The following is a 57,671-nucleotide window of genomic DNA, read 5'->3' as shown; positions in this document are numbered from 1 at the left end:
GCTTTGGGGAGTCATGGTGGTCGCCGACTCGCCTCAATTCTCCGCCCTGGCGGCCGCCGCCGCACCCCGGGAATCTATTGGTTCCTCACTGGCAGTGATGAACGCGGTTGGTTATGGTCTGACGCTTCCGGCCATCTGGATAACCGCCGGTTTGTGGGATACCTGGGGTGTCTGGGTGTCGCTGCTGCTGGTGCCGGGGCCATTGTTGGGGCTCTGGTCCCTGGGACGCGGTGGCCTGCATCGACTCTCAACAACGAATTAATGTCATGACCCAGTCAGCCTCCAACAACACGGATTCAAAGCCCCGGGTTCTGCTCCTGTCCGGTTACGATGCCGCCAGTCACCGGCGTTGGCGGGAACAGCTGGTGGCGCTGTTTCCGGATTACCACTGGCACACCCTGGCGCTGTCGCCCCGGTATTTCCGCTGGCGCATTCGCGGCAACCCCCTGGCCTGGCTCAACGAGCCCTGTTTCCGGGAAAGCTGGGACCTGGTGATTGCCACCTCCATGGTGGACCTGGCTGCCTTGAAGGGTTTCCATCCCGCTTTGGCCGGTGTGCCTTGCCTGTTGTACATGCACGAAAACCAGTTCGCGTTTCCGGTATCGGACCGGCAGCATTCCAGCGTTGATCCACAGGTGGTGAATTTGTACAGCGCCATTGCCGCTGACGGGCTGATGTTCAACAGTGCCTGGAACCGGGACAGCTTCCTGGATGGTGCCACCCGGTTTCTGGACCGGATGCCCGACGGCGTTCCGTATGGGCTGATTGCCGGGCTGCGTGACAAAGCCCGGGTGCTCCCGGTGCCCATTGAAGATCGGATGTTTGTCAGCCGGGAAACAAAGCCGGATTGGCAATGCCCGCATCTGCTCTGGAACCATCGGTGGGAGTATGACAAGGGGCCTGGCCGGCTGCTGGGCCTGCTCAACGAGTTGGAGCGGCGTGAGGTGCCTTATCGGGTGAGTGTGGTGGGGGAGAGCTTCCGCAAGTACCCGCCGGAGTTTGACGACATTCGCAAACGCTTCGCTCATCGAATCAATCACTGGGGGTTTCTGGAGCAGCGGGCCGATTACGACCGATTGCTGGCGGAAGCCGATATTGTGTTTTCCACGGCCCTGCACGATTTCCAGGGGCTGTCGATGCTCGAGGCCATGGCTTCGGGGTGCGTGCCGCTGGCGCCGGACCGGTTGGCTTACCCCGAGTACGTGCCTGCCGCGAGCCGGTATGCCAGCCACGAAACCGATCCTGACGAAGAAGCCCGGACAGCGGTGGATACCTTGCAAAAAGTGCTGGTGAATCAACCCTCAGCGATCGCGCCGGACGCCTGGCGGGCCTCGGCCTTGCAGGCCCGCTATCGGGATTTCATGGAGGCCGCCATGGCCGCCGGTCGATTTTCCTAACCGGCTCTGGTAGAATCCGCGCCCTCTTTGAGGCGCCGCCTCGTTTTTCCTTCATCAACAAAATTGAAACCAGACTGTGACGATTCTTCCGCCCTAGCGCTCAAGCCATTCCCCCAGGTGTCCGCGAACAACCTTTAGCCGGCTGCCCCGTGCAGGTCCGTTTGCCGTTCGCTCGTGATGCCGCGCTGGTCGCAGTCCTGTTCCTGTAATACCCCCATAAGACACTGTGGCACTGGTCGATTGTGATCTGTGCACTCGCTGTTTTTGTGACATTCAACCGGATTGACTGAATATGCTGAAAAGTCTTCAAACCAACTGGTTTTCCAACATCCGTGGTGACCTGCTCGCTGGTATCGTGGTGGCCCTGGCGTTGATCCCGGAGGCCATTGCCTTTTCCATCATTGCCGGCGTCGACCCGAAAATCGGGCTTTACGCTTCCTTCTGTATTGCCGTGGTGATTGCCTTTGTCGGCGGCCGCCCGGGCATGATTTCCGCTGCTACCGGGGCCATGGCCCTGCTGATGGTCACGCTGGTTAAGGAGCACGGGTTACAGTACCTGTTGGCGGCCACCCTGTTGACTGGTGTGTTCCAGATTATTGCCGGTTACCTGAAACTCGGTGGACTCATGCGGTTTGTCTCCCGCTCGGTGGTCACCGGTTTTGTGAACGCCCTGGCAATCCTGATTTTCATGGCCCAGCTGCCGGAACTGACCAACGTCACCTGGCATGTCTATGCCATGACCGCCGCCGGGCTGGGCATTATCTACCTGTTCCCCTACGTGCCGGTGGTAGGCAAGGTGCTGCCGTCGCCGCTGGTGTGCATCATCGTGTTGACCGGTGTGGCCATGGCGGTGGGCCTGGATATCCGCACCGTGGGCGACATGGGCGAGTTGCCGGACACGCTGCCGATCTTCCTGTGGCCGAATGTGCCACTGAATCTCGAAACCTTGATGATCATCCTGCCGTATTCGCTCGGTCTGGCGGTGGTGGGCCTGCTGGAATCCATGATGACCGCCACCATCGTGGACGATCTGACTGACACCACCAGTGACCGCAATCGCGAGTGTAAGGGGCAGGGCGTGGCCAATATTGGTGCCGGTTTGCTGGGCGGCATGGCCGGTTGCGCCATGATCGGCCAGTCCATCATCAACGTGAAATCCGGCGGCCGGACCCGTCTGTCCACACTGACCGCCGGTGTCTTCCTGCTGATCATGGTGCTGGTTCTGGACCAGTGGCTGGTGCAGATCCCCATGGCCGCGCTGGTGGCGGTAATGATCATGGTTTCCATCGGTACCTTCAGCTGGGGCTCAATCAAGAACCTGAAAGAACACCCGCTGTCCACGAACATTGTTATGGTGGTGACCGTGGTTGTGGTGGTTGCTACCCACAATCTGGCATTTGGCGTTCTTGCCGGTGTATTGCTCGCTTCCCTGTTCTTCGCCAACAAGGTGGGGCACTACATGGCGGTCACCTCGGAGTTTGATCAGAACACCGACACCCGCACCTATAAGGTGGTTGGGCAGGTGTTCTTCAGCTCATCGGAAAAATTTCTGGAAGCCTTCGATTTCAAGGAAGCGGTCGATAACGTCGTTATCGACTTGAGCCGCGCTCATTTCTGGGACATCACCGCCGTCGGTGCGCTCGACAAGGCCGTGATCAAATTCCGTCGTGAAGGTGCGGATGTGGAAGTGCTCGGCCTGAACGAAGCCAGCGCCACGATCGTCGATCGCTTCGGCGTGCATGACAAACCGGACGCCGCCGATGGTCTCATGGGCGGCCACTGAGGGAGTTGCATCAATGACGGATAACAACCGAGAAAACGGCCCCCTGCAGGTGGTGGCCTGCATCGATGGTTCCCAGGCGGCGCTGAGCGTCTGTGACTATGCAGCCTGGGCCAGCCAGCGCATGGGTGACCCGCTGCTGCTCCTGCACGTGCTGGACGAGGAAAAATACCCGGCCCGTACAGACGTGAGTGGCAACATTGGCCTGGGCGCCCGGGAGCATTTGCTGAATGAGCTGGTGGAACTGGACCAACAGCGGAGCAAGCTGGCCCTCAAGCAGGGCCACCTGATGCTGGATGAAGCCGAGCAGCGTGTTCGGGCCGATGGCGTGGACCGCGTCAATCAGCGCCAGCGTCACGACGAGCTGGCCGGCTCGCTGGTTTCCCTGGAGCCCGAGGCCCGTTTGTTTGTCCTTGGGCTGCACGGCGAAGGCAGCAACCGGGAAGGTGCGAAACACGTGGGCAGCCAGCTGGAAACGGTGATCCGTAGCGTACACCGTCCGGTGTTGCTGGTGCCGGATGAGTACACTGAGCCACGGAGTGCTATGCTTGCCTTTGATGGCAGTGAAACGGCGTTCCGGAGTATCGAGCTCCTGGCGGGCACGCCGGTTTTCCAGGGTATGCCGTTCCACCTGGTGATGGTGGGGCAGGACACCGATGAAAAGCGTGGGCAGATGGCGCGGGCGCGAGACGTCCTCGCTGCTCAGGATCTGGATGTGACAGAAGCGATTTGTCAGGGTACGGATGTGGAGAAGGCCCTGCACGAATACCAGGATGAGCATGACATTGATCTGCTGATCATGGGGGCTTACGGTCACTCCTGCGTTCGTCGGTTCCTGGTGGGCAGTACCACCACCAGGATGCTGGAAACCGCCCAAAAACCGCTGGTTATTCTCCGGTAATTCACTGGCCTGCCTTGCGTGCACTTGAGGTGGTGTAGCACCGCCTCTCGCCGAGCTCATCACGACTATCATCTGTTAATGGAGATGGCGAATGATGAACGAGACGATGGCCGAGAGTACAAAGTTTTTTGACCCCGACAAGAAGACCCACCAGTTTGCGGCAGATCTGCTGGCCCAGGCAGACATCCAGATTGGGGGTTCCCGGCCCTGGGATATCCAGTTCCTGGCCGAAGGGGTGCCCGAGGCCGCCCTGGCCCGTGGCAACCTGGGGTTTGGCGAAGCCTACATGGACGGGGCCTGGGAGGCTGAGGCGCTGGACCAGTTCTTCTGTAAGCTGTTAGCCGCCCGCCTGCCGCATTACATCAAACCCGCCAAAATTTTTCCCCACATCGTAAGAGCAAAGCTGCTGAACCGGCAGACCGCCAGGCGCGCCTGGGAAGTGGGAGAAGCCCATTATGATCTGGGCAACGAATTCTACGGGGCCATGCTCGATTCCCGCATGACCTACACCTGTGGCTACTGGAAAGACGCGGACAATCTGGAAGACGCCCAAGAGGCGAAGCTGGACCTGATCTGCCGCAAGCTGCAACTGGAACCGGGTATGCGCCTGCTGGATATCGGCTGCGGCTGGGGCAGCCTGATGGCCTATGCCGCAGAGCATTATGGCGTGGAAGCCGTGGGCCTGACCATTTCCAAAGAGCAGACCCAGTGGGCGAAAACCCATTATCCGCACCTGAACCTTGATTTCCGGCTAATGGATTACCGGGAGATTGATGAAAAATTTGACCGCATAGCCAGTGTCGGCATGTTCGAGCACGTGGGACCGAAGAACTACCGCACGTTCATGGAAGTGGTCTACCGCTGCTTGAACCCCGGCGGCCTGTTCCTGCTACACACCATCGGCAAGAACCAGCGCAATTCCTTCCCCGATCCGTTTATCGACAAATACATTTTCCCGAACGGCGAGCTGCCTTCCATCGGCCAGATTGGCGACGCCGTCGATGAACTGTTTGTGGTGGAGGATCTGCACAATTTCGGAGCAGATTACGACAAGACCCTGATGGCCTGGCACGCCAACTTTGAGAAAGCCTGGCCCCGTTTCCGGGAAGAACTGGGCGAGCGGTTCTATCGCATGTGGCGGTATTACCTGCTCTCCTGCGCCGGGGCCTTCCGGGCACGGGATATCCAGCTCTGGCAGTGGGTGATGGCTAAGGACGGAGTGGAGGGCGTTTACCAGAGAGTGGTCTGAGCCGCTTAAAGAAAAAAACGGGTTGTTTTCGGTTGTAACAAAGCTGTCACACAGTCCCCCTAGGATGCACTCATCGGTAAAGCAGATCCGACCCAACGTCTAAACCAAATAACGGAGACTTGACGTGATGAAACTGAAAACTGCGCTGACGTCTGTAGCCCTGGCCGGCACCATCGCCGCCGTATCCACCCCGGCTATGGCGCGTGACACCATCAGCATTGTGGGTTCCTCCACGGTATACCCGTTCGCGACTGTTGTGGCTGAGCGTTTCGGTACCAAAACCGAGTACAGCACTCCGAAGCTGGAGTCCACAGGCTCCGGTGGCGGCATGAAGCTGTTCTGCCAGGGTATCGGTACCCAGCACCCGGACATCACCAACGCATCCCGTCGCATGAAAACGTCCGAGTATGACCTGTGCCAGAAGAACGGCGTGACAGACATCACCGAGTTCCGTATTGGCTCTGACGGCATCGTGATTGCCAGCTCCCAGGAAGCACAAAACTTGGACATCACCCTGGAAACTCTGTTCCTGGCCCTGGGCAAGAAAGTTCCGAACCCGGACAACGAGAAAGAGCTGATCGAGAACCCGTACGAGAAGTGGAGCGACATCGACTCCAGCCTGCCGAACGTTGCCATTCGTGTAATGGGTCCGCCGCCGACTTCCGGCACCCGTGACTCCTTCAACGAACTGGCCCTGCAGGGTGGCTGTGAAGACCTGCCGGCCGTTGCCGACATGAGCGAAGACGACATGGAAGCCGTGTGCCAGAGCGTTCGTGAAGACGGCGCCTTCATCGAAGCCGGTGAGAACGATAACCTGATCGTTCAGAAGCTGATCGACGACGACTCCCTGTATGGTGTGTTCGGCTACAGCTTCCTGGAAGAAAACTCTGACCGGCTGCAGGCTGCTACCCTGAACGGCGTGGTTCCGACTGTCGAAGCGATTGCTGCTGATGAGTATCCGGTTGCCCGTTCACTGTTCTTCTATGTGAAGAAAGCTCACATCGGTGTTATCCCGGGTATTAAGGGCTACATTGAAGAATTCGTCAGTCCGGCTGCCATGGGTCGCAACGGCTACCTGAAGAGCGTCGGCCTGATTGTTCCGCCGCGTGAAGCCCTGATGGATCTGCAGGACAAGGCCGCCAACATGCCGAACCTGCAGAAGAGCGAACTGCTCTAAGAAAATCAGCAGCTTAAGGAAAAGCTGACTGTGAAGGGTGCGAGTCTGAGGGCTCGCACCCTTTTGTGGTTAAACGCGTTGGACAAAAGTGGCCGGTTTGAACCCGGGTCGGAACACCGTAAACTTGCCGCTCAATTGAAGTGCCAGACAGGATAATTCATGCAACCTGCCAATCTCCTCATACTGACCCTCGCCCTGGTGGTGATCGCCTATGGGCTGGGCTACGCCCGTTCCCGCTCATTGGCGATGCCGCTGGGAGGGATTCGTCATCTCAAGTCTTTGCCCTTTTACTACGGTGCCCGGGCGGCCCTGTGGTGTGGAATACCGGCTTTGCTGGTTCTGGCGCTGTGGGCCGCATTCCAGGGCAAGGTTATCCAGATGCTGGTCATCGGGTCGCTGCCGGTGGATATGATCCCGGACTCCGAAGGTGCCGCGAGCCTGCTGCTGAGCAAGATCAGCAATGTGGCCAGTGGTGCCTTGCCCCCGGGGTTTGTGGATGCTCCGATTGCCCAGGCGGCTGAGCGGTTGCAAGAGTTAAGAAGCCAGAGTCGCTTGTACATGACTGCTCTGGTGATCGCGGTGGCGGTGTTGGCGGGCTTCCTGGGCTGGTTGCGCATTCGGCCGAGACTGAATGCGCGTGCGCAGGTGGAAAGCATCCTCAAGTGGATTTTCTTTTCCTGTGCCGCGCTGGCGATTCTCACTACCGTTGGCATCATTTTTTCAGTGGCGTTTGAGACCTTCCGGTTCTTCCAGAAAATTTCCTTCATTGATTTCATTTTTGGATCCCAGTGGAGCCCGCAGACCGCCTTGCGTGCCGATCAGGTGGCGGCAGAAGGCGCCTTCGGCATGATTCCGTTGTTTACCGGCACCCTGTTGATCTCGTTCATTGCCATGCTGGTGGCGGTGCCGGTGGGGCTGCTCTCGGCGATTTACCTTTCCGAGTACGCCAACAAGCGGGTTCGGAGCATCGTCAAGCCAATGCTCGAAATGCTGGCGGGTATCCCCACGGTGGTTTACGGCTTTTTCGCGGCACTGACCGTGGCGCCGTTCATCAGTGACCTGGCCGCCTCGGTGGGCATCGACGCGTCTTCCCAGAGTGCGCTGGCCGCCGGTGGTGTGATGGGTATCATGATCATTCCGTTTGTGTCATCGCTGTCCGACGACGTTATCAATGCCGTGCCCCAGACGCTTCGGGATGGCTCGCTGGCCCTGGGGGCCACCCAGTCCGAGACCATGAAGAAGGTCATTTTCCCGGCCGCGCTGCCGGGCATCATGGGTGGGGTTCTGCTGGCGGTGTCCCGCGCTATTGGCGAGACCATGATCGTGGTGATGGCGGCTGGCCTGGCTGCTAATCTCACCGCCAACCCGCTGGAAACCGTGACTACGGTTACCGTGCAGATTGTCACGCTGCTGACTGGCGACCAGGAGTTTGACAGTGCCAAGACCCTGGCGGCCTTTGCGTTGGGTGCCATGTTGTTCCTGGCCACCCTGCTGCTGAACGTGATTGCCCTGAAAATTGTCCGGAAATATCGGGAACAGTATGACTGATCAACTTTCACAGGCGGAGTTAGTCCGCAAATCGCTGAAACGCCGTTACCGTAAGGAACGCCGTTTCCGGGCTTACGGCATTGCAGCCATCGCCATTGCCTTGTCGGCGTTGGTGGTGCTGTTTGCAGACATCGTCGGCAAGGGTGCCACCGGTTTCATGAAGACCACCCTGGACCTTCAAGTCGAGCTGGATGGCGAGATGATGTACCTGGACGATGCCACCGATGAGCGACAACTGAAGATGGCGGATTTTGTCGAGCCGCTGGTGCAGGCGTTGCTGAAGGAAATCCCATCCGCGACGGAGAGTGATCGTGATGCCGTGGCGGATCTGATCAACCCCTACGCTTCAGTGACCCTGCGGGACGCCCTCAAAGAGAACCCCGAGTGGCTGAACACCACCCGCTCGATGAGCTTCCTGGCGCACACCGATGTGGATGTCTATGTGAAGCACGCCGGTGATGATGCCTATTCCATCAAGCTGTCTCAGCAGCAGCAACGCTGGGTGGACCAGTTGGTTGAAAAAGGCATTGTCGAGACGTCCTTTAACGACACCTTTTTCAAGAACGGCGATTCCCGGGATCCGTCCAAGGCGGGTATCCTTGGGGCAATCATCGGTTCCCTGCTGACCATGATCGTGACACTGGCATTGTCCTTCCCGATTGGGGTGGCGGCCGCGATCTACCTGGAAGAGTTCGCCCCGCAGAATAAGCTGACCGATTTCATCGAAGTGAACATCAACAACCTGGCTGCGGTACCTTCCATTATCTTCGGCCTGCTGGGCCTGGCGGTGTTCATCAACTTGTTTGGCATGCCGCGCTCGGTGCCGGTGGTGGGCGGTCTGGTGCTGACCCTGATGACCCTGCCCACCATCATTATCTCCAGCCGGGCGGCGATCAAGAGTGTGCCGCCTTCCATCCGGGAAGCCGCTGAAGGCATCGGCGCCTCGAAAATGCAGGTGGTGCTGCACCATGTATTGCCGTTGGCCATGCCGGGTATGCTGACCGGCTCCATCATTGGCATGGCGCAGGCGCTGGGTGAAACCGCGCCGTTGCTGCTGATTGGCATGGTGGCCTTTATTGTGGACGTGCCGGAAGGATTCTTTGATTCCGCCACGGTTCTGCCGGTACAGGTGTTCCTGTGGGCCGGTAGCCCCGAGCTTGCCTTTATTGAACGTGCGTCAGCCGCCATTATGGTACTGCTGGCATTTCTGATTGGTATGAATGCATTGGCCATCTGGCTCCGTAAACGACTTGAGCGCCGGTGGTAAGGAGAGGTTTTATGAGTACGCTTAATACAGCGGTTGCCCAGGAAATGGATAAGTCGGATGAAGCAGAACTGCCAGCGGGCGAAAGCCGTCCGGCTGAGACCGTCATCGAAGAGGGCGCCACCGTCGGAGCACCTTATGCCGACGATCCCAAATTCAAGCTGCGTGACGTGGAAGTGTTCTATGGCGAGGACCGCGCCATCAAGAACATCAGCCTGGACATTGCCCGCAACGAAGTCATCGCCTTTATCGGCCCTTCAGGCTGTGGCAAATCCACCTTCCTGCGCTGCCTGAACCGCATGAACGACAGCATCGATATCTGTCGGGTCAAAGGCTCGTTGCAGCTGGACGATCAGGACCTGTATGACCCCAAGCGCGATGTTGTCGAGCTTCGGGCCCGGGTGGGCATGGTGTTCCAGAAACCCAATCCGTTCCCGAAGTCCATCTACGACAACGTGGCCTACGGCCCGCGCATCCACGGCCTGGCCAATCGCAAATCGGACCTGGATGACATTGTTGAGAGCAGCCTGCGCAAGGCCGGCCTGTGGGAAGAGGTGAAGGACCGTCTGGATGCCACGGCCACCGGCATGTCCGGCGGCCAGCAGCAGCGTTTGTGCATTGCCCGTGCCATTGCCGTGAGCCCGGAAGTGGTGCTGATGGACGAACCCTGTTCGGCGCTGGACCCAATTGCCACCGCCAAGGTGGAGGAACTGATCGCAGAGTTGTCCGAGAGCTACACCATCGTGATCGTGACCCACTCCATGCAGCAGGCGGCCCGTGTGTCTCACCGCACTGCCTATTTCCACTTGGGTCACCTGGTGGAGGTGAACGACACCAACAAGGTGTTCACCTCACCGGAGCACGAGTTGACCGAATCCTACATCACCGGCCGCTTTGGCTAAGCCCGGCCCGGTTATTGGAGAAAGACATGCCAGATAGAAAAGACGACGTATACGGAGATCACATCTCCCACAAGTTCAATGACGAACTGATGGAGCTGAAAACCCAGTTCCTGGAAATGGGCGGCGCCGTTGAATCCCAGGTGGAACGAGCGGTGAAGGCGCTGATTGACAGCGATGGCGAACTGGCTGAGCAGGTCCGCCTGAAAGACAAGGAAGTGGACAAGCAGGAAGTGGCCCTGGATGAAGAGGCCACCCTGATTATTGCCCGCCGCCAGCCCACCGCCCGGGACCTGCGCCTGGTGATCTCCGTGATCAAAATGGTGGCGGACCTGGAGCGGGTGGGCGATGAGGCCAAGAAAATCGCCAAGCTGGCCATTAAGTTGTCCGAGGAAGGCCAGGCACCGCGCGGCTACGTGGAAGTACGGCACATTGCCGGCCACGTTCAGTCCATGCTGCACGATGCCCTGGACGCCTTCACCCGGCTGGATTCCGAGCAGGCGCTGCGGATCATGAAGGAAGACAAGCGCGTGGACGAGGAATACCAGGCCGCCGCCCGCACATTGCTAACGTTCATGATGGAAGATACTCGCAATATTTCCCGTTGCATGTCCGTCATGTGGGTGCTGCGTGCCCTGGAGCGGGTGGGTGACCACGCCTGCAACATCGCCGAGAACGTGATCTTCATGGTGGAGGGCGAAGACGTTCGCCATACCTCCATTGAAGAGGCTGAGCGGGTTGTTGGGGGCTAGGTTCTAGTCGGGAGTGTCTAGACGCAATCAGGCCTCGGGGAGTGGCCGGTATGCGGTACCGCCTTCCCGGACACGCTCAAGCCTTCCATGGGCGCTAAGCTTTGGCCATCCATGGCCAAAGATTGTCCGTCCAGGCGGTACCGCATACCGGCTCGGTTGCGTCTGGTAACCTCGGAGCCGGGTAAACTCAGACCTGCTTCGGCGTATCGGTAAACGGCGGCCAGCCGAAAGACCGCCCGGCCAACAGGTGCAGGTGGATGTGTAACACCGACTGGCCGGCGTGTTCACCGCAGTTCATCACCGTCCGGTAGCCGTCTTCGGCAAAGCCCATGTCCGTGGCCAGTTTGCCGGCAATCCAGAACAGATGCCCCACCCGCTCCCGATCATCCTCCTCGATGTCGTTGATCGTGGCGATCGGCTTCTTGGGAATAATCAGCAAATGCACCGGCGCCTGGGGATTGATGTCCTTGAACGCCAGGGCGGTGTCGTCTTCGTAGACGATGTCGGCGGGAATTTCCCGGTTGATGATCTTGGTAAAAATGGTGTCGGACATGAGTCCTCCTGAACGTGGTCGGAATGTTATGGCCGGTTCTCGCGCAGGCTGCCAAGGCCCGGCAGGTGGCTGGCCATCTGTTTCAGGCTGACCACCGGCGGCTCTTCCAGCCCCATGGCGTAACGGGCCACCCGGTTGCGGGCAAAGGGCAGGGCGCGGGCAGCGCCAAGACCGAGGTTGCGCATCAGGTGAACCGGCGGGATTTCGTTGCTGAACAGATGGTAGAACACATCCATGGTCAGCATCATGCGTCGATTGGCCGGACGCCGCTGTTGCTCATACTGCTTCAATAAGGCCTGACTGCCAGGGTCGGTGCCGTTCATCCTCGCTTCATTCAACAGGGTCTGCAGGCAGAGTGCGTCCTGGAAGCCCAGATTCACGCCCTGGCCGGCCAGCGGGTTGATGGTATGGGCGGCATCGCCGGCCAACACCACCCGGTTGGCGTAATAGTGTTTGGCATGCTGGCGGGCCAGGGGGAAGCTGGCTTTGCCATCGATATGAGTAAGTTCCGGCAGCCGCCGGGGAAACTCGTGCTGTATTTCGGCCATGAGCTCGGCATCACTCAGTGCTTTAAGCTCTTCGTGGCGAGCCGGGCTGTCGTACCACACCAGCGATGCCCAGCTTTCTCCAGGATAATTCTCATCCGCACTGTGCAGAGGCAGAAACGCGCGGGGGCCGCTGGGGTAGAAACCCTGCCAGGTGATGTCTTCGGGGGTGCCCCGATAGCGCACGGAAAACACCATGGCCTGCTGCTGGTACTGGTCCCGGACGACGCCGATGCCCGCCAGCGCTCTTAGTTGCGACTGTGCGCCGTCGGCACCAATCACCAGTTTGCCACGCAGGCTGCTGCCATCTTCCAGGGTGACGGTTGCGGTACTGTCATCCTGCTCCAGCTGGGTGATTCCCTGACCAGTGAACAGGGTGACCAGGGGTTCAGCCTTGGCAGTCTGCCATACTGACAGTCGGGTAATGGAGTTTTCAACGATATGCCCCAGGTGGGATGCACCCAGTTCGTCGGCATTGAACTCGACTTCGGTGAGGCTGCCGGGCAGCTTGTCGGTGATGGGGTGGTTAGCGGCGTCCCATACGCCCAGGCGGCGGTAGGGAGTGGCCCGCATGGCCAGGATGCTCGGCCAGGCGCCCAGGGATTGCAGGTAATCTTCACTGCCCGCGCTCAGGGCGGACACCCGGATGTCGGGAACGGACTGTGAATCGAAGGGATCGGGTTCGGCCAGGTCGATCAGGGCGATCTTGTATCCCTGACGACCCAGGCCGGTTGCCAGGGCGGCGCCAACCATGCCGCCGCCCGTGATAATAATGTCAAATTCCTGGGCCATAACCACCGGTTCCTGTCTGATTGCCCTCTGAGGCTCCCTCAGTTTACGCAAAGCGGCGGGGCAGACAAGCGACCGGGGTCAATCCCCCGGGAACTTGCGATCATTCTTCCTTGTACAGGTGCACATCGCGCTGCGGGAACGGAATGGTCAGTCCCTCGGTGTCGAAGGCTTTCTTGATCTTCTCGTGCATGTCCCAGTACACCGGCCACAGATCGTCGGTCTTGGTCCAGGGCCGCACGATTATGTTCACCGAGTTGTCCCCCAACGAGCCTACCGAGATACGCGGCGCCGGCTCTGGCAGTACGCGGTCGTCTTCGTCCAGGCAGCTTTTGATCACGGCCTTGGCCTTGTCGATGTCATCGCCGTAGCTGATGCCGAAGGTCATGTCGCAACGGCGGGTGTCGTAAAAGCTCACGTTGGTGAGCGTGGCGTTGGACAGGTTGCCGTTGGGAATCACCACGCGGCGGTTATCGAAGGTATCCACGATGGTGTACAGGATGCTGATTTCACGTACCGCACCCAGGAAGCCCTGGGCTTCGATGGTGTCGCCCACCTTGAAGGGTTTGAAAATCAGGATCAGCACGCCACCGGCGAAGTTGCCCAGGCTACCTTGCAGGGCCAGGCCTACCGCCAGACCGGCTGCACCGATAACAGCGATGAACGAGGTGGTGGCGATGCCCACCATGGAGGCCACGGAGATCAGCAGCAGGATTTTCAGGATGGCGCCAATCAGGCCACACAGGAACTTGTTCAGGGTGGGGTCTTTCTTGCCCAGCTTGTTGTCCAGTACGTTAACAAAGCGATTGATCAGCCACAGGCCAACAATCAGGGTGATGATGGCCAGCACAACCTTGGGGGCGTAAGCCATAATCAGGGCAATGGCCTGATCCATAAGTTGCGATGCCTGACCGTCGGCACCAAATAAGTCACCCATAGCGGAACTCCTTGTTCGTATCTGTTTTGGAAGTATCAAGAATGTATAGCAGATTCTCGCAGCCCCGTGGTACGAGCGTGCGGTGGCACTGTATCACCGGGGATGCTGGTTTTTTGCGTAGTCGGTGATGGTGTCAGGGCCACCTCTCACCAGAATGCGGCCCTCTTTCTGGCTAAGTTGGTAATCGTACATGGGGTCATAGTAGTCACGCAGCAGGGATTCGATCCAGGCGTCGTGGTCCGCTGTCGAACCGCTGGCCCCTTGCTGGTCCAGTGCCTGTTCCATCAAGGCGCGGAGTTTCTGGTGACGTTCGCCACCCAGGCGCTTGCGGATGCGATCGATGGCGCTGAGCAGGTAGTCCCGGAAATTCAGCCAACCGGCTTCCTCTCCGTCACGGGCCACGTAATCGGCCAACATGCCCTCCACATAATCCGCGCGAATGATGTCTACCCGTTCGGGCAGGGGGCGCTCAAGAACCAGTAGCGGTGCCTGGGCCATTTTCGTGCGCAGGGATTCGGGTAGTGAGCAGCGGCCAATGAGGCGGCTTTCGTCTTCCAGGTACATGGGGCCACCCACCTTGTGGTGGGCCTTGAGCATGGCCACGGCCAGGCGGTTTTCGAAGTCGATTTGTGCGGGCTGGGGCGTGACCTGGCGGCCAAAACTCGAGCCCCGGTGGTTGGCTATACCTTCCAGATCGACCGGGTTGGGAAGTTGGTGCAGCACCCGGGTCTTGCCGGTGCCGGTGCGGCCGCTGAGAATGCGGAAACCGGCGGTCTCGACGATGTCTTCAAAAGTGTCGATCAGGAACCGGCGCAGGGCCTTGTAACCGCCTTTGACCAGGGGGTAATCAATGCCGGCGTCCCGGATCCATTCCTGGGTCAGTCGAGAGCGTAGTCCGCCCCGGAAGCAAAACAGGTAGCCTTTTGGATGGCGGGTGGTGAATCGCTTCCAGGCCTCGATTCGCTGGGCTTTTACATCGCCACAGACCAATTGGTGGCCCAGTTCGATGGCCTTGTCCTGTCCCTTTTCCTTGTAGCAGATACCAACCCGGTGCCGTTCCTCGTCATTCATCAGGGGGGCGTTTTCGGCGGACGGAAAGCTGCCTTTGCCGAACTCAACGGGAGCCCGAACGTCCATCAGGGGCACATCGTTCAGAAACAGGTTCAGGTAATCGTCGGTGTCCGGTCTGCTGGCCATGTTCTTGGATCGCTGTTGCACTGAATGAGCCGGCAGTATAACGAACTGGCTAGGTTGCAGCACCCTTGGGGGTATGCCGTGAGTAGGGGGGGAACAATGAAGGGCAGCACAAGGCTGCCCTTTCAGAGTACTGAGCCGCCGTCCCGGGCAGATCAGATTTCGGAACAGGTTGGCGCGTCCATGCGCTGGGCAACTGCCATGTTGCCGAGTCCTTCAGCCGCCCCCTGGCGCCAGCCTTCCGGACCGGCGCTCCAATGCGTCCCTCAAGCGAGGCGTCCTTGCATCCGTGCTTCTCTCCTTTTCCGTCTGGAGAACGTCCTGGTGTCGTCCTTTCCGTATCATCCCTGTGGAATCAACTATAGCAATGTCAGCGTTGCAGAAAGGTGACGGAGGTCTAAAACATTTGCCTTTTGCTACCGCTTCAAATGGCGTTTCCCTTTCTAAAACATGAAGCTGCGTTAATGAACGTAAAGTTTGAGCGTTGCCTCGCACACAAACTGACAGCAATATCTGACAGCTATGTAAGCGATGTCTTACACGATTTATGGCGAATGTCTTAAACCGCTGGCCAAAAAGGGGGGGGGCGGAGGTTCCCCGGGTTTCGGGTAACACACAACGGACCCAGGCTGTGGCTGGGCGCCTGGCGTGGTATGCTTTGCGCCCTTTCGAGATGGTGAGAGCGGAGGAATGCAGGCAATGCGTAAAGGAAACTTTTTTCGGGGGCTGGGCTACCTGGCAGAAGGGTTCCGCCTGATTCGCCAACCTCGTCTTCGCCTGCTCGTTATCATCCCCCTTGTCATCAACGTCGTCCTGTTCGCCGCGATGTTCTATTTCATGGCGTTGGGGTTTGAGACGCTGATTGCCATGGTGATGGGCTGGCTGCCGGACTGGGGCTGGCTACAGGCCCTGGATTGGCTGTTCTGGCTGCTCTATGGCGTGGTCATCCTGTTAATCATGGCCTACGGTTTTGTCATTGTCGCGACGCTGATTGGCGCGCCTTTCTATGGCTACCTGGCGGAACTGACAGAAAAGCACCTGACGGGCCAGGAAGTCAGCACCGATGACAACTGGGCTGCGATTATCAAGGACATTCCCCGGGCGCTTTGGCGGGAAGTCCAGAAAATTATCTATTACCTGCCGCGAGCCATTGTCCTGTTGATTATCGGTCTGATCCCGGTGGTCAACCTGGTGGCGGCGGTGCTGTGGTTTCTGTTCAACAGCTGGATGATGTCACTGCAATACGTGGATTATCCGGCCGACAATCACAAAGTCAGTTTCCCGGCCCTGCGTCGGTTGCTCGGGGATACCCGGTTGTCAGCCCTCGGTTTTGGTGTTCCGGTGGCGCTGGCCGCCATGGTGCCGGTGTTGAACCTGGTGGTGGTGCCGGCGGCGGTCTGTGGCGCCACGGCCTACTGGGTTCGGGAAAGCGATTCAAATCATCAGTAATCTGTAAGCGGAGGCTTCTTGGAAACATCGGAATTTGTCATCGGGCAGCGTTGGGTCAGCCACAACGACAGCGTACTTGGACTGGGTATTGTCACCGACGTTTCCGGGCGTCGCGTTACCCTGGGGTTCCCCGCCGCCGATGAAGAACGCACGTACGCCATCGACAATGCGCCCCTGTCGCGCATTATTTTCCAGTTGGGCGAGGAAATAGAGACGTTTGATGGCGCTAAATACATCGTGCGGGCGGTGGAAGATCTGGATGGCGTGCTCATGTACCACGCCGACGATGGCGAGAACATCCACCCGATTTCCGAGGTAAAACTGGCTGGTTCGGTGAATTTCTCAGCCCCGCACCAACGGTTATTCGCCGGTCAGTTCGAGCGTAACGGAGCGTTCCGGTTGCGGGTGGCTACCCTCCAGCATCTTGATCGCTTGCGGGCTTCGCCGGCCCAGGGGCTGATTGGTGCCCGTACCCAGCACCTGCCGCACCAGATCTATATCGCCAACGAGGTCGCTCGGCGCCATGCGCCGCGCGTACTGCTGGCCGACGAAGTGGGGCTGGGCAAGACCATCGAGGCGGGCCTGATCCTGCACGATCAGTTGCAGACCGGTCGCGCCCACCGGGCTTTGATTGTGGTGCCGGATTCGCTGGTGCACCAGTGGCTGGTGGAAATGCTGCGCCGGTTCAACCTGCACTTCTCCATTATTGACCAGAGCCGCTACGACGCCCTCAAGGAAGAAGAGGATGATGTGGATGCGCTGGTGAACCACATTTTCGGGGACGATGACTCGGTCAACCCGTTTGAAAGTGAACAGCTGGTGCTGTGCAGTCTGGATTTCCTGGTGAATAGCGAAAAAGCCCAGAAAGACGCCCAGGCAGCCGGCTGGGATATGATGGTGGTGGATGAGGCTCACCATCTGGAGTGGTCACCGGAGCAGGCCAGCCCGGAATACCAGGTGGTTGAAAGTTTGTCCGAAGCCAGCCAGGGCCTGTTGTTGCTGACCGCCACCCCGGAGCAGATGGGCGTGGCCAGCCATTTTGCCCGCTTGCGTCTGCTGGACCCGGCCCGCTTCCACGATCTGGAGGCCTTCCGGGAGGAAGAACAGGATTACGAAGCGGTGAACCAGGTGGTGCACCGCCTGCGGGATAACCCGGATTCGATCTCGGCCGCCGACAAGGCGACGCTGGCCGAGTGGGTGGGGGATGACCTGGACGAATTGTTGGCCCGCGATGACAACCACCAGGCGGTCATCGACGCGCTGCTGGACCGCCATGGCACCGGCCGCGTGCTATTCCGTAACACCCGGGCGGCGATCCAGGGATTCCCGGAGCGCCAGCCGCTGCCGGAGCCGTTGGCCTGCCCGCCACTGTATGACGACACGCGTTATGACGTGGCCGGCCTGTCGCCGGAAGTCTCGGTGCCAGACGAAGAACAATGGCTGGCCGAAGACCCCCGGGTCGCCTGGCTGGAGAAAAAGCTGGCGGGCCTGCGCCCGGCCAAGGTAGTGGTTATCTGTGCCAACGCCTCCACGGCCATGGCCCTTGAGCATTACCTGCAGTTGCGGGCCGGTATCCGCAGTGCGGCCTTCCACGAGCACCTGAGCCTGATTGAGCGGGACCGGGCCGCTGCGTACTTCGCTGACACGGAGCAGGGCGCCCAGGCACTGATCTGCTCGGAAATCGGCAGTGAAGGCCGCAACTTCCAGTTCGCCCACCACCTGGTGCTGTTTGACCTGCCGGCCAATCCGGACCTGCTGGAGCAGCGCATTGGTCGCCTGGACCGCATTGGCCAGACCGAAGCCATCCGTATTCACATTCCTTACCTCCAGGGTACCAGCCAGGAAGTCCAGTACCGCTGGTTCCAGGAAGGTCTGAATGCATTTGCAGAAAGCTGCTCGGTTGGGGTGTCGGTCAAGGAACACGTGGAGGACCTGTGGCAGCAGGCGCTGGCTGGTGACAGCGAATCCCTGGAACCTTTGATTGCCCGCAGCGCCGAGGAAACCGACCGGCTCAAGGCCCTGCTGCACAATGGTCGCGATGCCCTGATTGAAATGAACTCCTGCCGTCGGGATGTGGCCGAAGCGCTGATCGAAAGCATCGAGCAGGAGGAAAGTTCCGCCCAGGTCCGGGATTACCTCATGCAGGCTTTCGACATCCTGGGCGTGGATGTGGAGGACCACAGCGAGCACGCCGACGTGCTCAAGCCTGGCGAGCAGTATCAGGCCGGCATGGTCACCGGTCTGCCGGACGACGGCCTCACCGTCACCTGGGACCGGGAGCAGGCGCTGCATCGTGAAGACATGGCCTTCATGAGCTGGGAGCACCCGATGGTGACCGGCGTGATGGACTCGGTTACCAGCTCGGGTCTGGGCAAGGCGGCGTTGTCGAACCTGTCGGTCAAGGCCCTGCCGGCCGGTTCGCTGTTGCTGGAAGCGGTGTTTGCCGTGCATTGCCCGGCGCCGGAAAACCTGCAACTGACCCGTTACCTGCCGGTCTCTCCATTGCGTCTGGTGGTGGATGTGAACGGCCGTGATCTCTCGGCGGCACTACCCCACGACAAGCTCAATGAGCTGTGCTCTAACATCCGCCGGCGCACCGCCCAGGCCATCGTGCCGCGCATCCGGGCCGAAGTGGAGACCATGGTGGATCACGTGGAAGGGCTGGCTGGACCTCACCTTAAACCCCTTCAGCAGCAGGCCCTGGACCGCCTGGACCAGGCGTTTGTGCCGGAAATCCATCGGCTGGAGGCCCTGCGCCGGGTGAACCCCGCCATTCGTCAGGAGGAAATCGACTTCCTGCGCCAGCAGCAGGACGCGGCCCGCGAGGCGATCAGCCACGCCAGCCTGGCGTTGGAAGGCATCCGGGTGATTGTTACCTCGTAAGGGAGGCAAGGCGATCAGGGTCACTGGTCAGGGGGCATCTGTTAGGGTAATTTCCCCGTATCGAGCTATAGTCAAAAGGCCCTGGCATTGTGCCCGGGCTTTCCATTCATGGAAGACGACAGAGAGAGTTCGCAATGACGTTGATCCTGTTTCTCGTAGCCCTGGTGGGCCTGCTGTATGTGTTGCGGCGGGAAGCTGGTGCCAAATCGGCCATTGGCGTAATGGCGGGGGTCGGAGTGCTGGCCCTGTTCCTGGCGTCCGGCTGGCTGGCCCTGTTGCTGTTTATCGGGGCGGCGCTTACTGCAGTGGCCGGTTTGCCACAATTCCGCCGTAGCTGGCTGACCCCGAAGGTGTTTGCCACGTTCAAGAAAGTGGCCCCGAAAGTCTCCGACACCGAGAAGGTGGCTCTGGAAGCCGGCACGGTTGGCTGGGACGGCGAACTCTTCACCGGTCGCCCGGATTGGCACAACCTGCTGATCAACCGTCATAACGGCCTGAGTGACGAAGAGCGGGCCTTTGTTGATAACCAGTGCACCCAGGCGATTTCCATGTGCAACGCCTGGGACATCGCCGTGGAGCGGGCCGATTTACCGCAGGAACTCTGGGATTTCCTGAAGAAAGAAAAATTCTTCGGCATGATCATTCCCAAGGAGTATGGCGGCCTGGAATTTTCCGCCAAGGCCCAGACGGCGGTCCTGCAGAAGCTGGCCTCCAACGAGATGCTGATGGTCACCGTGGGCGTGCCCAACTCCCTGGGCCCGGGCGAGCTGCTGGTCAAGTACGGCACCGAAGAGCAGAAGAACCACTATTTGCCACGCCTGGCCGATGGCCGTGAAATCCCCTGCTTTGGCCTGACCGGGCCGCGCGCGGGTTCCGACGCCACCTCCCTGCCGGACACTGGCATTGTCTGCAAGCAGGAAGTAGACGGTGAGGAAGTGCTCGGTCTGCGCCTGAATTTCGAGAAGCGCTGGATCACCCTCGCGCCGGTGGCCACCGTGGTGGGCCTGGCGTTCCGCATGTTTGACCCGGACGGCCTGCTGGGTGACACCGAGGATTACGGTATTACCTGCGCACTGATTCCCCGTGACACCGAAGGCATGGAAATCGGCCGTCGCCATTGTCCGATCGGCTCGCCGTTCCTCAATGGCCCGATCAAGGGCAAGGACGTGTTCATCCCGCTGGACTACATCATCGGTGGCAAGGACATGGCCGGGCAGGGCTGGCGCATGCTGGTGGAATGCCTGTCGGTGGGACGCTGCATCACACTGCCGTCCGGGGCGGCTGGTGTGGCCGCTTACGCCACGGGCACCGCGGGTGGTTTCACCCGGATTCGCCGGCAATTCAATACCCCGGTGGCGGACATGGAGGGCGTGCAAGAGCCATTGGCTCGCATTGCCGCCAAGACCTACATTGCCCAGTCGGCGGTCAACCATACCGCCAACATGATTGATAACGGCGAGAAGCCGGCCGTGCCCTCGGCGATCCTGAAGTACCACTTGACCGAGTTCCAGCGCGGCATCCTGACCGACGCCATGGACGTGCACGGCGGCAAAACCGTGACCCTGGGGCCTCGCAACTACCTGGGCATTGGTTTCAGCGGTTCGGCGGTCTCGATCACCGTGGAAGGCGCCAACATCATGACCCGCAGCCTGATGATCTTCGGCCAGGGTGCCATTCGTTGCCACCCTTACGTGCTGAAGGAGCTGGCGGCGAAGGACAACGACGATGTGCGCGCCTTTGACGAGGCGTTCTTCGGCCACGCTGGCCTGGTGTTCGGCAATGCGTCTCGGGCCTTTACCCAGGCGCTGGGTCTGGGTCGGGCTGACGTGCCGTTTGACAGCGCCTCACGCAAGTACGCCCAGGCGGTGGCCCGTTTCAGTGCCGCGTTCGGCCTGTGTTCCGATGCCGCCATGACCACCCTGGGCAGCGAGTTGAAAATGCGCGAGCTGATCTCGGCACGCCTGGGTGACATGCTGTCGAATCTGTACCTCGCCTCCATGGTGCTTAAGAACTGGTACGAGACCCAGCCGGTGGCCGGGGAGAAGGAATTGATGCAGTACAGTCTGGCTCTGCTGTTGCACCGCACCGAACAGGCGCTGGATGAATTCCTGAAAAACCTGCCCAACCGCAAGGTGGCCATGGCCCTGCGTGCCATCACCCTGCCGCTGGGGCGCCACTGGGGGCAGCCCCAGGACGATAAGGCGCGTGAGCTGGCCCGGGCGATCTCCACCGATACCCCGGTGCGGCACAAGCTGCTTGCAGGCGTCTGGACCAGTGACGGTGAGGGTACGGTGGTCAATCCAGTGGCCCGGTATAACGGACTGCTGCGTGACTATGACAAAGCCGAGGAGCTTTATCGCAAGGTCAACAAGGCCTATGTCAAGGGCGAGCTGCCGATGACCGCCCTGCATCCGGAGGAGCGGTTTGAAGCGGCCCTCAAGGCAGATATTTTCAGCAAGGAAGAAACCGATTTCATGCGTCAGTATGAAGAAACAGTGCTGGAAATGCTGACTGTGGACGATTTCCCGTTTGATGCCTTTGCCCGCAACAAGGAGGCTCGTGTTGACCACAACCCGGCCTGACTGGTGCCACTGACATGTGGCTGTCGTTTGTTGCTGTAAGTGTTGGCGCCGTGATCGGCGCCAACCTGCGTTGGGGCCTGGGGCTCTGGCTGAACACCAGCTATCACGCCGTGCCTTGGGGCACCCTGCTGGCGAACCTGAGCGGCGGCTGGCTGATCGGCCTGCTGATGGGGTTCTTCACCCATAGCAGTGTCCTGGCGCCGGAGTGGCGGCTGTTTGCCATCACCGGCCTGTGCGGCGCACTCACCACCTTCTCCACCTTTTCCCTGGAGATGTTTGCCGCCTTGCAGGAAGGTAAGTGGGGGATGGCCCTGGTGGGTATTCTGGCCCACGTGATCGGCTCCATCCTGATGACGTTCGTCGGCTTTTACTCCTTCACCTTGCTGCGCGGGTAAAGCGCCGGAGTGGTGCCCGGAGCGCACTGAGGTAGGGCGTTTTCCGCTTGGTATCAATACCTATGAAATTTATTGAAATTATTCTTGGCAAGTCTCAGGTTCTTGAGTAGAGTGGATCTCGTAGGAAAGATTAGTAAAGCAGTTCATGAATAAGACGTACCTCCGTAGTTAGTAGTGCCGTCCTGTTTTTGATCCCGCGATTTCTGTTTTTCCGTAAAACGCCGACCAACGTCACAAGGGCGGATGGCGGCAGATAAAATGATTGATTTCAGGAAGTTTAAGTATGTCTACTACTACCGGTACTGTTAAGTTCTTCAACGAAGCAAAAGGCTTTGGCTTTATTACTCGTGAAGGCGGCCCGGACGTTTTTGTTCACTACAGCGCTATTCAGGGCAGCGGTTTCAAAACCCTGGCAGAAGGCCAGCAGGTTGAGTTCACCGTTACCCAGGGCCAGAAAGGTCCTCAGGCGGAGAACGTTGTTGCTCTCTAATCCCTGATGGATTAGGCAATAACCGCCAAAAAGGCAGCTTCGGCTGCCTTTTTTTGTGCCTGATCGTCCGGTATCCCGGACTTATTGGCCGAATATTTCTTCGTAGAAACGCATGGTGCCCTCCCAGGATCGGCGGGCGGCTTCTTCATCGTACCCGATGGGCAGATTGAATTCGTCGGCCAGGCGATCGGCGCCGGGGTTGGTGAATGAATGGCGCACACCAGGGAAGGAGACCAGGGTCAGATCCACATCGGCATTGAGCATCTCCCGCACCAGGTCCGCCACCTGCTCGGCGGGAACCATCTTGTCGGCACCGCCGGTATATACCTGAACCCGGGCCCTTACCTCACCTGGCTCCGCCTGTATCGGACTGGCCAGTGAGCCGTGGAAGCTGACGACGCCATCCAGGTCTACTCCCATCCGGGCCATGTTCAGCACCACCGAGCCGCCAAAGCAGTACCCCTGGGCTGCAATGCGGGATGGGTCCACACTCTCGTGGTTCTTGAGCACTTCCATGGCGCCGGTAAAGCGGGCTTTGACCTTTTCCAGATCGCTTGTCGCTTCCTGGGCAAACTTCTGGGCAGTTTCTGGGTGATCGGCTTGTTTGCCGGTCCCATACATGTCCAGGGCGAACGCGGTGTAGCCAGAGGCTGCCAGCTTCTCGGCCTGTTCGCGGGCGAATTCGTTATGCCCCCACCATTCGTGGACGACCAGTATCCCGGGGCGAGCCTCCTCGTATTCGTCATCCCAGGCCATATAGCCGGTGAAGGATTGATCATTGACGGTGTATTCGATGGCTTTGGTCTGCAGCTCCGCGCCGGCTTGTGGCGCAGCGCTGGCCAGCAGCAAGGCGGTGGCGGAAGAGAGTTGGGTCAGTCGCTTCATGGTCGTGACTCCCGGTTGCGTGAATAAAATTGGATGAATGCTTTTACATTTTCTGTCATTGACTATAGTCAATATCAGAAGCGGTTATGAATCCGAATTTGACGGGTGCCGTATCTATACATACCAACAACAGCAACAAGAGGGGGTAATAACAATGCTCCTGTCGCATGCGTTCGGTCTTTTCACCCACCCGGATAAAGAGTGGGTCACGATTCGTAAGGAACACGAAAATCCCACCCGGCTCTATGTTGCCTATGTCCTCATATTGGCAGCCATAGCGCCTGTTTGCGCCTACATCTCCACAGCTCATTTCGGCTGGGCCGTCGGTAGTGATCGTTTGATCAAGCTGACGGAAATCAGCGCGGTGCAGTTGAGCCTCCTGACGTACGTGGCGATGCTTATCGGCGTTTTTGCCCTGGGGTACGCTATCAACTGGATGGCGAAAACCTACGGTGCCCGGGAAGAACATGTGCCGGCCAATGGGGTCGCCCTGGCGGCCTATTCCTGCACGCCGCTGTTCCTCGCCGGCTTTGCCCTGCTGTATCCCAACCCCTGGTTCAACGCGCTTGTCTTCCTGGGGGCGGCCGTATACGGCGCTCGCCTGATGTACGATGGATTGCCCATCGTTATGGGCATTGAGAAAGAGCAGGCGGAGCTTTATGGAGTGTCGCTGCTAACCGTTGCGCTGATCATCCTGGTGTCCACCCGTGCCGGCTCGGCCATCCTGTGGAATATGGGCTTTGGCCCCGCATTTGTCAGCGGCTGATAGCTCTGATCCATCCATACCCATGCAATGAAGCGGGGGCCCGAGGCCCCCGTTTATCGTTGATGCCCAGGAACCTGGGTCTGCGGTTGCTGTCATAGTCAGGTGTTCGATTGACGCTTGGATTGAGGCATTGCCATGGAGTGCTCTGATGCCCGAACGTCTTGATTCCCCGGCTGGTCCCAACCCGTCCTGGCATGCCCTTACGCCCTCTCAAGTGCGGAGTTCGCTCTCGGCGCAAGGGCCTTTCTCCGCGCAGGAAGCCCGTGAACGTTTGGCCGAGTTTGGTCCCAACCGCCTGCCGGAGGTTCGGAAAAGTGGTCCTTTAGCTCGTCTTGCCCGCCAGCTTCGCAATTTCCTCATTTATGTTCTTTTGGGGGCCGCGGCTATTACCGCGACCTTGGGGCACTGGGTGGATGCGGGTGTCATCCTGGCGGTCGTGGTGGTTCAGACCCTGGTCGGTTTTATTCAGGAGGGGCGGGCAGAACAGGCGCTGTCCGCCATTCAGCACATGTTGGCACCGAAAGCCCGCGTGGTTCGAGCCGATGGTCAACACATGCTGGATGCCACCGAACTGGTACCCGGCGACACAGTGTTGCTGGAGGCGGGGGATCGGGTACCGGCTGATATTCGTCTCGAGAAGTGCCACAACCTGAACATTCAAGAAGCCATCCTGACAGGTGAATCTGAGGCCGTTGGCAAACTACCCGAGCCAGTGGATGAGGCCGCTGTGCTTGGAGACCAGTCCGGAATGGCATTTTCCGGAACCATGGTGGCCACAGGTACCGGTCGCGGGGTGGTGGTGCGCACGGGCGTGAATACGGAAATTGGTCACATCTCGGGACTGCTTGCCAGTACGCCATCGTTGAAAACACCCTTGCTTGAACAAATGGACCGTTTTGCCCGTGGCCTGTCGATCATTGTGATCCTGGCCGGTTTGGCGATTTTTCTGGGTGGACTCGCATTCAGCGGCCTGGCGTTTCGAGAGCTATTTATGGCGGTGGTTGGGCTCACGGTGGCCGCCATTCCTGAAGGGTTGCCAGCCATCCTGACGATTACGCTGGCCATTGGCGTCCGGCAGATGGCCAGTCGTCAGGCGGTGGTAAGGCGCATGCCGGTGATCGAAACCCTGGGGGCGGTATCGGTGATCTGCTCCGACAAGACGGGAACCCTGACGCGTAACGAAATGATGGTGACGGCTGTTGCTGTCGGAGAGCAGCGCTTTGAGGTTACCGGGGAGGGGTACCAAGCGGATGGCAGAGTCTGCATGGATGGCCAGGAGGCGGGAAATCATCTCGTCTTGTCCGAGCTGGCAAAGGCTGCCGCTCTATGTAATGACTCAACCCTGACTGAGCGCGATGGCCTTCCCGTTATCCATGGCGATCCCATGGAAGCAGCGTTGAAAGTTTTCGCCCGTAAGGCCGAGTTTGATGTAGAGACCATTACCGATGATTGGCCGAGGGTTGATGAGGTCCCCTTTGATACCGAGCTCCGCTTCATGGCGACTTTGCACCACGACCACCATGGCCATGGGACCGCCTATCTCAAAGGGGCTCCGGAAAAGATTCTGGACATGTGCCGGAAGGAGGTCTCTGACAGTGGTGAGCTGGTTGATCTGGACCGGGAGAAGTGGGAAAGGCTGGTCACCGGCATGGCCAGGGACGGACTGCGCGTCCTCGCGCTCGCACGCCGCCCCATGGCCATTGGCACCACCGAACTGGTCATCGAGGAACTGAGCGAGGGCGCGGAATTGTTGGGCCTGGTGGGGCTGATGGATCCGCCCCGGCATGAAGCGATCCGGGCCATCAAGGACTGCCACCTGGCGGCGATCCGGGTCAAAATGATCACCGGTGATCATGCCCTGACGGCCTGCGCCATCGCCCGTAAGCTGGGATTGCGCAATCCGGACAAGGTCCTTACCGGGAGGGAACTGGACCAACTCAGTGACCAGCAGCTAGAGGCGCTGGTTGGGGAAGTCGATGTGTTTGCCCGCACCAGTCCGGAGCATAAGCTTCGTCTGGTTAAGGCCTTGCAGGCTCTGCACGGGGTAGTGGCCATGACGGGGGACGGGGTCAATGATGCACCCGCCCTGAAGCGGGCCGATGTGGGCATCGCCATGGGGGTGAAAGGCTCGGAAGCTGCCCGTCAGGCCGCCTCCGTGGTATTGCTGGACGACAATTTCGTCAGCATCGCGGCTGCGGTGCGAGAAGGTCGGGCGGTCTATGCCAACCTGCGTAAGGGGATCGCCTTTCTCTTGCCGATTAACGGTGGTGAGTCTGTCAGCCTGGTGGCCGCCTTGCTGCTGGGCCTGACGCTACCCATTTCCGCGCTGCAGATTCTCTGGGTCAATATGGTCAGCTCGGTGGTCCTTGCCATGACCCTGGCGTTTGAAAAGCCGGAGCCGAATGTCATGGAGCAACCACCCCGGTCCCGGGATCAGTCCCTGTTGGCGGGTTTTGTGGTCTGGCGGGTGGTGTTTGTATCGCTGCTTTTCCTGGCGGGAATTTTCGGCGCCTGGTTCTGGGGCATGCACCAATTCGCCGATCAGACAGTGGCCCGTACGCTGGCGGTGAACACGCTGGTGGCAATGGAGGTCTTCTACCTGTTTGCCGTGCGCTATCTGGACACTGCCTCGGTAACCCTGCGGGGCGTACTGGGCACCCCCAGTGTGCTGATCGCGGTATCCGCCGTGGTGGTACTGCAGCTGTTGTTTACTTTTACTCCCTGGTTCCAGGTAACCTTCGGCACGGCAGCCCTCTCCCTGGCCCAATTGGCCTTCTGCTCCTTGACTGGCGTCGCGGTGCTCCTGATTCTTGAGCTGGAAACTCTCATCCGGGGCCGGCTGTTCAGGGCAGCCCGCGGGTGATAACGGAAGGATCACCCCGGCCTTCCACCGCCGCCAGTTCCGCACTGGACAGCCATTCACCGGGTGGCTTTTCGAGTACCGCCGCACAGGCCGCCAGGGCATGGCCCCAGGTGCAATGGTTGGCGAAGAGCATGCCGCTCTCATTGAGGGTGCCGCCATGGTTGATATAGCCCAGAACCCGGGAATGCATCGGATGCGGGAACAGGGCTGGCAGGTGGCCCCGGAATACCTCCGGGCGCATGTGGGTGAGCGCTACCCGCCGTTGCATGCGATAGGGGAACAGGCGCTCCCGTTCGAACTCGGTCAGGCAGGCGCTGGATTCCATCGGGTCCCTTGGGTATCGGAAACGCCCCGGTTCCTGGATGTACACCAGGCGGAACGGGGCGCCGGTATCACGCAGCCGCTCGCAGGCGCGGATGGCTTCCGATAACTGGTAGGCACCGTTGGCGATCATCAGCAGGGGCTCTTCGCCCGCTGAGGTGTCTTCATCGACCACAAGGGCGCCGTGCTGGGCAAGGGTTTCGGCTTCCGTGTCGTTGAACACACAGGGCCGCTCGCGCTTGGGCACTACCATGCAGCTGATGCGGCCCCGGTTTTCGTACACCGAGGGCAGTACCGCCAGGGTGCTGTTGTAGTCCGCGGGAAACAGTACCCGGGACACGTCGCTCATCTCCCCCAGCATGGCTTCGCAGAAGGTGGTGTCTTGGTGTGATTGCTCGTTTTTACCGTTTTCCCAGGTGTGGGAAGTGGCAACAATCGGTAACCCCAGCCATTTGGGCGGGCGCCCGGCCTCTTTCTGGCTTCGGGCAAAGGTCAGTTCCTGGCGGATGGCCCCGAGCATCTTGACGCAGAAGGCTTCGTAGCTGGCCACCAGGTTGATGCCGGCCTTATTGGCCAGACAGGCGGAAACCACCGCCTCTTCATTCAGGGCCGTGATGATCTTGCCATGCACGTCCTCCTGCTTGTTCTCCGGCTGATTCGCGCGATGCTTGAGGCGCTTCAGAATGCCGGTCAGTCGGTTGCTGGCCAGTTCATCGGGGTTGCCCACCCGCGGTCGCAGCCTTGGATTGTCTTCCACCAGCGCCTGGAAGAATTCATCCACGGCGGTCATGGGGGAGGCCTGATTCTGTCCCCAGGGCAGAACCGGCAGATTCAGGTCGGCCGGATTGCGTTGGGTCAGCGGATGATCCCGTTCCAGCGGCCGTTGCTGTTGCTGGTGTTCGTTAAGCATGGCCACCGACATGCCCAACTCCCCGGTTTCCACCCACAGAGGGGCGGCGTATTCATTGAACAGATCCCGGGCGCGGGCGTCCAGGCGTGGGTTGCCGGGCAGTGGCAGGTTGTGAGCTTCGTTGTCGCCGGCACCGTAGAAGCCAAAGCCCTTGATGGTCTCGGCAATGCCGTAGGGAATTCGGGCAGGGTATTGGGGCGTGCTTTCGCTTTGGGCGGACAGGCCCTGTTCCATTTCGAACAACGCGCAAACAAATGCCGCGGGGTCCTTGCCGTCAAACCGGTAAGGTTCGAACCCCCTTGCCTCCAGATGGGCTTCAAAGCGCTCCAGGCCAGCGGGTGTGCCCAGTTCGGTGCGTTGCTCAATACGCCGGCCGTTGGCGATCATGACCGGCAACACCAGGCCACAGTCCTCGGCGCGCCACCAGCGTGGGATCCAGTCACTGCCGCGCTGTTCCTCGGCTGCGCCGTCGGACAGGAAGGCCACCAGGGACTCGCCAGGCAGGGGCATGTGGGCGTATTGCAACTCGGCAAACCCAAGGTAGCCGCCTTCGAGAATGCCTCCGGCTGTGTGCGGGTTAACGTGGCTGCCCAAAGGCGCGGCCATGGAACCATCGGGTTTTTGCTGGTAGCTGTAGAAATCGCAAGCCAGGCGGGACAGACCGTCCGGAGCCAGGTAGCGGCGCTGTTGCTCCGGATGCAGGTTGCCCGTCAACACATTCAGGGCTTCAATGGCGGCCACGCAATGGCCCTGGCCCATCAGCCAGCTTCGGGTTTGGCCTGTGAGGTTGTTCAGCGCAAGGTAGGCGGCATAGGCCGGGACCATATTCAGGGCACCGCCGGTATGGCCTTCCGGATGGGTTTTGAAATCCAGTGAGCTCAATGGAGCGCCGGCGATATCCACCCGGCGGCAGTAGGTCATGTGCACCACCAGCCACATTCCAGCGCTGGTCAGGCGGTCCAGGGCGGCCAGTTTCCGGTAGACGGTATCCGCGTCGGGCTGGAAACCCTCGGCAACCAGTCGCTCCGCCAGGTGCTGCACCTGTTGTGCAGTCTGTTCGGAATGCTGCACCACGCCATAACCCTGCCGCCAATACCGATAGGCATTGCTGTTGGCTTCAGAAGAAGCAGATGGATCGGGCGATGACATGGGAGGCCTCCGTAGGATAAAAAGGTCAAATGAGTGTAAAACGCTCCTGTACCCCCGCTCTTGATACAGGTCAGTCGCTTCTGCATATTTTGCGGGGTGCCGATGCCAATGGTTCCAGGGTGTGATCGGTGTCCGTAACCATTAAACTTCCGGGAACAATCTAAGCTAAAGTGGGGCAGCAATGATCCAGATTTTCACTACCGGCGGCACCATCGATAAGGTGTACTTCGATGCTAACAGTCAGTTTGAGATTGGCGATAGCCTGCTGCGGGAGCTGTTGGCCGAAGCCGGCATCCATGAGGGCTATCAGCTCGCTGAATTGATGCGAAAGGACAGTCTGGAACTGACGGATGAGGATCGGCAATGCATCAAGGCAGCGGTTCGTGAATCAGACGCCCAGCGGATACTGATTACTCATGGTACGGATACGATGGCGCTGACTGCCGAGCAGCTTCGGCAGGTGCCCGGGCGCACCATCGTGCTGACAGGTGCCATGCAACCGGCCCGCATGCGCCGCACCGATGCGGTGTTCAATCTGGGTTTTGCCTGGGCCGCACTGCAATTGTTGCCGCCGGGGGTTTATATTGCCATGAACGGTGAGGTGTTTGAGGCCGGAAAGGTGCGTAAGAATCTGCAAGCCCAGAAGTTTGAAGCGGCGCCCTGAGCGCAACACTCAACCATTGAAGGCCTGAATCTCATCGGCTGTCAGGGGCCGAAATTCGCCAGGTGACAGCCGCTCATCCAGAGTCACCAGCCCAATCTTCTGCCGGTGTAATGCCGTCACCCGGTTGCCCACCGCCGCCAGCATGCGCTTGACCTGATGGTAGCGACCCTCGTGGATGGTCAGGTCTAGCAAAGTGTCGGCGTGCTGGACCACGCGGGCGGGTTTGGTGGGCGTGTCCTCGCCTTTCAATAGCACCCCTTCTTCCAACTGTTTTCTGGCCGAATCGCCAAGCGGTTCCGCCAGGCTGACGCGGTAGGTTTTGGGGCAGTCCCGACGCGGCGAAGTGATCTGGTGGGACCATTGACCGTCGCTGGTGAGCAGCAGCAGGCCCGTGGTGTCTTTGTCCAGGCGGCCAGCAATATGAACCCGTGCCGCCAGTTCTACCGGCAGCAGATCCAATGCGGTGGCCTGGTTGCTGTCGGTGGTGGCGCTGATCACACCGGCAGGCTTGTTCATCATCAGGTATAGCTCTTCAGGCATCGCCACCGGCTGGTGGTCCAGCTGGACGCTATCTCGTGCCGATATGTGCTGCCTGGCCTGTTTGCAGGGCTTGTCGTTTACGCGCACTCGCCCGGCTGCAATGGCCCGTTTGGCGTCCTTGCGCGACAAGGTTGTGCTATTGGCGACGAACTGGTCCAGACGCATTAGCATCCCTCTCCTGGTGCAGGTGCCGAAAGGGTGGCCAGGCAAAGTATTGGCTGTTCGCCGGTAATCCGGTTCCAGAGAAGGTTGGATGCATCGGCTTTCAGTGGCGGACGGGGCAGGCGGGTACTGCCAAGCGGGGTAACGCCCTGAGCCGAGTTTGCAGCCACCACAAAGCTGAATGGATGAGCGCCGGGAACGCCCAGGCGGATATCGGTGGCAATCACCTGATCACCGGACTGTTGGTAGTCCAGAAACCCCCGGGTGAACCATTCCAGCCGCTTTACCTCCGGCAATGAGGCCACCTGGCGTCGAAGCCCGGGATTGCGGGGGAAATGCTCCAGGGTCAGGGGTTGGTTTCCATCGAAAACGCCGGTAACAATTTCAATCCGACGCTCGTCGCTGATGGCAGTCGCACGCCAGAGCAAGGTGTTGAATGGCATGGGTTGGACCAGCAATTGGTAGGAATCCAATCCAGCCTGTGCGAGCGCGGGCTTCACCCTTTCGGTCATCCACTGCTGGGCAACCAGCGTCCAGCCCAAGTACAGCGTGGAAAGCATCAATCCCACGGCCATGATGCGTGGCGCTGGCGGGCGTATCAGGAAGGCGATGCAGGCGAGCAGCAGCGGCAGCGTATACAGCGGGTCGATGATAAAGATGCTGCTGATGGCAACCGGCGGCCCAATGGGCCAGAACAGCTGGGTGCCATAAGTGGTGAAGGCGTCCAGAATGGGGTGCGTGAGCAGAACCAGCCCGGTCAGCGTCAGCCACCGGGCCAGTGACACCTGAGGGCGCCAGCGCCAGAAGGCCCAGGCCAGGAGTATGGCCAGTGGTGCCAGCAAGAACAGGGAATGGCTGAAGCCCCGATGTTGGGTGAAGTTGGCCACGGCGCTGCCGTAATCAATGACCACATCCAGGTCGGGCAGGGTGCCCAGCACACCGCCGATCAGCAGGGCAGAACGGCCCAGCGATTTGCCAGCGACGGTGCCCGCAATCGTCGCCCCAAGGGCAGCTTGAGTGACTGAATCCATGGCTCAGTAGCCAGCCTCGCTAGCCGCTTTCATCGTCGGTTTCGGAGATACCCTTCACTGCCAGGCTTTCCAGCACTTCCCGGGAAGGAAAGCCATCGGCAATCATATCCTGGGCGCTCTGGTACCGGCGAATGGCGTTGCGGGTATTGGACCCCAGGATACCGTCGGGTTCGCCGCTGCTGAAGCCTTTTTGGTTAAGGGCTTCCTGCAGTTGCAGGATCTGGTCACGGGACAGGGCCGGCTGGTCTTCCGGCGGCGGAGTATGCAAGCCGCCCGCGCCAGCGACACGATCGGCCAGGTGGCCCACTGCAATGGCGTAGAATTCCGAGCGATTCCAGCCCATGGTCACCCGGAAATTGTTATAGACCAGGAAGGCCGGCCCTTCGTGGCCGCTGGGAACCACCATGGCCGCATCAATGGGCTCGTCCGGCACCGGGTGTCCCCAGACATCGGTCACGCCCATTTCCCGCCAGTCGTCCAGGGGTAGGCGTCGGCCATCGGCCAGGCTGTAATCGAAGTCATTCGGCAGCAGCACTTCCCGCCCCCAGCGGTATTCGCCATCCCAGCCCATGGATTCCAGGAAGCGACCGGCGGAGAGCATGGCATCGGGCAGACTGTTCCACAGGTCACGACGGCCATCGCCGTCGGCGTCCACGGCATGTCTCAGAAACACGGTGGGCATGAACTGCACATGGCCCATGGCACCGGCCCAGGACCCTTCCATCTGGTCCGCGGAAATGGCGCCTTCATCAATGATGCGAAGCGCGGCAATCAACTGTTGGCTGAAGAACTCACTACGACGGGGATCGCAAGCCAGGGTGGCCAGGGAACTGGGCACCTGCATCTTGCCGAAATAGCTGCCGTAATTGGTTTCCAGGCCCCAGAAAGCCACCAGATACGGGGCGGGGACACCGGTCTTTTCGGTGACCTCGTTCAGCAGCCCCCGGTGTTCCCGCAGCAGTTCCCGGCCCCTGGCGATGCGGTCGGCATTCACCCGGCGGTTCAGGTACTCGGCAAAGGTGGTGGTGAACTCAGGCTGCCGGCGGTCCAGTTCGATGACCCGGTCAAGGTATTCGGCCCGGGCCATGACATCCCGGGCGACTGGCGCACTCACGCCGGCGTTGATAGCCCGCTCCTCGAGCCGCTGCTTGCACTGGGCAAACTCGGACTCACTCAGGGTTTCCTCGGCCTGGGCCGGCAGACTGATGAGCAGAGAGGCCAGCCCAAGGGCCGGAACCACGTGCCAGCGTGCTTTGCGCGTACTCGCGTGAACCACAGATCACCTCGCGTAATGTAAAGAAGGCTCTTTGAAGCCATGTTAGCGCGTTTTCGGTCCCATAAAATACCGTGCAGAACGGTTTGTCGTCTTTTGGTCGCAAAGGTTCCAACGAAACGCCCCGGATGTTCTATAGTGAGGGCCACTGTATGGCCCCGGAGTGAATTTTTTATGGCAGCCCTGAAAGCGCTGGTGGTGGATGACGCCAGCTTTGTGCGTGATCTGGTGAAACGAACGGTTCGCCAGCGGTTCCCGGTTATCGAGACCACCGATGCCCAGAACGGGCGGCGGGCGCAGTCACTGATGTCGCGAACCACCTTTGACCTGGTCCTGTGTGACTGGGAAATGCCGGAAATGTCCGGCCTGGAACTGCTGCAGTGGATGCGCCAGCAGCCCCATTACGAAAAAGTGCCGTTCATCATGATCACCAGCCGTGGTGACAAGGACCATGTGGTCGAAGCGGTGAAAGAGGGCGTGTCCGAATACCTGGGCAAGCCCTTCAGCCCGGAAGGGCTGAGCAAGAAGATCATCAAGGTGATGGGGCGGCGGCTGAAAGACGCCATGGGTCGTAGCGGCAAATCCATGGAAGGCCCGGCCGATGCCTTCAAGGAGTCGGCGGCACTGCTGACCCAGAAGCGGGACACGCCGCCGGCCAAACCTGCCCCTGACCAAAACGCCAGGGCAGCCGCCGATAACCCATTGCTGGCCGCCTCCAGCGCGCCTTCGCCGGCCAAAAAGCCCGCCGCCAAGGGTTCGATGAGTGTTGCCCAGGTCCGGTTTGCCGACAGCACGTTGACATCCGTGGTCAAGGATATCAATCTCACGGAAGTGCGGGTGATTGCCAAGCGGGACCAGGAGTTCCCGGGCATTCTGGATCAGGCGGTGGTGGATATGGAGATCGGCCCGGAAAAAACCGCCCGATTGAACGGCTACGTCCACCAGTTGCAGGCGGTGGATCGCCGTCAGGACAGCGACTTTATCAGCGTGACCATCCGATTTGTGGATGACGATCCACAGAAGATGGAAGACCTGTCGCGCTTTGTCGCCACCTTCCGGGCGGGTAACCGGTAACCGGCTGCTCCGGGCCTGGGAACCTCCGCCCGGAGAACGGCTTTAGTGCTCGGCTTGGGGCTCCGGCAGCCGTTCCACCAAACGCTCCTTGGGGAAGTGACAGATGAATTCACTGCCCTGGCCGGGTTCGCTACGGATTTCCAGGTTGCCATCGTGGTTGATGAGCACGTGTTTGACGATGGCCAGCCCCAGGCCGGTGCCTCCGGTATCCTTGTGGCGGCTGGGATCGGCTCGATAGAAACGCTCCGTCAGGCGCGGAATATGGACCGGATCAATGCCGATACCGGTGTCCTTCACCGAGAAGTGGGCCCCGTCGCGGTTGGCACTCCAGGAAACGTGGATAGTGCCACCGGCCGGCGTGTATTTGACCGCGTTGAAAATCAGGTTGGAGAACGCGCTTCTCAATTGGCCTTCATCGCCCTTGAGCAGGCGATGATCATTGATGTCCACGGTGATTTCCTGATGCTTGTCCCGGCCGAGAGTGCGAGCATCTCCGCAGATCTGCCGGATCAACGCCTCGGGATCGGATTGGGTGTCGTCGGCGGTGTGTTCTCCGGTTTCAATCCGCGACAGCAGGATCAGGTCGGTAATCAGCGCTTCCATGCGTGAGGCCTGGTCGGCCATGGTATTGATGGCCCGGCGCCATTTCATAGGCAGTTCATCGCTGTGGTCCACCAGGGTTTCCAGGTATCCGCTGATCACCGTCAGTGGTGTGCGCATCTCATGGGAAACGTTGCCCACGAAATCCCGGCGCATCTGCTCCAGTTGATACAGGCGGGTGACGTCCTTGGCGACGATCAGGCGGTCGTCTTCTCCAAAAAGGCTGATCTGGACCTGCAGGCGGATGTGAGGGCGGGCAGGGGAATGAATTTCCAGGGGGTCGCGGTAATCCCGGGCATCGAAGTAGGCCTTGAACGCGGGTGTGCGGATCAGGTTGTGGATGAACTGTCCCTGGTCGGTGCTGCGCTTGAATCCCAGTAGTTGTTCAGCAGATCCGTTCCACCACTCCATCACGCCCCGGGCGTCGGTCATGATGACGCCATCGCGCATGGCGTTGGTGGATTCCTGAACCCGACTGATCTGCGCCCGCAGGCGGTCTTCGGCCAGCAGGTGGCTGCGGTGGAGTTTGTGCAGCTTGTCCAGGATGTCGCCCCACAGGCCGATGCTTCGGGGCGGCTCATCCGAGGCGGCGGGATTGGCCAGCCAGTAATAAAGGCGCCTGCTTTGCACCAGTGTCCAACACAGATAGGCAATCAGGCCAGACAAAAGGCCGTACAGCGGATAACCGAAGGCCCACCCAATCAGGGTGGTCCCTGTCAAAAGGGCGATAATCACACGCAGATAATGTGACCAATTGTGTTGCATCAAGTTCTACCTTGTCGACGGTCTGGTGTTGATGCGTAACGCTGGGCCGATCAGGCGACTTTAGTGGAAAATCGGTAGCCGGCGCCCCGCACCGTCTGGACCAGGTGGTCGTATTTTGCACCCAGCGCCTTTCTCAGTCGGCGGATATGTACATCAACCGTACGCTCTTCAACGTAAACATTACCACCCCAGACCTGATCCAGTAACTGTGAGCGGGTGTAGACCCGCTCCTGGTGGGTCATGAAAAACTGGAGCAGACGGTATTCGGTCGGGCCGATGTTCACCTCACCGTCCTGGGTATAGACGCGGTGACCAATGGGATCCAGGGTTAGCCCTTCCACTTCAATGGGTGTATCCACGCCAGGCGGAGTAGTGCGACGCAGCACCGCTTTCAGGCGCGCCACCAGTTCCCGGGGGCTGAACGGCTTGGTGATGTAATCGTCGGCACCCACTTCCAGGCCCTGAATCTTGTTATCTTCCTCAACCTTGGCGGTCAGCATGATAATCGGGATGTCGGCGGTGGTTTCGTCTTTTTTCAGGCGGCGGGCCAGTTCAACGCCGCTGGTGCCGGGCAGCATCCAGTCCAGCAGGATGAGGTCGGGCTGTTTGTCGACAACCAGTGCGTGCGCCTGGCGGGCATCCTCGGCTTCGAGGTAATCGTAATCTGCCATTTCGAGCGCCACGGCGATCATCTCGCGGATGGCGGATTCATCGTCGACAATCAGGACAGTTTTTCCAGTCATGAGCTTCAACCTGTTTCAGACCTGAAGAGTGTGGTTCACACTCACCGTTTTCGTTGCAGGGTCATTACAACGTTAACGTGTTACAAGTATATGACACCCCAGGGGAATCAGAGCGCCAGGTCCAGGGCCAGCCCCACGAAGACCGCGAAACCGGCCCAGTTGTTGTTGAGGAACGCCTTGAAACAGCCGGCCCGGGCCCGCTCCCGCGCAAGGTACTGGTGATAGACGAACAATGTGGCCATGCCAACCACGCCCAGGTAATAGAAGCTGCCGAGTTCTGCCTGGTTGCCGGCAATAACCAGGACAACCACCACCAGGGCCTGCAGGATGCCGATGATCACCCGGTCAGCATCGCCGAACAGAATGGCGGTGGATTTGATACCCACCTTCAGGTCGTCATCCCGGTCGACCATGGCGTAGAGGGTGTCGTAGGCCACGGTCCAGAGTACGTTGGCGGTGAACAGCAGCCACGTCAGTTGGCTCAGTTCACCGGCTTCGGCCGCCCAGGCCATGGGAATGGCCCAGGAAAACGCTGCGCCCAGGAACAGCTGGGGCAGGTGGGTGTAGCGCTTCATGAAGGGATAGATGAAGGCCAGCAGGGCACCGCCGAAAGACAGATACAGGGTCAGGGTGTTGGTGAAAAACACCACCATCAGGAAGGAAATCAGGCACAAACCGGCAAACAAGGCCAAGGCCTCCCAGGCCTGGATGCGCCCGGTGGTCAGGGGGCGGTCCTGGGTGCGCTCGACGTGCCGGTCCCAGTCCCGGTCGGCAAAATCGTTGATGGCACAGCCGGCGGCGCGCATGAAAAACACACCCAGTGTAAATACCACGATATTGCTTAATGAGGGCATGCCGCTGGCGGCCAGCCAGAGCGACCACCAGGTGGGCCAGAGCAACAGCAAGCTGCCAATCGGGCGATCAATGCGCAGCAGCCGGGCGTAATCAATCAGGCGGGTGCGGACGGGATCGGGCATGGCGTTTTGCAGCATGGCATGGTCATCCATCGGTCGGGAGCTGGAAGCAGGGCCGATTATAGCCAGCGGGTGAGCTGGAGTGAAAGTGGGCGCTATTGATACAGCTCAGGCAACAGGTATTCGCAGACCATCAGGGCGCTGGTGCCGCGATAGAACAGGGAGCGACGGGCGAGCCGGGGCTGACGGTTGTGCAGCGGCTGGCATAGACCGGTTTCAAGATCACCGCGGCGCCACTCCGGACTGCTGAACAGGAAGGCACCCAAAGGTTTGTTGCCCAAATGGCGCAGCTGGCGGCCGCGACCTTCAAAACAGTCCAGGGGGATAACCGTCCGGGCCAGTACCCAGGGGTGCCCGTCGCCAATCAGCCGGACTTCACGAATCCAGGCCAGTTGGCGATTGGCGAGGCCCAGGGTTTGGGCTTCTTCCGGGGAAGGGCGTGAGAAGCCTTCCCGGCACACCTGAACCCGGAAGCTGTGGCGGCACCGCTGTTTCAGGGCCTGGGTAAAGGAGCCCTGGACCTGCAGCCAGTAACCGGCCGGACCGTGGACGTCCGGGCGGTAAAGTCCAGCTGCTGCCAGGGAACGGTACCAGCGCGTGGCGGGGATGCCCGGCCGGTTACAGTCCTTTGACTGCATAAATGCCGGGAGCGTTGCGCCAGTAGCCTTTGTAATCCATGCCATAACCAAAGAGGAAGCGGTCTTCCACTTCCAGGCCGGTGAAGTCCGCTTTCAGGTCCGGGCGGGCCTTGCGTTCATGCTGTTTGTCCACCAGTACAGCCGTGAGCACTTCCCGGGCGCCGTGGGTCAGGCAGTAATCCGCGATGGCGCAGAGGGTCGTACCTTCATCCAGGATGTCGTCCACAATCAGCACCGTCCGGTCCTTCATGTCGACTTCCGGGCGCAGCTTCCATTCCAGGATGCCGCCGGTGGTTTCCTGGCGGTAACGGGTGGCGTGCAGATATTCGGCCTGGACCGGGAACTTCAGCTGCGGCAGCAACTGGCCGGTCAGGATCAGGCCGCCGTTCATAACGCAGAACAGCAGCGGATTGCGGTCGTGCAGGCGCTCGGTGATTTCCCCGGCCATGGTCTCGATGGCACTGTGTACCTGCTGTTCATTCACCAGGCAGTCGGCTTCGGCCATAACCTGGTTCATTTCGGTGACGGTGTCGCTCATAACGGTCGATCCTGTCGTAAAACGGCCGATTATACCGAAGTGTTGCGACTGAAGGGAGTGGCGATATCCGGGTCGTTGTCTGTACTTGCCGCGATTGGCAGGATAACTTGAACAAGGTTCCCCAAAAGGCGAAATCACCCTGTGAGGTAAACAGTATGAGAAAATGGGAATGCATGGTGTGTGGTTTTATCTATGACGAAGCCGAGGGATGGCCGGAAGACGGCATTGAGCCGGGCACCAAATGGGAAGATGTACCGGATGACTGGGAATGCCCGGACTGCGGCGTTGGCAAAGAGGATTTCGAGATGGTCGAGATCGAATGACAAGCCAGGCGGATAATTGCAGGGCAGTTGCCGCTGGTCGTGCGTTGGCATTGCCAAATTCCGGCAGCTGAGGTAGAAAGCCGTTCGGAAGCTAATGGGTTTTGGCGTCTGATCTCGACTTTAAAACGGTAACAGGAGCAAGTATGCGGGAAGTAACCCGAAAACTGGTGGATTTGCTGGACCTCTCGCCCATGGGGGACGACCATTTTCAGGGCGACAGCGAAGACCTGGGGTTTCCCCATGTATTTGGTGGGCAGGTGCTGGGCCAGGCCCTGATGGCAGCAAGTCGCACCGTGGAAGACCGGTTGTGTCACTCCCTGCACGCGTATTTTCTGCGCCCGGGCAATCACAGTATGCCGATTGATTATGAGGTGCAGCGGGTGCGTGATGGGGGCACCTTCTCCGTTCGCCGTGTCATCGCCCGGCAGGATGGCCGGGAAATTCTGACGGGTTCCATGTCGTTCCAGGCCGAAGAGCAGGGCTTTGAGCACCAGCTCGATATGCCGCAAGTGGAGCAGGGCCCCGACGAGCTCAAATCCGAGCAGGAGTGGGGCAAGCTACTTGCAGAGCAGGCGCCGGAAAAACTGCGGGAGATGATGACGCGAGAAAGGCCCATCGAGATCCGGCCGGTGAATCCGGGTAATCCGTTCAAGCCGGAAAAGGAGCCGCCCCACCGCCAGAACTGGTTCCGAGCCCTGGGGCCGCTGCCAGACGATCCGGTCTTGCACCGCTGTTTGCTGACCTATGCCTCGGATTTCACCTTCCTGGGCACGTCCCTGGCTCCTCATGGGCGGAGCTTCCTGAGCCGCAATATGCAGGTGGCGAGCCTGGATCACGCCATTTGGTTCCATCGGGACTTCCGCATGGACGAGTGGCTGCTGTATGACAAGGATAGCCCGAGTGCGGCAGGTGGCCGGGGGTTTAACCGGGGTAATTTCTTTACCCAGGACGGCCGGCTGGTGGCGTCCACCACCCAGGAAGCGCTGATTCGCGAACGCCAGTAATCGTTGCCCCGCCTGTGCGGGGCTTCCGGCCTCAGAGCCCGGCGGCCCAGGTTTTCGCCCAGGGGGCGGCCTCGTCTTCCGGATCGATGGTCTCCAGGGCGTCGATCTTCAGGGTCTCGCCCACCTTGCGCGCGGCGGTTTCCAGCAGGGCCTCTTCCATCAGGTCGCCGGCACCGCAGAAGGTATCGCCATAAGAGCTGTCACCCAGCACGATGATGCCGAAAGGGCGGCCGGGCTGCTGGGGCAGCTGTTCCCGGAGGTCGACATAGAAGGGCAGCAGGTTGTCCGGGATTTCCCCGTCGCCGGTGGTGGAGGTGCACACCAGCAGGGCGTCATTATTGTCCGTAATATCCACTAGTTTCGGTTCTTCCAGCAACGCCACGGTGTGGCCGTCGGCTTCCAGTTCCTCTTTGACCTTGCGAGCGGTCATTAACGCGCCACCGTAGACGCTGCCTGTCAGAATGCGGATTGCTGCCATAATATCGCCTTTTCCAGAAATCGCCGGGTGGTTGAAAGTGGCCCGATCATAGCGGCCTCGGCAGGCAGGCTCAAGCCGGATAAAAGTTACGGTTATATTTCAATTCGATGTCAAAAAAATTATAGTTTGCGGCGCTGAATTGCTTCAATTCACCCGTACAAAATGAGATCCCTTGGTTATGGCCCGCTCTTCCGGTTTTCTGGATACCCTCCTAAGCAGCCCTTCCACCGAACGTTATCGAATTGGTTTCAGTGTGCTTTTCCTGCTCGGCGTCTGGCTCAGTGTCGGCGCGTTCAGTCAGGAACTGCCCAATAACATGCTGCTGATGGCCGCCGCCGTAATCGGTGGCTACATGGCCATCAACATCGGCGCCAACGACGTTGCCAATAACGTAGGCCCTGCGGTTGGTTCCGGTGCCCTGGGCCTGGGGGCGGCAGTGCTGCTGGCGGCCGTGTTCGAGGCGTCGGGCGCCCTGATCGCCGGTGGCGACGTGGTCTCCACCATCAAGGGCGGCATCATTGACCCGACCACACTGGAAGATCCCCGGGCGTTTGTCTGGCTGATGACAGCCGCGTTGCTGGCTGGTGCTCTCTGGCTGAACCTGGCCACCTGGATGGGTGCGCCGGTCTCTACCACGCACTCTATTGTTGGTGGTGTGCTGGGGGCCGGTATTGCGGCCGGAGGCTGGGCGATCGCGGATTGGGCCGTGATGGGCAAGATTGTTGCCAGTTGGGTCATTTCCCCGGCGCTGGGCGGCATGCTCGCCGCTCTCTTCCTGTATTCCATCAAGAAAACCGTACTCTATCAGCCAAACCTGATTGAATCGGCGCGCCGCTTTGTGCCCGTGCTGGTTGCCCTGATGGCCTGGGCCTTTGGCACCTACCTGATGATCAAGGGTGTGAAAAAGGTCATCAAGGTCGATTTCATGCAGGCGGCGCTGATCGGCCTTGCCGCCGCTGCGGTGGTGTATTTTGCAATGCGCAGCCTGGTCGGGCGCAAGGCAGCCGCCATGGAAAACACGCCCCACGGAGTCAGTGAGCTGTTTACCTGGCCGCTGATCTTTGCCGCGGCCCTGTTGAGTTTTGCCCACGGTGCCAACGACGTGGCCAACGCCATTGGTCCGCTGGCAGCTATCAACGACGCCATCCAGGCTGGGGGCGGTGTGGTGACCGCCGCCAGTATTCCACTGTGGGTCATGATGGTCGGTGCCCTGGGCCTGGCCGTGGGCCTGATGCTGTTCGGCCCCCGCCTGATCAAGACCGTGGGCACTGAGATCACCGAGCTGGACAAGACCCGGGCCTTCTGCATCGCCCTGTCTGCCGCTTTGACGGTTATTCTGGCCTCCCAGCTGGGGCTGCCGGTCAGCTCCACCCACATTGCCATCGGTGGTGTGTTTGGCGTGGGCTTTCTGCGTGAGTACCTCAAGCGCAACTACGCCACCCAGTTGCACAAGATCATGGACCAGCACGAGCCGGCCGAGCAGGAGCGCCTGCGCCCGTTTCTGGAGGATTTCCGGAACGCGTCCGTCGAGGAAATGGAAAGATTGCTGCAGCAGGCCAAGCAGGACAAGCAGCAGGTGCCGCTGGCCAAATCCGAGCGTAAGCGTCTGAAGAAAATTTACCGCGAAGAGATGGTCAAGCGCTCGCACCTGGTGAAAATTGCCGCAGCCTGGATTATTACTGTACCGGCTTCGGCTTTGATGGCGGCGTTCCTGTTCTTTACCCTGCGTGGCCTGTTCGTGAGCTAAGGGATCACTTGGGTCTCTAAGTTGCGGGACTGGTGAGAATTTTCCAGTTCGGCCATACTGTAGAAAAGCGCGGGGCCGATGGCCTCGCGACCAGACAAATGACAGGAGTGGGGAATGGGTACATCCAACGAAGGCCGTCAGGCCAAGATGATCGAAGAGCTTCGGGTGTTCATCAAGAAGGTGATGAGTGACCCGACCATTGCCGTCAAGTCCATGGAGATCGCCCGTAAGTACCGGGGCGAGCCGAACGCCGATGAGCTGGTGGCCCGCGAGATCAGCGCCAACACGACGATCCGTATTCCAGAGGCCTGGAGTGAGGCGGACAAGATGTTCCTGGAAATCCTGCACGAGGTGCTGGATGATGAGGAAGCGCTTTATTAAGTAGGTGGCAGCAGGAGGAGCGAGGGTTCTTCCAAAAAGCGCTCCTCCCCAAGAACCCAGACCATGCTTTGCGGCGTTAACGCCGGAGTTTCGCTAAGAGGGCTTGGAGGCACTTTCCAAAAATTTGCGGAGCCAGGGATGGCGGAGCATAAGCGCCACAGGGGTTCGACTGAGCGTCTATAAAGCGAAGCTTTATGCGACAGGAGAACGACTGCAATCTGCGATTGCAGGCCGGACCCCGAAGGGGTGCCGCAGGAGCGCTTTTTGGAAAGTGCCTCCAAGTCCTCGACTCCCCCAATCTCGCAGGCTACCAAGACAGACCTAAGATCGTACTCAGCTTTCTGACCCTTCCCGCTGTTTCTGAAGCACCGTCTCCGCCAACCCTTTCAATATCGCCATTTCCTCGGCAATGCCGCTTTCCTGCGCCAGTTCTTTCTGCTCGTCCAGGATGTCCATGAGGATGTCCGGAGTGGTCAACGGGTTGGCTAGCACCACGCGGAACACGATGCAGGGGAAGTGGGCGTAGCGGGCCGGTTCCAGGCGGGTCCGGGAGACGAAGGCCTTGCCCCGCTCGCGCTGGGTTTTCTGCAGGTATTTGGTGATGCGGTTGAGGCTGGTGTTGATCCGCTCGGCCTGGCGTTTGTCGGCCACGGCCAGGGCCTGTTGCACCACCGCCGGGCAGTAGCGGTAGGTGAGGATGTTCAGCTCGGGCCGGGTGACCAGTTCGAAATCCGGGTCTTCGGTGATCATGTCCGCAAAGTTGCGGGCTTTGTTGATGCCCTCGTCGATGAGGATTTCATAGCCTTCGCGGCCAATGATTTTCAGCCCGGAGTGGATCAGCATGGACATGCCCGGCCGTGAGCCTTCCAGGGTAGTGCTGCCCAGGTCCTTGGAGCCCTTGCGGATGATGTACTGGGCGTGGTGTTCCACGGCGCTGGCCAGGCCCGGGGTTTTGAACACCACCAGGCCCACGCCCATGGGCACGTACAGCTGTTTGTGGGCGTCGAAGGTGACGGAGTCGGCCTGTTCGATGCCCCGCAGCAGGTGCTGGTGGGTGCGGGAGAACAGGGTGGGCCCACCCCACGCGGCGTCCACGTGGAAGTGGGCGCGGAATTCCCGGGCGATGTCGGCCATGGCGTCGAGGTTGTCGACGTTGCCGGTCTCGGTGGTGCCGGCGATGCCGCAGATGGCCATGACCTTGATTTTCTGTTTCTGCAGTTCCAGGCACTTGTCGCGCAGGGCGTCGATCTGGATGCGGTTGTCGTCGTCCGTGGGGATGGCAATCAATGATTCCCGGCCCAGGCCGAGCACGTCGGCCGCTTTACGCAGGGAATAGTGGCCACGGTCGGAGACGAGGATGGCGGCGCCTTCGCAGCCGTAGTATTTCAGGGCCCGGAACAGGCCTTCCTGGTGCAGGCCGCGGAAACTGCCTTCGGGTGGGAAGGCGCGGTTGCGGGCGACCCACAATGCGGTCAGGTTGGCGACTGTACCGCCGGAGCAGATGGCGCCCAGGGCGTGGCTGGGGTCGTGCATCCATTTGCGATAGAACGCGCCGTCCTGCTGGTACACCAGGCGGTGGATCATGCCCAGGACCTGGCGCTCCAGTGGCGTGAAGGCCTTGGAGGTCTCGATTTTGACCAGGTTCTGGTTCAGGGCAATCATGATTTTTGACAGCGGCAGCATGAAGTAGGGCAGTGCCGAGGTCATGTGCCCGATGAACGCGGGCGAGGCGGTATGGACGGAGTCCGCCACGACTTTGTCGAGCAGGAACTGGGTCTGGTCGGAGACGAAGACCGGCTTTTCCGGGATGGCGGAGTCGGAAAAGTTTTTTTCCACGTCAGAAAGATCCCGTTCAACCGCGACGATGTGTTCCTGCAGGAAGCCGGCGAGGTTGCGGGAGATGTTCTGGTCAATGCGGCTCAGGGTCGAGTCCGGTGCCTCGGGCACGGTGAAGACTCGATACATGGCCTCGATAGAGGCCTGAGCGGATGGTTTCTTTCCGGTCATAGGCGCCAATTCTCCAAGGCGGCGTAGTATAAAGCCTGTGTCTGCCTGAGGCGAGCCTGGAAGGGTTACAGGATTTCCCGGTGGACCTCGAGAATGGCGGCGTCGATGCGGCTCTGGATGTCTTTTTCGACCTGGTCGAGACGCTGGGTGATCTGCTGCGGGGAGGCGCCCAAGGCAGCGATGGTCCAGGTGGCGCAATCGAGGGCGTCGTGGTCGCCGGTTTCGGCGACGGCCAGGTCGGGTTCTTTGCCCCAGACGGCTTTCAGGGCGGTGAAGACTTTGCGTTTGGCCTTCAGGTCGTCGCAGGCGTAGAGCTGGAAGTGCAGGGTGAGCAGGCCCACGCTTGGGGTGATGGTGGGCTGCTCGGGTGGATTGTTTTGGGCTAGTAGCTTTCTGAGTGCTTCTGACATCTTAATATCCAGCTGTGGTGCTGGAGCGCACGTGGTGCCGCCTTCCAAAAAGCGCTCCTGCGGCACCCCTTCGGGGTCCGGCCTGCAATCGCAGATTACAGTCGTTCTCCTGTCGCATAAAGCTTCGCTTTATAAACGCTCAGTCGAACCCATGTGGCGCTTATGCTCCGCCATCCATGGCTCCGCAAATTTTTGGAAGGCGGCACCACGCGCGCTCACTAAACTTCGCAGTTAAACGCTTGTGCCAGTGTGAACTGGCCGGCTGTACCGAAGCGCTAGCCTACTACAGGCGTCGCCCGTTTGATAATGGCCGCTGGATTGGTGCCCGTTGGCAGGTTGCCGTAGTTCTGCCCGCCGTTGTTTTGCAGGCGGGTGGCGCAGAAAGCGTCGGCGAGGTGTTTGTCGCTGTGCCGGAGCAGCAGGGAGGCCTGCATGGCCAGGGCCAAACGGTCGACGAGGTTGCGGGCGCGGTACTGGAAATCGCTGATGTCGGCGAAGTCGTTTTGCAGTTGCGCCAGGAACTGGTCGAAGCGGTGGTCGGCGCCTTTGGCTTCGGCGGCCTCTGTGAAGAAGGCGTCTAGGGTCTCGGGTTGTTTCTGGATGGCGCGCAGGGTGTCCAGGCACTGGACGTTTCCGCTGCCTTCCCAGATGGCGTTGACCGGGGATTCGCGGAACAGGCGGGGCATGATGCAGTCTTCCATGACGCCGCTGCCGCCGATGCACTCCATGGCTTCGTAGGCGTGGTTGGCGGTGCGTTTGCAGATCCAGTATTTGCCCAAGGGAGTGGCCAGGCGGGCGAGCAGGCGTTCGTGTTCGTTGTCGGCGTGGTCCAGGGCCCGGGCGATGCGTAGGGCGTAGGTCATGGCCGCTTCGCTTTCCAGGGCGAGGTCGGCCAGTACGTTCTGCATCAGGGGCTGGTCGCTCAGGCGAGCGCCGAAGGCGCTGCGGTGTCGGCAGTGGTGGCTGGCCTGGGCGAAGGCCTGGCGCATGCCGGCGGAGCTGCCGATCATGCAATCGAAGCGGGTCATGGCGACCATGTCGATGATGGTTCTTACGCCCCGGCCTTCGTCGCCGACCATCCAGGCCAGGGCGCCGCGCAGTTCGACTTCGCTGGAGGCGTTGGCGACGTTGCCCATCTTGTTTTTCAACTGCTGGACCTGCCAGGGATTCTTGCTGCCGTCCGGTCGCCAACGCGGCATCAGGAAACAGGACAGGCCGCTGGCGGTCTGGGCCAGTACCAGGAAGGCATCGCTCATGGGGGCGGAGACGAACCATTTGTGGCCGACCAGTTCATAGGCCTGGCCGGGGCCTTCACGGCCGATGGGGCAGGCCTGGGTGGTGTTGGCTCGCACGTCGCTGCCGCCCTGCTTTTCGGTCATGGCCATGCCCAGGGTGACGGCGCGTTTTTCGCGGTCCGGCACGTTCCGACCGTCGTAGGCGCTGGTCAGAATGCGGGGTTCCCATTCCCGGGCCAGGTCCGGTTGCTGGCGCAGGGTCGGTAGGGCGGCGAAGGTCATGGTAACGGGGCAGCCATGGGCGGCCTCCACCTGGGTGTGCAGGTAGTACTTGGCGGCCCGGGCCACGTGGGCCCCGGGGCCGGGGTTGGCCCAGGGCGAGCTGTGCAGGCCGTTTTCCAGGGCCACGCGCATGAGTTCGTGGTAGGCCGGGTGGAAGCTGACTTCGTCAATCCGGTGGCCGTAGCGGTCGTGGGTTCGGAAAGTGGGCTTGTTGGCGTTGGCCTGAAAGCCCAATTCGATGGTTTCGGCCTTGCCGGCCCAGGTGCCGAATTGGTTCAGGTCATCGTGCGCGTATCCGGCGCCCTCCCTGGCTACAGCCTCCTGCAGGGCAATGTCGTGCTCGTACAGGTTGTAGTTTTCCAGCGGGCTGGGTTGGTTGAAGACATCGTGCGTGTTGGCCAGGCAGGCATCGTGGCCCGGGGCTGGTCGGGTGGCGTGTTCCGAATCGTGCGACATGACGGTACCTGAAAATGTTGTTGTTATCAGTCGGGTCGGTCTGGTGTTTTTACAGTGAATGACCGTCGTTCCTTCCTGTCAACATTTAGTGGCCTTCAATGCCTTCGATTGCTTAATAGAATCAATGGCCTGCATGCCGCCCTTTAAGATTACGCAAATTTAATTTTGTGAGGATGGCGAGAGTCAGAAATCGAGATTATAAAGAGCGCAAGACGGGTCCCTAAGGGCCGCCAGTCGAGACCCGGTGTTGTTCGGGCCAGGCCTGACGCACCTGTAGATCTGTTTTCGTTGATGGGAGAGAGCCATGAGTGATTTCGACGAAAGCGCCCTGGAAAGTTCCGGCAACTGGAGTGCCGAAACTGAGGATAATCATTCCATCGCCGGCCGGGCCCGGGTGAGAGCCCAGTTGCAGGCGGATATCGAAGCGTTCCTTCAGAACGGTGGTCACATTGAGGAAGTGGATACGCACTTCCAGTCCGCAGCTTCCCGGAAGGTGGAAGTCGGCTTCAACAACCGCAGTTTCTGAGTTCGCCAACCCCTCTTTTTGAGCTGGGTGCCCCGCAGGGCACCCGGTTTTGTCATTCCCGTGTCATGATTTGACCTCACACTCGGCCCCTGTTGCCTTCCGGGTGTATGATGGAACCATTTCCCAGGGTTACTCATCTTCAGGAGGTATTTTGTGACCAAGCCCACTCCGTCACTGTCCAGCCGTAGCTTTCCCCATACCCGTTTGCGTCGTAACCGGGCCAGCGATTTTTCCCGGCGCCTGGTGCGGGAAAACCACCTGTCCGCCGACAACCTGATCTATCCGGTATTTGTACTGGAAGGGGAACAGCAGCGTGAAACCGTGCCCTCCATGCCCGGCGTAGAGCGGCTGAGTGTCGATCTGTTGGTGCAGCAGGCGGCCGAATGGGTGAGCCTGGGCATTCCGGCGCTGGCCTTGTTCCCGGTGGTGCCGGCGGAAAAGAAAGACCTGGCCGGTTCCGGTGCCTGGGACCCGGACGGGCTGGCACAGCGGGCAGTGCGGGCGCTGAAGGCGGCTTACCCTGAGCTGGGCGTGATCACCGACGTGGCGCTGGACCCGTTTACCACCCACGGCCAGGACGGCATTATCGATGAGCAGGGTTATGTCCTGAATGACGTTACCGTCGAAGCCCTGGTGCGCCAGGCGGTCTCCCATGCTGACGCTGGTGCTGATGTGGTGGCACCGTCGGACATGATGGACGGCCGTGTGGCGGCCATCCGGGAGGCGCTGGAGGCAGCAGGCCATGTGAATACCCGTATCCTGGCGTATTCGGCCAAGTATGCGTCCAGTTATTACGGGCCGTTCCGGGACGCGGTCGGCTCGGCGGCCAACCTGGGCAAGGCGGACAAGTCCACTTACCAGATGGACCCGGCCAACAGCGACGAAGCCATTCATGAGGTGGCGTCCGACTTGGCGGAGGGGGCTGACATGGTGATGATCAAGCCGGGCATGCCCTACCTGGATATTGTCTACCGGGTGAAAAAAGAACTGCAGGTGCCTACCTTTGTCTATCAGGTAAGCGGTGAATACGCCATGCACATGGCGGCGGCCCAGAATGGCTGGCTGGACGGCGACAAGGTCATGATGGAAAGCCTGATGTCCATGCGCCGGGCCGGTGCCGATGGCATCCTGACGTATTTTGCGGTGCGCGCAGCCCGCCTGATGAAAGAACAGTAACAGGTACACCCCGAGCCTGTTTCAACCACGGATAAGGACAGCAATGACAAGCAAAAACATGACAGCCGCCGCGACCGATGCCGAGCAGGTGCCGGCACCGGTTGATCTGCCCGAGGCAGGTGAAGAGGTCAACATCGACGCCACCGAGAATTATTTCAATCGGGAGCTCAGTCAGCTGCAGTTCAACTATCGGGTGTTGAAACAGGCCCTGGATACCACTCACCCGCTGATCAACCGGTTGATCTTCTGCTGTATTTTCAGCAGCAACATGGATGAATTTTTCGAGATCCGGGTAGCCGGCCTGCGTGAGCAGTTGAAGTACGGCCGGGAAACGGTGGGTGTCGATGGCATGCAGCCAGACCAGGTGCTGGCCGAGATCAGCCGCATTGCCCACGAGTACATTGCCGAGCAGTACGACATCCTCAACAACGTCCTGATCCCGGAGCTGGAGAAGGAGAATATCCACTTTGTTCGCCGTCGGGACTGGACGGAAGCACAGGCGGACTGGGTGCGCTCCTATTTTGATGAGGAAGTGCTGCCAGTGGTCAGCCCCATTGGTCTGGACCCTTCGCACCCGTTCCCGCGACTGGTGAACAAGAGTCTGAATTTTATTGTCGAACTCGATGGCAAGGATGCCTTCGGCCGGGAAACCGGCATGGCGATTGTACCGGCGCCCCGCTCATTGCCTCGACTGGTGCGCCTGCCTGATGAGATCTGCGAGGGCGGTGAGAACCTGGTGTTCCTGTCCTCGATGATCCACGCCCACGCCGACAAGCTGTTCCCCGGCATGGAAGTGAAAGGTTGCTATCAGTTCCGTCTGACCCGCAACGCCGACCTGGAGCTGGAAGACGACCTGGAAGATCTCGCCTCCGCCCTGCGCGGTGAGTTGCTCAGTCGCCGTTTCGGCGATGCTGTGCGCCTGGAGGTGGCGGACAACTGCCCGGAAGAGTTGATGAACTTCCTGCTGCGGGAGTTCGGTCTCACAGAGCGGGATCTGTACAAGGTCCACGGGCCGGTAAACCTGACTCGTCTGATGGCTGTGGGCGGCCTGGTGGATCGGCCGGATTTGACCTATTCCCACTTCTCACCGTCGATTCCGCGCCAGATCCGCAGCAAGGATTCGATGTTCGATGCCATCCGCAAGCGTCCGCTCTTGCTGTTGCATCCCTACGAGAACTTCAGCCCCGTGGTGGATTTACTGCGTCAGGCCGCGAAAGACCCGCACGTGCTGGCCATTCGTCAGACCCTGTACCGCAGCGGTGCAGACTCCGAGATTGTTGAGGCGCTGGCCGATGCCGCCCGTCGGGGCAAGGAAGTCACTGCGGTGATCGAGCTGCGGGCCCGGTTCAGTGAGGAGGAAAACCTGGAGTTGGCCAGCCGCCTGCAGGAAGCCGGGGTGATCGTGGTCTACGGTGTCGTGGGTTACAAGACCCACGCCAAGATGATCCTGATTGTACGCCGGGAGGAAGGGCGCTTGCGCCGGTACGTGCACCTGGGCACCGGTAACTACCACGCCGGTAACGCGCGGCTGTACACCGACTACAGTTTCATGACCTGCGACGAATCCATCGGTGACGACGTCAACAAGCTGTTCCAGCAGCTCACCGGTATGGGCAAAGCCCTGAAGATCAAGAAACTGTTTCACGCTCCGTTCACATTGCACCAGAGCCTGATCAGCCTGATCGAGCGGGAAGCGGGGTATGGCGAGAAAGGGCGCATTATATTCAAATTCAACGCCCTGACCGAAGCCCAGGTCATCAAGGCCCTGTACCGGGCGTCCCAGGCCGGCGTGAAGATTGACCTGATTATCCGGGGCATCTGTTGCCTGCGCCCGGGCGTCCCAGGCCTGTCTGAAAACATCCGCGTACGCTCCATCATCGGCCGTTTCCTGGAGCATACTCGAGTCTATTACTTTGGAAACCGGGGTCGACCCCAGGTTTACTGTTCCAGTGCCGATGCCATGGAACGGAACCTGCTGAACCGAGTGGAAACCGCTTTCCCGGTGGAAGACCCGGCCCTGATTGCCCGCCTCCGGGAAGATCTGGACACCTATCTGGCGGACAACTGCCAGTCATGGGTGCTGCAGCCGGACGGCACGTATTTGCAGAATCACCCCGCTGAAGGCGAGGAACCCGTGGCATCGCAACTGGTGCTCCTGGACCGACTCACCAGCAGTTCCGGCTGAGAGTGCCGGAGGGCGGTAGGATAAAAACATAATCAAAAAGGAATGGAACGTTGAAACTGAATAAATGGATTGCCGCCGGTGCGGTGCTGTTGGTTGGGGCCGGTGCCGCGCCCTGGGGCGTGGGTTACATGACCGAGCAGCAGTGGTTGCAGGCCACGGAAGAGGTCAATGGGGCTCAGCCCTTTGTCCGGGTGAACACCGGGGAATACGATCGTGGCGTGCTGGGTGCCGAGACCTCCGGCAGCGTTACCATCACCGATCCGGCGACCGGTGAAAGTCACGAGATCGAGTTTAAGGCAACGGTGACCCACGGTCTGACCGGAAGCCTGATGGACTTCAAACCCCGCAACGGCTGGCAGCCTGAAGGCGCAGACTGGTATCCCGAAGACCAGCCGCGCTTGACCCTGGAAACCCGGCTCTGGGGCACGGCAACGCTGGAATTCAACGCCCCGGTGATGGAAGTGACGAACCCGGACAGTGGCGAGATTTTTCGAACCAGCGGTGGTCTCGCCAAGCTTGATGTGGGCAGTATGGGCGAGCAGGCGGATCTCTTGATGGTCTGGCCGGAAGTGGCCCTCATCGGCCCGCAGGCGGACGTGATTGTCCGGGGCCTGGAGCTGGAGCAGGAAATGGCATGGCTGAGTGGCGATGTCTGGACCGGATCGGGCTCCATGAAGTTGGATAATGTTTCCCTGCAAAGTCCGGAAACCCCGCCCATTGTTATTGATGGCATGATCCTGACCAGCTCCAGTGAGGCCTCAAACGAGGGGCGTGACCTCGACTCAGAGGCGGCGTTGAAACTGGAGTCGGTTACCGTGGATGGTGCCTCTTACGGGCCGCACCGCCTGAGCCTGTTTCTCAATGGGTTGGATGTGGCGAGTTGGAACACGTTCAGCGACACCATGACTGAACTCCAGGTATTGCAGCTTCAGGATGAGCTGGACTCCCGGGAAGTGTTCCAGCAGCAAATGCAGTTGATGCAGCAGATGACCCAGTCGGTCCAGAATATGGTCGGGGCCGGTTTTTCTGCAGGCATCCGGGAGCTGAATGTGAGCACTGCAGAAGGTACGATCGAGGGTGATCTGGAACTGGCCCATCCACGCCTGTCCGACACCGAGCGCCAGCAGATGTTGATGGTCATGCAGCGACTGACCGGTTCGCTGAGCTTCAGTCTGCCGGTGGCGCTGGCTGAACAGTATCCCGAGATTCGCATGCAGGTCGCGCCGCTGGTGAAACAAGGTTTCTTTGTACAGGAAGGCGATCGGCTGGTCATGCGCGGGCAGCTGCAGGACATGGTCCTGAACATCAATGATGTGGCACTGCCCCTGCCGCCGCTGATGTAACTGCCCGGGTGGTCAGGCGTCCTGGAACTTCTGTTTCAGGGCCTTGACCACCGCCGGGTCAACAAACTCGCTGACATCCCCGCCCAGGGAGGCAATCTCCCGGATCAGTGTCGAGGAAATGTAGGACAAGTGGTTGGCGGGCGTCAGGAAGACGCTTTCCATGCCCGGCGCCAGCCGGCGATTCATGTCGGCCAGCTGAAATTCGTATTCGAAATCCGAAACCGCCCGCAGGCCACGCAGAATGATGGATGCGCCCTGTTCCTCCACAAAATGGGAAAGCAGGTTGCTGAAGCCAGTGACGCTGACATTCGGGATGTGTGCCGTGGCCTGGCGCACCAGCTCGCAGCGTTCGTCCAGATTGAGCAGGGGATTCTTTTTCGGGTTGTACGCCACGCCGACCACGATTTCATCAAACATCCGGCTGGCCCGTTCGATCAGATCGGTGTGGCCGTTGGTGATGGGGTCAAAGGTGCCCGGGTAGATTACTTTGGTCATGCGCCGCTCCTGTCTTCGAAGGCCGTCAGGATACCAGCAATGCCCGCGCGCCTGAAGTCAGAGGCCCGGCGGGCAGCTACCGAATGAAGAGTTTATACACCAGCTTGTGCAGCAGGGTGCCGTGGGGCGGGTACACAAACCGGCCACTGTTGAACTTCGGACGGGCAAACACGCCCCGGTGATGGGAGAAAGTCAGGAAGCCTTCCCGGCCATGGTAATGCCCCATGCCGGAATCGCCGATGCCGCCAAAGGGGAGGTCTTCCTGGGCCACGTGCATCAAGGTGTCATTCAGGCACACGCCGCCGGAATGGGTGGTTTCCAGCACCTGCTGCTGTTGTGCCTTGTCGTAGCCGAAAAAGTACAGGGCCAGTGGCCGGGGTTGATCATTGATGCTATCGATGGCTTGATCCAGGGACTGGTAACCCACCACCGGGAGGATCGGGCCGAAAATTTCATCCTGTCGGAGGGTCATGTCCGGTGTGGTGTTCAGTGCCAGGATCATGGGCATTTTCCGGGTACTATCAGCCAATTCTTCGTCCGCAGGATTGAGTGTGACCAGTTCCGCGCCACGGCTCCGGGCATCGCCCAATAGCTGCTGCAACCGCTGATATTGCCGGTCGTTGACGATCGACGTGTAATCCGGATTGTCCCGGAGCCGGTGGTACATCCGGCTGAAAGCCTTGCGGAATTCCTCCACAAAGGCCGGGATCTGCGCCTCCGGGCACAGCACATAATCCGGGGCCACGCAGGTTTGCCCGGCGTTCAGGGCCTTGCCAAAGGCAATGCGCTGGGCGGCATCGTGCAACGGTACATCCGGTGCCAGCAGGGCAGGGGACTTGCCGCCCAGCTCCAGGGTAACCGGTGTCAGGTTCTCCGCAGCGGACAACATGACGCGTTTGCCGATACTGGTGGAGCCGGTAAACAGCAAATGATCGAATGGTCGGCGTGAAAAATCGGCGGCGACGTCGGCGTCGCCAAGAATGACGGCGAGCTGGTCTTCCGGGAAGGTCTCGGCCATCAGATCCCGAAACAGGGCCGAGGTGGCCGGCGTGAATTCCGACATTTTGATCATGCAACGGTTGCCCGCCGCCAGGGCGGCGATCAAGGGGCCCACCGCCAGGTATAACGGGTAATTCCAGGGCACGATGATGCCGACCACCCCCTTGGGTTGGTATTGCACCCGGTTGCTGGCGGGGCGGAACAGCATTGAGACCGGTCGGCTGGACGGCCGCATCCAGCGCTCGAGATGTTTGAGCGCGTGGTTGATGCCCTGGATTGAAGGCAGGAGCTCGGCGATCCGGGTTTCATCTTTTGAGCGGCCCCCGAAGTCCTGGTCAATGGCTTTTGCCAGTTGCTCCTGGTTGGCAAGCAACACCCGTTTGAGCTGGGTCAGCCGTTCTTTGCGCTCGCCCGCCGTGGGCAGGGGCTGCTTGCGGAAGGCCTGTCGCTGGGCCTGGAACACCCGGTGGCAGTAGGCGAGCTGCTCTTGACTGTCAGAGGCGGTGTTACTTTCCATGATTGGCTCCCGCGCGGTGCTGGCTTATAGGTCCGGGGATTCAAGCCATTGGGTCAGCGCTTCCCGGCATTCGTCTACCCCGCGCTTTGAGGTGGCGGAGAACATGATCAGGTGTTGCACGCACTGGTAATCTTTGAGCTTTTTGGCGATGCCCAGCATGCTCGTTTTGGCCTGGCCAAACTTCAGTTTGTCGGCCTTGGTGGCCAGGATCATCAGTGGCAATTGATTGTGTTCGCACCAGTCCACCATCATCTGGTCAAAGTCGGTGAGCGGGTGGCGAATGTCCATTACCAGCACCAGGCCCCGCAGGCAGCGGCGTTCGTTCAGGTAATGGCCGAGGTGTTGCTGCCAGTCGTCCTTCATGTCGCGGGAGACTTTGGCGTAGCCATAGCCAGGCAGGTCAACCAGATGCATGTCCGGCTTGTTGAGGCTGAAAAAGTTGATCAGCCGGGTGCGCCCGGGGGTCTTACTGGTCCGGGCCAGTTTGCCATTGGCGGTGATGGCGTTCAGGGCGCTGGATTTGCCGGCGTTGGAGCGCCCGGCGAAGGCCACTTCCGCGCCGGCATCCGGCGGGCACTCCTCCAGCCGCGAGGCGCTGATCAGGAAACGGGCGCTATTATAGGAAAGGCTTTTTTGAGTCAGATCAGAGTCCACGACAGTTGGTGTTCCTTTGGATTTCAGTTATCGGCGATTAATGTATAATGCTACACCAATTTCCGGTGGAGCGCTGTTGCGTTACCGCCGTGAGCCCCGGTTGGAGCCTGTTGGGTCAGTGCCTGCCGGCAGCATAATGAAGAATACTGTCTAGTTTCAAAGATGAGAGAAGCGGAGCGAGCATGAAAAGACTGATCGCAGGAGTTGTTCTCGGAGTTAGCCTTACAGCAGTGGCTCACGGGGCAGGAGATCCAGCAGCAGGTGAACAGAAGGCAGCAGTATGTACCAGCTGTCACGGCCAGGGTGGCGCCAAGCCCATCATGGGCAGCTACCCGAAACTGTCCGGCCTGGGTGAGCAGTACCTGTTCAACCAGCTGACGGCCATCAAGTCCGGTGACCGGGCCGTGCCTCAGATGACGGGTCTGCTGGACGCTATGTCTGACCAGGATCTGCGTAACCTGGCGGCTTACTTTGACAGCCAGGAAATGGTGGTAAATCAGGCAAACCCGGATCTGGTTGATCAGGGCCGCGCCCTGTTCCGTGGCGGCAACATGGCCTCTGGCGTGCCGGCCTGCTCGGGTTGCCACAACCCCCGCGGCCAGGGCAACGAGCCAGGCGGTTATCCGGCCCTGGGTGGTCAGAACGCCGAATACATCGCGAATCAGCTGAAGGCTTACCGTAACGGTGAGCGTAACGGCACCTCCAACTCTCAGATCATGATGGATGTGGCTGCCGAGCTGACCGATGCGGAAATCGAATCCGTGGCCAGCTACGTTTCCGGCCTGAACTGAGTTTGGTTCTTCCGGGAAGGTAACAAGAACCCCGCTTCGGCGGGGTTCTTGCGTTTTAACACGACGGTAAGGTTTCGGGCGCTTGATCGTCTGGAAGTTTGCTGCTGCGCTGGGTCATAATCCCTGCTGAATTCATTGAATGTCCGGAGATCACCGATGACCAGAACCTTTGGCTCTGTTGTGTTGCTTGTTGCCTCGCTGATGTTTTCCAGTTTGGTGAGTGCCCAATCCTGGGAGGAGGGCGAGCACTATCGTACTCTCGATAACCCGGTGCGTACCGCTTCCGACGAGGGTGTCGAGGTGGCAGAGGTGTTCTGGTATGGCTGCCCGCATTGTTACAACTTCAAGCCCCTGTCCGAGGCCTATGAGGCGAGCGCGCCGGATTACGTGAACTACGTCAGGCTGCCGGCTGCCCTGGGCCGCAGCTGGGAACCTCACGCCTACGCTTTTTATGCCCTGGAGGCCATGGGCGAGCTCGATAAAGTGCACGATGCCCTGTTCGATGCTTTGGCTGGCGAGCACCGTCCCCTGAACGATGTGGAGTCGCTGGCCAACTTTGTTGCCGGCTACGGTGTCGATCCTGAAGAGTTCACCAACGCCTACCAGAGCTTTGGTGTTCGTGCACGGGTTCAGCAGGCCCAGTCCAAGATTCGTGGTGCGCGTATCACCGGCACGCCGACTATGCTGATTAATGGCAAGTACGTGACCAGTGCGTCCATGGCGGGTGGTCACGAAAATGTGATTGAGGTCGTGAAATATCTGGTTGAGAAGGAGCGGGCGGCCTCTGAGTGATTTGCCGGGCGCCGGAAGTCTGGTGTCCTGGGGCATCAGTTCTTCCGGCTCGATTGGAGCATTCACGCATGTATAAGAGACTGCGCAGTCAGCTCGAAACCTTCAGAACCCGGGAGCGGCCGGGCAGTACCTGTTCCGGCAGCGAGCATGTGCCGGATTTTGAGCCTCACCGGCACCTCCGGTTGCTGACCTTCAATATTCAGGTCGGCATCAATACCTCTTCCTACCACCATTACTTCACCCGAAGCTGGCAGCACGTGTTGCCACATCGGCGCCGGGCCAAGAACCTGGATCGTATCGCCACACTGCTCAGCCAATACGATGTGGTTGCCCTGCAGGAGTGTGATGGCGGCAGCCTTCGCAGCGGCTATATCAATCAGGTGCAGTACCTGGCCGAAAGCGCGGGAATTCCCTACTGGTATCAGCAGCTCAACCGAAACCTCGGCCCGGTCGCGCAACACAGTAACGGCCTGCTCAGCCGGTTCCGGCCCCTGGATGTGACTGAGCACAAGCTGCCCGGCCTGATCCCGGGCCGGGGCGCCATCATTGCCCGTTACGGTTCTGAGGAAGATCCGCTGGTGCTGGTACTGATGCACCTGTCATTGAGCAAGTCGGCCCAGCAGCGCCAGCTGGGTTATATCCGTGAACAGATCGGTGATTATCGCCATGTGGTGTTGATGGGCGACATGAATGCTCATGCCGAACAACTGTTAACGCAAACGCCATTGAAAGAGACCGACCTGGTGCCTCTGCCGGAGACGGCGCACAGTTTCCCCAGCTGGCGGCCGGAAAAGGCGCTGGACCACATTCTGGTCAGCCCGTCCCTGGAGATCCGGCACTCGGAGGTGGTGAGTTACCCCATGTCGGATCACCTGCCCATTGCCATGGACGTAGCGCTGCCCAAGGGATATCTGGAAACCTTCTGAGCTTTTTCGCCTTTGTTTCAGGCAATAAAAAACCCGGCACAATGGCCGGGTTTTTTGTGGTGCGCCAGGCATGGCGCGTAGCGCCTTGACGGGCGCTGTTCCGGTACAGGTGGTGCTGGCCGGATGACTTGGGGGTGCAAGTCCCCTGTGGGCCCGGCAAGGGGAACCGCTAGCCGGACGGCAAGGGTGTCCACCGCGAGGTGGAATCTGAAGGAAGCCGCAGGCAAAGCACTGGCCCGACGAACAGGAATCGCATCAGGCGGT

51 protein-coding genes (1 of these 51 running past the window's edge) are annotated in these 57,671 nt (G+C 60.0%); 30 read left to right on the top strand and 21 right to left on the bottom strand.

Annotated elements, in window-relative coordinates:
* The 10 genes from BY454_RS11850 to phoU form a co-directional block, all read left to right on the top strand.
* On the top strand, nt 1–262 hold the end of the coding sequence (locus BY454_RS11850; RefSeq protein ID WP_104416684.1) for an MFS transporter. 929 nt of this gene lie to the left of the window's left edge; the window shows 262 of its 1,191 coding nt (coding positions 930–1,191); the start codon falls outside the window, past its left edge; it ends in the stop codon at nt 260–262.
* A 4-nt stretch (nt 263–266) separates the two neighbouring features.
* On the top strand, nt 267–1,397 hold the full coding sequence (locus tag BY454_RS11845) for a tRNA-queuosine alpha-mannosyltransferase domain-containing protein (RefSeq protein WP_104416683.1): 1,131 nt from the start codon (nt 267–269) through the stop codon (nt 1,395–1,397).
* 292 nt (nt 1,398–1,689) lie between these two features.
* Nucleotides 1,690–3,180: a SulP family inorganic anion transporter gene (locus tag BY454_RS11840; RefSeq protein WP_104416682.1), complete on the top strand. Its 1,491-nt coding sequence runs from the start codon at nt 1,690–1,692 to the stop codon at nt 3,178–3,180.
* Nucleotides 3,181–3,193: 13 nt separating this feature from the next.
* Complete coding sequence (locus tag BY454_RS11835) at nt 3,194–4,078, top strand: universal stress protein (RefSeq protein WP_258075642.1); 885 nt, start codon at nt 3,194–3,196, stop codon at nt 4,076–4,078.
* Between the two features lie 91 nt (nt 4,079–4,169).
* Nucleotides 4,170–5,327, top strand: a complete 1,158-nt coding sequence (gene cfa, locus BY454_RS11830) for a cyclopropane fatty acyl phospholipid synthase (protein ID WP_104416680.1) — start codon at nt 4,170–4,172, stop codon at nt 5,325–5,327.
* A 124-nt stretch (nt 5,328–5,451) separates the two neighbouring features.
* A complete protein-coding gene (locus BY454_RS11825) occupies nt 5,452–6,504 on the top strand; it encodes a substrate-binding domain-containing protein (RefSeq protein WP_104416679.1) in 1,053 nt (350 codons plus the stop codon).
* 159 nt (nt 6,505–6,663) lie between these two features.
* Complete coding sequence (pstC, locus tag BY454_RS11820; RefSeq protein ID WP_104416678.1) at nt 6,664–8,052, top strand: phosphate ABC transporter permease subunit PstC; 1,389 nt, start codon at nt 6,664–6,666, stop codon at nt 8,050–8,052.
* On the top strand, nt 8,045–9,319 hold the full coding sequence (gene pstA, locus BY454_RS11815) for a phosphate ABC transporter permease PstA (protein ID WP_104416677.1): 1,275 nt from the start codon (nt 8,045–8,047) through the stop codon (nt 9,317–9,319). The genes pstC and pstA overlap by 8 nt, the downstream gene beginning before the upstream one ends.
* Before the next feature lie 11 nt (nt 9,320–9,330).
* Nucleotides 9,331–10,218: a phosphate ABC transporter ATP-binding protein PstB gene (gene pstB, locus BY454_RS11810; RefSeq protein WP_104416676.1), complete on the top strand. Its 888-nt coding sequence runs from the start codon at nt 9,331–9,333 to the stop codon at nt 10,216–10,218.
* 26 nt (nt 10,219–10,244) lie between these two features.
* Entirely contained in the window at nt 10,245–10,967 is a 723-nt protein-coding gene (gene phoU / locus BY454_RS11805) for a phosphate signaling complex protein PhoU (RefSeq protein WP_104416675.1), read from the top strand.
* 187 nt (nt 10,968–11,154) lie between these two features.
* Here the strand turns inward: phoU and BY454_RS11800 are convergent, their stop codons facing one another.
* The 4 genes from BY454_RS11800 to mnmH all read right to left on the bottom strand — a co-directional run bounded on the left by BY454_RS11800 (nt 11,155) and on the right by mnmH (nt 14,988).
* Nucleotides 11,155–11,520: a histidine triad nucleotide-binding protein gene (locus tag BY454_RS11800; protein WP_104416674.1), complete on the bottom strand. Its 366-nt coding sequence runs from the start codon at nt 11,518–11,520 to the stop codon at nt 11,155–11,157.
* Between the two features lie 26 nt (nt 11,521–11,546).
* Complete coding sequence (locus BY454_RS11795; RefSeq protein ID WP_104416673.1) at nt 11,547–12,857, bottom strand: FAD-dependent monooxygenase; 1,311 nt, start codon at nt 12,855–12,857, stop codon at nt 11,547–11,549.
* Between the two features lie 100 nt (nt 12,858–12,957).
* Nucleotides 12,958–13,791 carry a mechanosensitive ion channel family protein gene (locus BY454_RS11790; RefSeq protein WP_104416672.1) on the bottom strand — a complete coding sequence of 278 codons (834 nt, stop codon included), beginning with the start codon at nt 13,789–13,791 and terminating at the stop codon, nt 12,958–12,960.
* Nucleotides 13,792–13,884: 93 nt separating this feature from the next.
* The gene (gene mnmH / locus BY454_RS11785; RefSeq protein ID WP_104416671.1) at nt 13,885–14,988 is read right to left on the bottom strand and encodes a tRNA 2-selenouridine(34) synthase MnmH; all 1,104 of its coding nucleotides are present in this window, start codon (nt 14,986–14,988) and stop codon (nt 13,885–13,887) included.
* Between the two features lie 696 nt (nt 14,989–15,684).
* Between mnmH and cysZ the strand changes: the two genes are divergently transcribed.
* The 5 genes from cysZ (at nt 15,685) to BY454_RS11760 (ending at nt 22,784) form a co-directional block, all read left to right on the top strand.
* A complete protein-coding gene (cysZ, locus tag BY454_RS11780; protein ID WP_104416670.1) occupies nt 15,685–16,434 on the top strand; it encodes a sulfate transporter CysZ in 750 nt (249 codons plus the stop codon).
* Nucleotides 16,435–16,452: 18 nt separating this feature from the next.
* Nucleotides 16,453–19,317: an RNA polymerase-associated protein RapA gene (gene rapA, locus BY454_RS11775; protein ID WP_104416669.1), complete on the top strand. Its 2,865-nt coding sequence runs from the start codon at nt 16,453–16,455 to the stop codon at nt 19,315–19,317.
* A gap of 134 nt (nt 19,318–19,451) precedes the next feature.
* On the top strand, nt 19,452–21,899 hold the full coding sequence (locus tag BY454_RS11770) for an acyl-CoA dehydrogenase (RefSeq protein ID WP_104416668.1): 2,448 nt from the start codon (nt 19,452–19,454) through the stop codon (nt 21,897–21,899).
* 14 nt (nt 21,900–21,913) lie between these two features.
* Nucleotides 21,914–22,294 carry a fluoride efflux transporter CrcB gene (gene crcB / locus BY454_RS11765; protein ID WP_104416667.1) on the top strand — a complete coding sequence of 127 codons (381 nt, stop codon included), beginning with the start codon at nt 21,914–21,916 and terminating at the stop codon, nt 22,292–22,294.
* 283 nt (nt 22,295–22,577) lie between these two features.
* The gene (locus BY454_RS11760; protein WP_008172950.1) at nt 22,578–22,784 is read left to right on the top strand and encodes a cold-shock protein; all 207 of its coding nucleotides are present in this window, start codon (nt 22,578–22,580) and stop codon (nt 22,782–22,784) included.
* Between the two features lie 81 nt (nt 22,785–22,865).
* On the opposite strand, the gene BY454_RS11755 is transcribed toward BY454_RS11760, so the two are convergent.
* Nucleotides 22,866–23,669: a dienelactone hydrolase family protein gene (locus BY454_RS11755; RefSeq protein WP_104416666.1), complete on the bottom strand. Its 804-nt coding sequence runs from the start codon at nt 23,667–23,669 to the stop codon at nt 22,866–22,868.
* Nucleotides 23,670–23,823: 154 nt separating this feature from the next.
* On the opposite strand from BY454_RS11755, the gene BY454_RS11750 reads away from it, so the two are divergent.
* Both BY454_RS11750 and BY454_RS11745 read left to right on the top strand, forming a co-directional pair.
* Nucleotides 23,824–24,435, top strand: coding sequence for a Yip1 family protein (locus BY454_RS11750; RefSeq protein ID WP_104416665.1), 612 nt, complete (start codon nt 23,824–23,826; stop codon nt 24,433–24,435).
* Nucleotides 24,436–24,583: 148 nt separating this feature from the next.
* Entirely contained in the window at nt 24,584–27,298 is a 2,715-nt protein-coding gene (locus BY454_RS11745; protein WP_104416664.1) for a cation-translocating P-type ATPase, read from the top strand.
* Here BY454_RS11745 and BY454_RS11740 read toward each other — a convergent pair.
* A complete protein-coding gene (locus BY454_RS11740; protein ID WP_104416663.1) occupies nt 27,279–29,678 on the bottom strand; it encodes a xylulose 5-phosphate 3-epimerase in 2,400 nt (799 codons plus the stop codon). The genes BY454_RS11745 and BY454_RS11740 overlap by 20 nt on opposite strands.
* A gap of 181 nt (nt 29,679–29,859) precedes the next feature.
* Here BY454_RS11740 and BY454_RS11735 point away from each other — a divergent pair, with 181 nt between their 5' ends.
* Entirely contained in the window at nt 29,860–30,342 is a 483-nt protein-coding gene (locus BY454_RS11735; protein WP_104416662.1) for an asparaginase domain-containing protein, read from the top strand.
* A gap of 9 nt (nt 30,343–30,351) precedes the next feature.
* On the opposite strand, the gene BY454_RS11730 is transcribed toward BY454_RS11735, so the two are convergent.
* From BY454_RS11730 to BY454_RS11720, 3 genes are read right to left on the bottom strand one after another with little or no spacing between them, the layout of a single operon-like run.
* Nucleotides 30,352–31,047 (bottom strand): pseudouridine synthase, encoded by a 696-nt coding sequence (locus BY454_RS11730; RefSeq protein WP_104416661.1) that lies wholly within the window; start codon nt 31,045–31,047, stop codon nt 30,352–30,354.
* A complete protein-coding gene (locus tag BY454_RS11725; RefSeq protein WP_104416660.1) occupies nt 31,047–32,075 on the bottom strand; it encodes a metal-dependent hydrolase in 1,029 nt (342 codons plus the stop codon). Before BY454_RS11725 ends, BY454_RS11730 begins: the two co-directional genes overlap by 1 nt.
* 19 nt (nt 32,076–32,094) lie before the next feature.
* On the bottom strand, nt 32,095–33,297 hold the full coding sequence (locus BY454_RS11720; RefSeq protein WP_374953552.1) for a lytic murein transglycosylase: 1,203 nt from the start codon (nt 33,295–33,297) through the stop codon (nt 32,095–32,097).
* Nucleotides 33,298–33,522: 225 nt separating this feature from the next.
* On the opposite strand from BY454_RS11720, the gene BY454_RS11715 reads away from it, so the two are divergent.
* Nucleotides 33,523–34,422: a response regulator gene (locus tag BY454_RS11715; RefSeq protein ID WP_104416658.1), complete on the top strand. Its 900-nt coding sequence runs from the start codon at nt 33,523–33,525 to the stop codon at nt 34,420–34,422.
* Nucleotides 34,423–34,464: 42 nt separating this feature from the next.
* On the opposite strand, the gene phoR is transcribed toward BY454_RS11715, so the two are convergent.
* From phoR to BY454_RS11690, 5 genes are all read right to left on the bottom strand, one after another.
* Entirely contained in the window at nt 34,465–35,787 is a 1,323-nt protein-coding gene (gene phoR / locus BY454_RS11710) for a phosphate regulon sensor histidine kinase PhoR (protein ID WP_104416657.1), read from the bottom strand.
* A 50-nt stretch (nt 35,788–35,837) separates the two neighbouring features.
* Nucleotides 35,838–36,530 carry a phosphate regulon transcriptional regulator PhoB gene (phoB, locus tag BY454_RS11705; protein WP_104416656.1) on the bottom strand — a complete coding sequence of 231 codons (693 nt, stop codon included), beginning with the start codon at nt 36,528–36,530 and terminating at the stop codon, nt 35,838–35,840.
* 107 nt (nt 36,531–36,637) lie between these two features.
* Nucleotides 36,638–37,522 carry a 4-hydroxybenzoate octaprenyltransferase gene (gene ubiA / locus BY454_RS11700; RefSeq protein ID WP_104416655.1) on the bottom strand — a complete coding sequence of 295 codons (885 nt, stop codon included), beginning with the start codon at nt 37,520–37,522 and terminating at the stop codon, nt 36,638–36,640.
* Nucleotides 37,523–37,599: 77 nt separating this feature from the next.
* On the bottom strand, nt 37,600–38,142 hold the full coding sequence (locus BY454_RS11695; RefSeq protein ID WP_104416654.1) for a chorismate--pyruvate lyase family protein: 543 nt from the start codon (nt 38,140–38,142) through the stop codon (nt 37,600–37,602).
* Entirely contained in the window at nt 38,123–38,680 is a 558-nt protein-coding gene (locus tag BY454_RS11690; RefSeq protein ID WP_104416653.1) for a hypoxanthine-guanine phosphoribosyltransferase, read from the bottom strand. The genes BY454_RS11695 and BY454_RS11690 overlap by 20 nt, the downstream gene beginning before the upstream one ends.
* A 155-nt stretch (nt 38,681–38,835) precedes the next feature.
* Between BY454_RS11690 and BY454_RS11685 the strand changes: the two genes are divergently transcribed.
* On the top strand, nt 38,836–39,003 hold the full coding sequence (locus BY454_RS11685; RefSeq protein WP_104416652.1) for a rubredoxin: 168 nt from the start codon (nt 38,836–38,838) through the stop codon (nt 39,001–39,003).
* A gap of 143 nt (nt 39,004–39,146) precedes the next feature.
* Nucleotides 39,147–40,007, top strand: a complete 861-nt coding sequence (tesB, locus tag BY454_RS11680) for an acyl-CoA thioesterase II (protein ID WP_104416651.1) — start codon at nt 39,147–39,149, stop codon at nt 40,005–40,007.
* Between the two features lie 31 nt (nt 40,008–40,038).
* Here the strand turns inward: tesB and BY454_RS11675 are convergent, their stop codons facing one another.
* Nucleotides 40,039–40,485, bottom strand: coding sequence for a flavodoxin (locus tag BY454_RS11675; protein ID WP_104416650.1), 447 nt, complete (start codon nt 40,483–40,485; stop codon nt 40,039–40,041).
* 178 nt (nt 40,486–40,663) lie between these two features.
* On the opposite strand from BY454_RS11675, the gene BY454_RS11670 reads away from it, so the two are divergent.
* Both BY454_RS11670 and BY454_RS11665 read left to right on the top strand, forming a co-directional pair.
* On the top strand, nt 40,664–42,232 hold the full coding sequence (locus BY454_RS11670) for an inorganic phosphate transporter (protein ID WP_104416649.1): 1,569 nt from the start codon (nt 40,664–40,666) through the stop codon (nt 42,230–42,232).
* Nucleotides 42,233–42,346: 114 nt separating this feature from the next.
* On the top strand, nt 42,347–42,613 hold the full coding sequence (locus BY454_RS11665) for a hypothetical protein (protein WP_104416648.1): 267 nt from the start codon (nt 42,347–42,349) through the stop codon (nt 42,611–42,613).
* Nucleotides 42,614–42,946: 333 nt separating this feature from the next.
* Here BY454_RS11665 and panP read toward each other — a convergent pair whose 3' ends face one another.
* From panP to BY454_RS11650, 3 genes are all read right to left on the bottom strand, one after another.
* Complete coding sequence (panP, locus tag BY454_RS11660) at nt 42,947–44,620, bottom strand: pyridoxal-dependent aspartate 1-decarboxylase PanP (protein ID WP_104416647.1); 1,674 nt, start codon at nt 44,618–44,620, stop codon at nt 42,947–42,949.
* A 65-nt stretch (nt 44,621–44,685) separates the two neighbouring features.
* Nucleotides 44,686–45,030, bottom strand: coding sequence for a DUF503 domain-containing protein (locus BY454_RS11655; RefSeq protein ID WP_104416693.1), 345 nt, complete (start codon nt 45,028–45,030; stop codon nt 44,686–44,688).
* 275 nt (nt 45,031–45,305) lie between these two features.
* Nucleotides 45,306–47,003 carry an isovaleryl-CoA dehydrogenase gene (locus BY454_RS11650; RefSeq protein WP_104416646.1) on the bottom strand — a complete coding sequence of 566 codons (1,698 nt, stop codon included), beginning with the start codon at nt 47,001–47,003 and terminating at the stop codon, nt 45,306–45,308.
* 304 nt (nt 47,004–47,307) lie between these two features.
* Between BY454_RS11650 and BY454_RS11645 the strand changes: the two genes are divergently transcribed.
* From BY454_RS11645 to BY454_RS11630, 4 genes are all read left to right on the top strand, one after another.
* Nucleotides 47,308–47,529, top strand: coding sequence for a hypothetical protein (locus BY454_RS11645; protein ID WP_104416645.1), 222 nt, complete (start codon nt 47,308–47,310; stop codon nt 47,527–47,529).
* A gap of 153 nt (nt 47,530–47,682) precedes the next feature.
* Nucleotides 47,683–48,705 carry a porphobilinogen synthase gene (hemB, locus tag BY454_RS11640; protein ID WP_104416644.1) on the top strand — a complete coding sequence of 341 codons (1,023 nt, stop codon included), beginning with the start codon at nt 47,683–47,685 and terminating at the stop codon, nt 48,703–48,705.
* A 43-nt stretch (nt 48,706–48,748) separates the two neighbouring features.
* Entirely contained in the window at nt 48,749–50,890 is a 2,142-nt protein-coding gene (gene ppk1 / locus BY454_RS11635) for a polyphosphate kinase 1 (RefSeq protein ID WP_104416643.1), read from the top strand.
* Between the two features lie 50 nt (nt 50,891–50,940).
* A complete protein-coding gene (locus tag BY454_RS11630; protein ID WP_104416642.1) occupies nt 50,941–52,233 on the top strand; it encodes a DUF945 family protein in 1,293 nt (430 codons plus the stop codon).
* Nucleotides 52,234–52,245: 12 nt separating this feature from the next.
* Here BY454_RS11630 and coaD read toward each other — a convergent pair whose 3' ends face one another.
* The 3 genes from coaD to yihA form a co-directional block, all read right to left on the bottom strand.
* Nucleotides 52,246–52,728, bottom strand: coding sequence for a pantetheine-phosphate adenylyltransferase (coaD, locus tag BY454_RS11625; RefSeq protein WP_104416641.1), 483 nt, complete (start codon nt 52,726–52,728; stop codon nt 52,246–52,248).
* Nucleotides 52,729–52,804: 76 nt separating this feature from the next.
* The gene (locus tag BY454_RS11620; RefSeq protein WP_104416640.1) at nt 52,805–54,244 is read right to left on the bottom strand and encodes a coniferyl aldehyde dehydrogenase; all 1,440 of its coding nucleotides are present in this window, start codon (nt 54,242–54,244) and stop codon (nt 52,805–52,807) included.
* 24 nt (nt 54,245–54,268) lie between these two features.
* Nucleotides 54,269–54,898, bottom strand: coding sequence for a ribosome biogenesis GTP-binding protein YihA/YsxC (gene yihA / locus BY454_RS11615; protein ID WP_104416639.1), 630 nt, complete (start codon nt 54,896–54,898; stop codon nt 54,269–54,271).
* A 182-nt stretch (nt 54,899–55,080) separates the two neighbouring features.
* On the opposite strand from yihA, the gene BY454_RS11610 reads away from it, so the two are divergent.
* The 3 genes from BY454_RS11610 (at nt 55,081) to BY454_RS11600 (ending at nt 57,407) form a co-directional block, all read left to right on the top strand.
* Nucleotides 55,081–55,689 carry a c-type cytochrome gene (locus tag BY454_RS11610; RefSeq protein ID WP_104416638.1) on the top strand — a complete coding sequence of 203 codons (609 nt, stop codon included), beginning with the start codon at nt 55,081–55,083 and terminating at the stop codon, nt 55,687–55,689.
* A gap of 156 nt (nt 55,690–55,845) precedes the next feature.
* Nucleotides 55,846–56,481 carry a thiol:disulfide interchange protein DsbA/DsbL gene (locus BY454_RS11605; protein WP_104416637.1) on the top strand — a complete coding sequence of 212 codons (636 nt, stop codon included), beginning with the start codon at nt 55,846–55,848 and terminating at the stop codon, nt 56,479–56,481.
* A 68-nt stretch (nt 56,482–56,549) separates the two neighbouring features.
* Nucleotides 56,550–57,407: an endonuclease/exonuclease/phosphatase family protein gene (locus BY454_RS11600; protein WP_104416636.1), complete on the top strand. Its 858-nt coding sequence runs from the start codon at nt 56,550–56,552 to the stop codon at nt 57,405–57,407.
* Nucleotides 57,408–57,671: the final 264 nt, after the last annotated feature.

The sequence above is a fragment of the Marinobacter persicus genome, from assembly GCF_002934325.1.
Lineage (GTDB): Bacteria > Pseudomonadota > Gammaproteobacteria > Pseudomonadales > Oleiphilaceae > Marinobacter > Marinobacter persicus_A.
This window is presented reverse-complemented; position numbering and strand designations above follow the sequence as displayed.

Coding starts and splice junctions, on each gene's coding strand:
- phoR (WP_104416657.1), bottom strand. CDS start 35,787: ATGCAACACAATTGGTCACATTATCTGCGTGTGATTATCGCCCTTTTG.
- BY454_RS11835 (WP_258075642.1), top strand. CDS start 3,194: ATGACGGATAACAACCGAGAAAACGGCCCCCTGCAGGTGGTGGCCTGC.
- coaD (WP_104416641.1), bottom strand. CDS start 52,728: ATGACCAAAGTAATCTACCCGGGCACCTTTGACCCCATCACCAACGGC.
- BY454_RS11665 (WP_104416648.1), top strand. CDS start 42,347: ATGGGTACATCCAACGAAGGCCGTCAGGCCAAGATGATCGAAGAGCTT.
- BY454_RS11840 (WP_104416682.1), top strand. CDS start 1,690: ATGCTGAAAAGTCTTCAAACCAACTGGTTTTCCAACATCCGTGGTGAC.
- BY454_RS11670 (WP_104416649.1), top strand. CDS start 40,664: ATGGCCCGCTCTTCCGGTTTTCTGGATACCCTCCTAAGCAGCCCTTCC.
- BY454_RS11755 (WP_104416666.1), bottom strand. CDS start 23,669: ATGAAGCGACTGACCCAACTCTCTTCCGCCACCGCCTTGCTGCTGGCC.
- BY454_RS11735 (WP_104416662.1), top strand. CDS start 29,860: ATGATCCAGATTTTCACTACCGGCGGCACCATCGATAAGGTGTACTTC.
- BY454_RS11790 (WP_104416672.1), bottom strand. CDS start 13,791: ATGGGTGACTTATTTGGTGCCGACGGTCAGGCATCGCAACTTATGGAT.
- tesB (WP_104416651.1), top strand. CDS start 39,147: ATGCGGGAAGTAACCCGAAAACTGGTGGATTTGCTGGACCTCTCGCCC.
- panP (WP_104416647.1), bottom strand. CDS start 44,620: ATGACCGGAAAGAAACCATCCGCTCAGGCCTCTATCGAGGCCATGTAT.
- cysZ (WP_104416670.1), top strand. CDS start 15,685: ATGCGTAAAGGAAACTTTTTTCGGGGGCTGGGCTACCTGGCAGAAGGG.
- pstC (WP_104416678.1), top strand. CDS start 6,664: ATGCAACCTGCCAATCTCCTCATACTGACCCTCGCCCTGGTGGTGATC.
- cfa (WP_104416680.1), top strand. CDS start 4,170: ATGATGAACGAGACGATGGCCGAGAGTACAAAGTTTTTTGACCCCGAC.
- pstA (WP_104416677.1), top strand. CDS start 8,045: ATGACTGATCAACTTTCACAGGCGGAGTTAGTCCGCAAATCGCTGAAA.
- ppk1 (WP_104416643.1), top strand. CDS start 48,749: ATGACAAGCAAAAACATGACAGCCGCCGCGACCGATGCCGAGCAGGTG.
- BY454_RS11605 (WP_104416637.1), top strand. CDS start 55,846: ATGACCAGAACCTTTGGCTCTGTTGTGTTGCTTGTTGCCTCGCTGATG.
- BY454_RS11655 (WP_104416693.1), bottom strand. CDS start 45,030: ATGTCAGAAGCACTCAGAAAGCTACTAGCCCAAAACAATCCACCCGAG.
- BY454_RS11770 (WP_104416668.1), top strand. CDS start 19,452: ATGACGTTGATCCTGTTTCTCGTAGCCCTGGTGGGCCTGCTGTATGTG.
- ubiA (WP_104416655.1), bottom strand. CDS start 37,522: ATGCTGCAAAACGCCATGCCCGATCCCGTCCGCACCCGCCTGATTGAT.
- BY454_RS11760 (WP_008172950.1), top strand. CDS start 22,578: ATGTCTACTACTACCGGTACTGTTAAGTTCTTCAACGAAGCAAAAGGC.
- BY454_RS11750 (WP_104416665.1), top strand. CDS start 23,824: ATGCTCCTGTCGCATGCGTTCGGTCTTTTCACCCACCCGGATAAAGAG.
- BY454_RS11800 (WP_104416674.1), bottom strand. CDS start 11,520: ATGTCCGACACCATTTTTACCAAGATCATCAACCGGGAAATTCCCGCC.
- BY454_RS11695 (WP_104416654.1), bottom strand. CDS start 38,142: ATGCAGTCAAAGGACTGTAACCGGCCGGGCATCCCCGCCACGCGCTGG.
- BY454_RS11620 (WP_104416640.1), bottom strand. CDS start 54,244: ATGGAAAGTAACACCGCCTCTGACAGTCAAGAGCAGCTCGCCTACTGC.
- mnmH (WP_104416671.1), bottom strand. CDS start 14,988: ATGGCCAGCAGACCGGACACCGACGATTACCTGAACCTGTTTCTGAAC.
- crcB (WP_104416667.1), top strand. CDS start 21,914: ATGTGGCTGTCGTTTGTTGCTGTAAGTGTTGGCGCCGTGATCGGCGCC.
- BY454_RS11685 (WP_104416652.1), top strand. CDS start 38,836: ATGAGAAAATGGGAATGCATGGTGTGTGGTTTTATCTATGACGAAGCC.
- BY454_RS11715 (WP_104416658.1), top strand. CDS start 33,523: ATGGCAGCCCTGAAAGCGCTGGTGGTGGATGACGCCAGCTTTGTGCGT.
- BY454_RS11845 (WP_104416683.1), top strand. CDS start 267: ATGACCCAGTCAGCCTCCAACAACACGGATTCAAAGCCCCGGGTTCTG.
- BY454_RS11725 (WP_104416660.1), bottom strand. CDS start 32,075: ATGGATTCAGTCACTCAAGCTGCCCTTGGGGCGACGATTGCGGGCACC.
- BY454_RS11600 (WP_104416636.1), top strand. CDS start 56,550: ATGTATAAGAGACTGCGCAGTCAGCTCGAAACCTTCAGAACCCGGGAG.
- BY454_RS11730 (WP_104416661.1), bottom strand. CDS start 31,047: ATGCGTCTGGACCAGTTCGTCGCCAATAGCACAACCTTGTCGCGCAAG.
- BY454_RS11690 (WP_104416653.1), bottom strand. CDS start 38,680: ATGAGCGACACCGTCACCGAAATGAACCAGGTTATGGCCGAAGCCGAC.
- BY454_RS11740 (WP_104416663.1), bottom strand. CDS start 29,678: ATGTCATCGCCCGATCCATCTGCTTCTTCTGAAGCCAACAGCAATGCC.
- phoU (WP_104416675.1), top strand. CDS start 10,245: ATGCCAGATAGAAAAGACGACGTATACGGAGATCACATCTCCCACAAG.
- BY454_RS11650 (WP_104416646.1), bottom strand. CDS start 47,003: ATGTCGCACGATTCGGAACACGCCACCCGACCAGCCCCGGGCCACGAT.
- BY454_RS11675 (WP_104416650.1), bottom strand. CDS start 40,485: ATGGCAGCAATCCGCATTCTGACAGGCAGCGTCTACGGTGGCGCGTTA.
- pstB (WP_104416676.1), top strand. CDS start 9,331: ATGAGTACGCTTAATACAGCGGTTGCCCAGGAAATGGATAAGTCGGAT.
- BY454_RS11610 (WP_104416638.1), top strand. CDS start 55,081: ATGAAAAGACTGATCGCAGGAGTTGTTCTCGGAGTTAGCCTTACAGCA.
- BY454_RS11745 (WP_104416664.1), top strand. CDS start 24,584: ATGCCCGAACGTCTTGATTCCCCGGCTGGTCCCAACCCGTCCTGGCAT.
- BY454_RS11645 (WP_104416645.1), top strand. CDS start 47,308: ATGAGTGATTTCGACGAAAGCGCCCTGGAAAGTTCCGGCAACTGGAGT.
- BY454_RS11795 (WP_104416673.1), bottom strand. CDS start 12,857: ATGGCCCAGGAATTTGACATTATTATCACGGGCGGCGGCATGGTTGGC.
- phoB (WP_104416656.1), bottom strand. CDS start 36,530: ATGACTGGAAAAACTGTCCTGATTGTCGACGATGAATCCGCCATCCGC.